Genomic DNA, 55841 nt, shown 5'->3' on the forward strand with positions numbered 1-55841 from the left:
AGACCGGGCTCGTCGCCACCGGTAGCCATGTGGCCGGTCTCTTCACCGGCAGCGTCGGCATCGGCACAGACACACCATCCGCCGCGCTGGAGGTCAAAACAACCGGCGTCGGGATCCGCGCCACTGGAGAGACCGGGCTCGTCGCCACCGGTAGCCATGTGGCCGGTCTCTTCACCGGCAGCGTCGGCATCGGCACAGACACACCATCCGCCGCGCTGGAGGTCGACCGCGGCGGGAGCGACGAGGTGGCCCTGCGCGTGCGCTCCGCGGCGTCCACCTGGGGATCGGGGCTTCAACTGTGCAACGACGACGCCGACAGTCAGTTCGGGATGTTCGCGGGGGATGACAACTTGTGGCATTTCACCGAGGTGACCTCGGCCCACGACTCCCTGGTGATCGATTCCGACGGTCGCATCGGTGTCGGCACGGATAATCCACGACGACTCGTTCACGTAGAGGGCCCAGTGCACACTGGGGGGCCAGCAGCAGCGTTCTCGTTCATGGACCGGTCAGTCGCCAATTTCGTCGACACTCCCGGCGCGGGGCAGCGCTGGGAGTGGTACTCGTACAAGGGCAGCGCACGGCTCTGGTCCGGCACGGATCGGCTCATGATTCACTCCGACGGTCGCATCGGTGTCGGCACCGACGATCCACGACGACGCGTTCACGTAGAGGGCCCGGTGCACAGTGGGGGGTCAGCAGCAGCGTTCTCGTTCATGGACCGGTCGATCGCCAATTTCGTCGACAATCCCGGCGCCACGGGGCAGCGCTGGGAGTGGTACTCGTACAAGGGCAGCGCACGGCTCTGGTCCGGCACTGATCGGCTCATGATCCACCCCGATCAGGGCGGTGGCCTGGACGTGGCCCGTCGGATGCGGGTGCGCGAGGGGAACGACGGCTCGGCAGGAATCTGGCTGCACCAGGCGCAGGGTGGCGACCGGGCGTTTGTCGGGATGCTCGACGACCACAAAGTCGGATTCTACGGAGTCGGCGACGTCCAGTGGGGTCTGCTGATGGACGTCGACGGTGGGGAGACGACAGTCATCGGCCACCTGGTCAAGGCAGGCGGTGGAACCTTTAAAATCGACCACCCGCTGGACCCGGCCAACAAGTATTTGTCGCACTCGTTCGTGGAGTCACCGGGTATGACGAACCTCTACGACGGCACGGTCGTCACGGACGGCAACGGGGAGGCAGTTGTCGTCCTGCCCGCCTACTTCGAAGCGCTCAACCGTCATTACCGGTACCAGTTGACGCCCATCGGTGAGTTGGCGCTAGCGGCTGTGACCAGTGAGATACGGGACAACAGCTTCACCATCCGCACTGATAAGCCCGGCGTCACGGTCGCGTGGCAGGTGACAGGGGTCCGGCACGACGCGTGGGCCAATGCCTACCGCAAGCCGCCCGAAGAGGACAAGCCGGAGGCTGAGCGGGGCCGGTATCTGCACCCGGAAGTTCATGACGAGCCGGCCAGCAAAAGCGTTTTCGCATGCCTCCGGGAAGTGACTACATCGGAGAATGGTGACCATGCAGGACCACATGCGAGCTCGTCTCGCTGAACTCAAGCAGGACTACGAGCGCGGTGAGTGTCGGCTGCAGGAGCTGATACAGCAGGAGGCCGTGCTGAGAGAATCCCTCCTGCGCGTCAGTGGCGCCATCCGTATGCTCGAGGAGCTGTTGGCAGCCGATCGATGCGTCGCGGACGGCGACAATCCCGACACTGACGGGGAGCGCCGGACGCAAGGGACTACGGCGGCGACCACCTCGTAGCCCCGACCCAAAACGGTGTTATCCGACAGGCGGCACCGGAGTGGAGCGCTTGTCTTCTGGCGGGCAGCCGAAGGCTGGTTGCCCCCCCCCCCCCCGCCGGCGGCATCCCCGAGGCGGAGTTGCCGCCGGCGCGTCGCAGCGGGACGAACCACTCCTCTCCAGCGTCCTCGCGGCCGGCGATTCACATCTGACCGAGGCGTACCGCGTCCGCGAACCTCCTCGGCAGGCCACCTGCCCGCAGACAACCGCGGGCTCGTGCGCGACGTGATCGGACGCCGACGTACGTCAGACACACGCATACTGGCACCCCCGGTCACCCCGCCACCGAAGGAACTGGCCGGACCGCCCGTACCGGCTGACCCGGTGGCGCCGTCCGGACCGCGCTGCGCGTCCCCTCCGACACAGGCGAGCCTATCGAGAGGAAAGGCCCACCCGTCAGGCGTCGGCCTCAGGTGCCGGTACCGTCACCGGTAGGGGGTCAGCGGCGATGTCCGCGGTGGTGGCGGCCCCAGGAGACGTCGTCGACGAATCGGCCGCGGTCGTTGCGCAGCGGCGCGGTGTCGTGGTCGTTGTTCCACACGTACGCCCGGCGGTCCTGGAACACCATCTGGGAGTTGCGGGTGAGGATCCCGAGAGGAATCAAGGAGGCTTTGAGGCGGAGAGGGCGGATTCGAACCTGCGTGGGCCCCGAAAGGGGGTCCGACCGTGAGGCGAGCTCGCTGGTCCCCGATCAACCACTCCGGGCACCTCTCCCTGATCCCGGCTGGCCGTTACTGCTGGCTGCCGTTCGCAGGACCGACTCTGGCAGGATCCGCTGACCTCGCACTGACACGCCACCCGACCGCATATTCCGCGTACCGATTCCGTACGGGGAAGGCTTCGTCTTCCATACCAGGGCGCGATTCGGGTTCATTGCTCCGGCAGGGTCCTCGGACGATCCGCGAGTGCGGTGGATCACCCAGCCCCTGCCAGGAGAGGTCGCCCGGGAGCTGTTCGCCGCGCGGGATGCGGGCGCGGGCGAGCAGCAGCAGACGGTGATCCTGGCCCGCGCGCTGGGACACGCCTACTTTCGCGAACGGGGCCGCCGCGCCTTCAGCGACATCGAGTTCGCCGACTTCTCGATCGGATAGGCCTGCACTCCCGAGTGATCACGTCAGAGTGTTCAGCGTCACGAGGGCTTGGCGCGCCTGGCCGGCATCGCTTCGTACCTCTCGGCTTCCTGCCGCTCGCGCCAGTCCCACTCCACACGGCCGACCGGGTCTTACCAGTGATCTTGCCGCGATCCGATAAGGGAAGAGCGCCGCTCGCCTGCCGTGACTACGCTCGGTGGGAACTCCCCCTCCTCGGAATGAACACGGCTGAAGCCCGGCTCAGCCCGCCCGGTCACGGCCTGCTGCGATGCGCTCTAGCTGTTTACCAGCAGGATCTTGCCGAGGTGCCCACCAGCCTCCATGAGCCGGTGTGCCTCGGCGGCCTCTGCCATGGGCACGATCTGGTCGATGACCAACTGCACGGCTCCGCTCTCGATCATCGGCCAGACGTTCTTCTGCACCTCGGCGACGATGGCCGCCTTCTGCTCCTTGGACCGGGTGCGCAAGGTGGTGCCGTGCACGGAAATGCGCTTGAACACCAGCTCGGCCAGGTTGAGGCTGCCCTCCAGGCCGTTCTGCAGGCCGATAACGACCAGGCGTCCGTCGGCGGCGAGGGACCGGACGTTGCGTTCGAGGTAGTCGCCGCCGACGACGTCGAGAATCACGTCGTACGGTCCGCACTCGGTGAAGTCCTGCGTGCGGTAGTCGATCGCCACGTCGGCGCCCAGTTCCCGCGCCCGCGTGACCTTCTCGGGTCCGCTGACGGTGGTGACGACCCGTGCGCCCAGCGCCTTGGCGATCTGGATCGCTGCGGTGCCGACTCCTCCGGCCCCGCCGTGTACGAGGAGGGTCTCGCCCCCCTTGAGACCGGCGGTCATGACGATGTTGGACCACACGGTGGCGACCGCTTCGGGCAGGCCTGCGGCCTCGACCAGGCTGATTCCCTTGGGGACTGTGAGCAGCTGTCCTGCCGGGACGGCGACCTTCTGTGCGTAGCCGCCTCCGGTCAGCAGGGCGCACACGTCGTCACCCACCTGCCAGCCGGTCACTCCCTCGCCGACGGCGCTGATCCGGCCAGAGACCTCCAGCCCCGGATACGGTGACGTCCCCGGCGGCACCGGGTAGAGACCCCAACGCTGCATGATGTCGGCCCGGTTCAGGGCACTGGCCACGACGTCGATCACCACTTCGCCCACGGCGGGAAGCGGGTCCTCGACCTCGATCCATTCTAGGACCTCAGGGCCACCGGGTTCCTTGATCGATACCGCCTTCATGATGCTCCGTTCACATGGCTGAGACAGGGGCTCCCTGCGGACGTCCTGGGGTGCTCGTCGCATGTCCTTTGCCGGAATGCCGGCCCCGAAGGTCGCACCGATAGGAGGGTCTGAGTGGCAGCTCGCCTGGAATGCCCAGGAGCCCCCGATGTTTACACCACATACATTAAAGGGCGCGAGTGTGCAGTGTCAACATTGAAGGGCAGCCGTTGTCTCGTCGTCAGCGTGGCACCCGGCCCTCGCTCGAGCGCGCTTCCCGGAGTCGCCTGTGCGCCGCCATGACGATGTCTGACCACACGGCGACGACCGTTCCGGGTGGGGCTACCACCTCATCTGGGGCTACCACCTCATCCACACCCTCGCCCCTCTCGACCTCGACGCATTCCAGGTCCTCGGGATCACCGGGATCCCCGAGCGAGCTTGCCGTCATGACGCTCCATTCGCATGGTTGAGGCGAGGGACTCCCAGGGGCGCCCGAAGTTCGATCGGGGCCGGATCGCCAAAGAGCTCTAATGTATGCAATGTATACATTAGGGCGTAGATGTATGCAGCGTCAACATCAAGTTGGGGCACGCCGTGCGGCCAGTTCATGGCGCGCCACCGCCATCTCCGCCCGCTCGTGAAGGTGAACTCGCCTTCGACACGCGGTGGTGATCACTCTGCACATCCGCCCACCGATCGGATCGGTACGCAGGCCGGAGTGGATCGCAGGACCCGTCCGGCCGCTCGCTGCCCCGTGCCGATGGCACGCGGCGCTATGACCTCGCCCGTGGCAGCGCCGCGGAGGCGGTGAACAGGGCGCGGACGGCGGCGCGGACTTGGGCGGCGACCACGTCGGGGGTAGAGGTGTCGAGCTTGCCGTCGAGGTGCAGGAACGCCAGGCCGTGGACGAGTGCCCACACCGTGGTCGACAGCGTCTCCGCGTCGGCTCCGGGAAAGGCGGCGCGGACGACGCCGCGGACGTATTCCGAGATCGCGGCGGTCGCGGCGACCCTTTCCTCGCTGTGCGGATCGCATGGCTCAGCGAACATCACCCGGAACAGCGCAGGGCGCTCCAGCGCGAAGCGCACGTAGGCGACGGCGATCGCCGCGAGCTCGTCGGGCGTCGTGGGTGAGGGATGCGCCGCGGCCAGGTGTTCGGCGAGTTCGCGGTACCCCTGCGCGGCGACCGCGGAGACGAGTGCGTCGCGGTCCGCGTAGTGGCGATAGGGAGCCGTCGCCGATACGCCGGCCCGCCTCGCCACCGCCCGCAAGGACAGCCCGGCGCTGCCGTCCTCCTCGAGCAGCTCGCGCGCGGCGCGCAGGCAGGCGGCGCGCAGATCGCCGTGGTGATAGGTGCCGCCCGCTTGGGACACAGGTCACACTCCCTCATGTTTACGTTGCTTACATCACTGCTCTAATGTGAACGCTGCATACATTGTAAGCGATTGAAGATTGAGAGGAGAACCCGGATGACCAGCGAGCTGTTCTCGGCATTGTCCCTGCGCTCCGGGCAGGTGCTGAACAACCGGATCGCGAAGGCGGCCATGGAGGAGAACATGGCCGGCGACGGCCAACTCCCGGACGAGGAGTTGTTCGGCCTGTACCGTCGCTGGGCCACCGGCGGCACCGGACTGCTGATCACCGGCAACGTCATGGTCCACGCCGAGGCACTGACCGGCCCCGCCGGCGTGGTTCTCGACGCCGCCGCTCCGCTGGAGCCGTTCACCGCGTGGGCCCAGGCGGGCAAATCCGGCGGCGGGGCGATCTGGATGCAGATCAACCACCCCGGCCGCCAGGTCGGTTCCGACATGCCCGGAGTCGTGTGGGGCCCGTCCGCGGTCGCCGTTGACCTGGGCAAGCACAGCAGTCGCTTCGGCAAGCCCGTCGCCATGACCGCCGAGCAGATACAGGCCACCGTGACCCGGTACGCGGTCACCGCCCGGCGCGCCGAGGAGGCCGGCTTCGACGGTGTCGAAATCCACGCCGCGCACGGCTACCTGCTGTCGCAGTTCCTGTCCCCCCTGGTCAACAAGCGCACCGACCAGTGGGGCGGCTCGCTGGAGAACCGGGCCCGGATGCTGCTGGACGTCGTCCGCGCCGTGCGCGCCGCAGTCTCTCCGTCCTTCGCGGTCGCGGTGAAGCTCAACTCCGCCGACTTCCAGCGCGGCGGCTTCGACGCCGACGACGCACGCCAGGTGATCGCGATGCTCGCACCGCTCGGCGTCGACCTGGTCGAACTCTCCGGCGGCAGCTACGAGAGCCCCGCAATGTCCGGCCGGCCCGCCGACGCGCGCACCCAGGCCCGCGAGGCGTACTTCCTCGACCTGGCCCGGGATCTGGTCAAGACCAGCCCGCTGCCGCTGATGCTCACCGGCGGCATCACCCAGCGCTACACAGCCGAGAGGGTCCTCGATAGTGGCGTGGCGGTCATCGGGATGGGCACCGCCCTAGCCGTCACCCCGGACCTGCCCGACCGCTGGCGCCGAGGACTGGAGGCCGACCGTCAGCTGCGGCCGGTCACCTGGTCCGACAAGGGCCTCGCTTCGCTCGCCAGCATGGCCCAGGTCCGCCACCAGATGCGCCGCATCGCCCGCGGAAGCCGCCCCACGCCCCACACCCACCCGGCGTTCGCCCTCATCTCCGAGCAGCGAAAGCAGCGACGGGCCCTGCGCCGCTACCGCGCCTGGCTGTCCGCGGCTCAGGGCACGGCGTAAGCGTGCCACCGGAAGGGCCCCAGGTACTCGTCACTCGCCGCGATCACCTGGGGCCCTTCTCACCATCCCGGCCGGCGGCATCACTCCCTCACCTCACCCGGGCCTGCTGCTCCAGGAGTGATCGTGACCGGCAGGAACGAGGCTCGGCCAACATCCCTTCGCTGAGCGCCCGGCAGGCCGACACCTGGACGGACCTTGACGGCGCGGCTCCATCGCAACCGCGCCGTCTGGTCTCGGGTTTCACCGGACGCCGACCGCCTTGAGGACCTTCAGTGCGCCGGTCAGGAGGGTGGCCCAGGTTTCGGGGCGGATGCTCGCCGGTGGGGTGAAGCCTTGAATGCGCTGGTGGGCGATGGTCTGGGGCTCGGTGTACTTGAGGATGCCGTCGGCTCCGTGGCGGCGACCGAGCCCGGAGTCGCCCATGCCGCCCATCGGAGCGTCGATGCTTCCCCAGGCGGCCGCGAAGGCCTCGTTGACATTGACGGTGCCGGCGTGCACACGGGCGGCGACGGCCCTTCCGCGAGCCCCGTTGCCGGACCAGACGCTGGCATTAAGGCCGTACGGCGTGGCATTGGCCTGTGCGATCGCCTCGTCGATGCTGCGGTAGGAGTAGATCGACACAACCGGACCGAAGGTCTCGTGCTCGTGGAGCGTCATGTCGGGAGTGACATCGGCGAGGATCGTCGGCTCGTAGAACAGCGGCCCCAGGTCCGGCCGTGCCTTTCCGCCGGCAAGGACGGTGGCGCCCTTGGCCACGGCGTCATCGACATGCGCGGTGACGGTCTGAAGCTGCGCCGGGGTGGTGAGGCTGCCGACATCGATGCTGTAGTCGTATACGGCGCCGATCTTGAGCTGCTTGGTGCGTGCGACGAACGCGTCGACGAACCGGTCACGGATCGACTCGGCCACGTACAGGCGCTCGATGGAGACGCAGAGCTGGCCGGCCGAAGAGAAGCACGCGGCGACGGCGCCGTCGGCAGCCTTGTCGATGTCCGCGTCGTCCAGGACGATCATGGCGTTCTTGCCCCCGAGTTCCAGGGACGCGCCGATGAGACGCCGGCCGGCATCGCTCGCGATCTTGCGACCGCTGGCGGTGGAACCTGTGAACATCATGTAGTCGGCGTTGTCCATCAGCGCGCCGCCGATGGAGCTGCCCCGCCCGACCACCATCTGCCACACGCCCGCCGGCAGCCCGGCCTCGTGCATCAGGTCCAGTGACCACAGCGCGGTGAGCGCGGTCTGATCAGTGCCGCGATGACGTCGCCGGCGGCCATGCTCAGCGGGTAGTTCCACGGGGAGACGACCGCGACCACGCCCTTGGGGTGGCGCAGCTCGGTCGTGTGAGTCAGCAGCGGAATCGCGCCGCGCCGGCGCTTGGGCTCCAGATACCTGGCGGCGTTGCGCGCGTAGTACCGGGATGTGATCGCGATATCGACCACCTCGAGGAGCGCGTCGCGTCGGGTCTTGCCGTTCTCGGCCTGCATCAGGTCCAACGCCTCCTCCTGGCGGGCGAGGACCAGGTCGTGAAAGCGCAGCAGGACCTTCGTGCGCTGGCTCAGCGAAGTGGCGGCCCAGGACTTCTGGGCAATGCGGGCGCGCGCGAACGCGTCCTCGACGTCCACCGGGGTGGAGACCGGCAGGTCGGCCAGCGGTTCCCCGGTGTACGGAGCGTTGGTGACGACCCGGGCGGCATCAACCGCCGCGACGACCCGCTCGGCCAGCCGCTTGATCAGGGCTGGAGTGAGCGAAGCCGGCAGCACGGAACCGCGGGCAGCGGTATGGGTGGGAAGGGTGGCGTGGTCGGTGGCCATGGCAGGACTCCTTACTACCGGCTGTGGGCCGAGGTCGGGACCGGCATGTGCAGGGCGAGCTGGCCCTCGCTGACGACATCGAACTGGATCGTGCGGATCGGGTTGAGGGAACGCAGATCGTCGGCCATGCGGCCCTCCCCCACCTGCAGCGCAAGATTGCGCGGGACCAGCTCCGTACCGGCCGCCAGCACGTTGGTCTGGCTCAGCGTCGAGTGCCACGCATCGCCGATCGAGGTGTACGAGGTGAGCGTCGAGACACGCTTGCCGCTCGGGTAGGCCCTCTGGGCAGGCGTGGCCGCCAGAAGTGACAGGTCCGTGCCGCCGTCGTCGTTGGCCACATGTGCAGTCGTCCGGTGGGCGTCGATATCGACGTCGAGGCCGGTGACCCACTTGGGGAAGCCGTACCCGTCGTGGCCGCGCACCTGGGCGATGTCCGTGCTCACCGGCAGGGACAACACGTAGGAATCAAGGTGCTCGTTCTTCAGGGCGGCGACGAGGTCGAAGAACCCGAGCTTGCCGTGCCGGGCCGGCTTCACGGCGATCCCGACGGCGGCCTCGGTGTAGAAGTCGATGTCGCACACGTCGTAGCGGAAGAACATCACAGAGATGAGCCCGAGACCCGGCGCGACCTCCAGCGGCGCCAGCTCCCTGGGCAGCCGAGCACGGATCGCCCGGGAGCGGGCGAGCATCGTGATCCGGGCGGTCGAGATGCGGTAGTAGAAGTTCGGTGTGAGCGTGGCACCTATCGGAGAGTCGACCCTGGTCTTGGGCAGCCGTCGGAAGAAGTCCACGCTGCTGACACGGGGATCGCGGGCGACTTCGTCCAGATCGGTGTCCATCCGGTAGCGGTCGTACAGGCCGCCCTTGGGGACCGTGACCGTACGGCCACCGAGATCGACCTTGACTGTTTCCTGCTGGGGCGAGGGCATCGACGCGGCTCCCTGATTCGAATGTTGACAGTGATTACATGAGGCTAACCTCCAATGTAAGCACCGTCAACAACCACATGCAGGCATGACGAAGCCGGGCCGGCCCCGCCAACAGGGCGTCGGCGGGCCCGGCCCAAGAGTCTCTGCGTACGAGGCAGCAGATGTGCGGCTTCCCTCAGCTGCCGTGCAGCGCCGTCTTCAGGAAGTCGACGGCGAGCTTGCGCGCGACGTTGGCCGCTCGGGTGTCGCGCAGACTGTCCAGCAGGAGGAAGTCGTGGACCATGCCGGCCACCCGGACCGAGGTGACGTCGACACCGGCCTCGCGCAGCTTGTTCGCGTACTGCTCGCCCTCGTCACGCAGCACGTCGGCCTCGTCGGTGATGACGAGCGTGGTAGGCAGCCCCCGAAGCAGTTCCAAAGGCGCCTGAAGCGGGGAAGCGTGCACTTCGGCGCGCTGGGCGGTATCGGTGGTGTAGGCGTCCCAGAACCACTTCATGCCGTCGCGGGTGAGGTAGTAGCCCTCGGCGAACTGCAGGTAGGAAGGGGTGTCGAAGTCGGCGTTGGTCACCGGGTAGAGCAGCACCTGGGCCTTGAGGTCGATCCCGCCGCGTTCCTTGTTCATCAGGGCGAACACCGCCGACATGCAGCCGCCGACCGACTCGCTGGTGACCGCGATGCGTGAGGTGTCCAGGCCGTGCTCCGCGCCGTGCTCCAGGACCCACTGGCCCACGACGTAGTTCTGCTCCACCTGCGTGGGGTACTTCGCCTCCGGCGCCCGGTCGTAGACGGGGAAGACGCCCGCGGCGTTCGCACCGACGACGAGTTCGCGGAACAGTCGGTCATGGGTCTTGTCGTCGCCGAAGACCCAGCCGGCGCCGTGGATGTAGAACACCACCGGCAGCGCACCCGTGGCTCGCAAGGCCGCGACTCACCTGCCGTCCACGGCCGACAACCGCGGCTGCGTCTCACTCCTATGCGGACCAGCAGCGGTCCACGGCTGCTTGGCCAGGGCAGCCGTGGAGGGATGTCTCGGGGAACGCGGGCGTCAGCGGCGGCGCAGGCGCTTGTTGGTGATGGGCGGGGTGGGGTTGATGTAGAAGTCGTCCCGGTTGACGTCGACGCCGGGCGGCACGATGGCGTCGATGCCGTCGAGGACGTCCTCGTCGAGTTCCACATCGGCGCCGGCGAGGAGGTCGGCGAGCTGCTCAGGCCGGCGGGGGCCGATCAGCACCGCGCTGACCGCGGGGTGCGCGCGCACGAAGGCGATCCCGAGGTGGGCGAGCGGCAGACCGGCTTCTGCGGCAAGCGCGGTGAGCTTCTGGACGGCCTCGGCCTTGGCCTGAACGCCGGGCTGGGAGAGGTCGAACGTCTTCGCGCCGAGCCCGGCGTTGCGGTGCCCCGTCGTCGGGTCGGTGCGGCCGGAGAGCCAGCCGGAGTTCAGCGGGCCGAAGGTGAGTACGCCCATGCCGTACCGCTGGGCGGTGGGCAGTACCCGGTTCTCCACTCCACGGGTGAGGATGGAGTACGGGGACTGCTCGGTGCGGAAGCGGTGGTGGCCGTGGCGCTCGGCCGCCCACTGGGCCTCCACGGTCTCCTCGGGAGCGAAGAAGGAACCGCCGACGGCACGGACCTTCCCGGCCCGGATCAGATCCGACAGGGCGGCGAGGGTTTCGTCGATGTCGGTGTCAGGGTCCGGGCGGTGCATCTGGAACAGGTCGATGTGGTCGGTGTCGAGGCGGCGTAGGCTGTCCTCGACCGCACGGTGGATCCATCGTGCCGAGCCGCCGCGCCGGTTGGGGTCCTCTCCCATCGGGAGCCCGAACTTGGTGGCCAGCACCACGTCCTCGCGGCGGCCCTTGAGGGCCTTGCCCACGATCACCTCCGACTCCCCGCCTGAGTAGACATCCGCGGTGTCGATGAGGTTGATGCCCGCATCGAGCGCACTGTGGATCATCCGGACGCACTCGTCGTGGTCGGTGTTGCCCATCGCGCCGAACATCATCGCGCCGAGCGCGTACTCACTCACTGACATGCCGGTGCCGCCGAGAATCCTGCGCTTCATCGTGGATCGCCTCCTGTTGAAGTGTGGCCTTGAACCTGTCCTTGAAGCCAAACACGGCCGTCGGCCGAGGTGAGAGGCCCTCCTTGACCGGGGGTACGGCAGGCCCCCCTCACGGCTCGGTGCTTGGGCCCACTGGATTAGCCGTGGTGCCACGGCCCGGGGGTCTGTTCGGGGCGAGCGCCGACCTCCTCATGGCCCGGCACTCGTACCGCGGGCGCGGACATGCCGGAAGCCTTCATCCCAGGGGGCGGCCTACCGGGGGGACACCAGAGCCCCTCGCCACTGAGGATCTGCCTTGTCCGCCGCGCTAGCGTGTCGCAGATGAGTGACCAGAAAACAGGCATTGAGCTGCGGGAATTTCTGCGGACTCGGCGGGCCCGCGTCACCCCGGAGCAGGCAGGTCTTCCCCTGCAGCCCGGGTGCGCGGCGGGTGCCCGGCCTACGTCGGGAGGAAGTCACCCGGTTGGCCGGAATCAGCGTCGACTACTACACCAGCCTGGAGCTACCCCGCGGACGCGGGGACGACGTTTCCAGGGCTTGTCCCAGAGTGAAGGGCAGAGATTCGGCTGCCGGGACCGATGAGGAGGACGGCGAGCCAGGCGGCCGGGACGTGGATGGTGCGCGCCTTGTTGACCAGGACGATGGCGTTGTCGTCCCGGTCGATGTGGCAGCGTTCGGCATAGAGGCTGGAGATGCGGTCTTCGAGCCTGTGTACGTCCTGCGGTCCGGTCCGCCACCAGGGTTCAGCCATGGTCCGCCTCGCTGGTGTGGAGCGGGGCGAGGGAGACGTCCTTCGAAGGTGACGGTGGACAGGGTGACGCGGGGGCCGTCGGGGCGTTTGTGGAGGCGGAGGATGTCGCGGCTGACGATGGTCACCGCTGGTCCGGCGGACAGGGCCTGGTCTTCGGTCTGCAGTCCGGGAGCGGGGGCGTTCACACCGCGTCGGCGGCGCGCTCCGAGCGGCACAGACCTCGAACCGGAAGAGACCCACGTTCAGCCGGCGAGCCTACGAAGGACGTCCTCGGATGGGGACCCGGGTTCGACGGTGTACACGCCGAGGGTCTGGTCGGACTCGCCCATGGGTGTGAAGGCTTCGAAGCCGAGCGTCAGGTCCCCTGCCAGCGGGTGCCGGTAGTGCTTGACACCGTGCCGGGGCAGATACACGTCGTGGTCCGACCACCACCGCCGGAAGTCCTTGTCGGCTGCGGAGAGATCGCTGACCAGCTGAGTGAGGCGGGGGTCGTGCGGATGATGACTGGCATACAGGCGCAGCATGCCGACGTTCTCGCGGGCGGTCTGAGGCCAGTCGACATAGAGCGTGCGAGCCGCGTCGTTGAGGAACATGTAGCGGGCCATGTTCGGCGTCCCGGGCGGGTGGGCGTCGAATTCCACGTACAAGGCGCGGGCCGGCCGATTCATGGCCAGAACATCCAGGCGGTGGCCGAGAAGCAGAGCCGGCATGTCAGCGATGTTTTCCAGCACGCGCAGCAGACCGGGGCGCGCTTGCTGGGCGGCCACGGGACGCGGCCGTTGCCGGGTGGCCTGGGCCAGAGCGAACAGATGGTCCCGTTCAGTCTCGTCGAGCTGTAGTACGCGGGCGACGGCATCCAGGACAGAGGCGGACACACTCGCGCAGCGCCCGCGCTCCAGGCGTACGTAGTAGTCGACGCTGACACCGGCCAGCTGCGCGACTTCCTCACGTCGTAGGCCGGGCACGCGGCGTGCGCCCGGGTGCGGGGCAAGGCCTGCCTGCTCCGGGGAGATGCGAGCCCGGCGGGTGCGCAGGAAGTCCCGCAGATCGGTCTCGGGCCGGTGCTCACTCACGCATCTCAGGCTAGCCGTGCGCACAGAGATCGTTCGGCTTTGAGAGGGGGGTCCGCTGGACCCCCGGCAGGCCGTCCCCCGGGACGAAGGCCCCTCTTCCTGGCCCTGCGCGGCCGGTGGTGCTCTGGATGCGTACCGGCCGGGCCAACCGGGGCCGGGACGGATCATCCACGAGCGGAGAACAGCATGCGACGAATCCACCTGGGGTCAGACGGTCTGACGGTGAGTGCCGAGGGACTGGGTTGTATGAGCATGAGCACGACCTACGGGCCGAGCGATCAGAAGGAGAGCCGGGCGACGCTGCGGCGTGCCGTCGAGCTGGGGGTGACGTTCTTCGACACCGCCGAGTCGTACGGGCTCGGCCACAACGAGCGTCTCGTGGGCCGCGCCCTGGCCCCGATCCGCGACGACGTCGCGATCGCGACCAAGGTCGGCTTCTCCTACGGCGAAGACGGCCGGATGATCGTGATCGACGGACGGCCTGTCGTGGACGGGCGCCCCGAACACATCGTGCGAGCCATCAAGGGATCGCTGGGGCGCCTCGGCACGGAACGCATCGACCTGGTGTACCTGCACCGGATCGACCCGACGGTGCCAATCGAGGAGACCATCGGGGCGATGGCTGACCTGGTGAAAGCCGGTCAGGTAGGCCACCTTGGTCTGTCCGAGGCGTCCGCGGCCACCATCCGGCGCGCCCACGCGGTGCATCCGATCACCGCAGTGCAGACCGAGTACTCACTGTTCGAGCGCGGCGTCGAAGCCAACGGTGTCCTCGCCACCGTGCACGAGCTCGGCATCGGGTTCGTGCCGTACTCCCCGCTGGGCCGCGGGCTACTCAGTGGCCGACTCAATGTGGAACAGCTGCATGCAAGCGATTTCCGAAACACTGATCCGCGTTTCCGCCCTGAGAACCTCGCCACAAACCTGCGGATCGTCGACGCCATCAGCCAGATCGCGGCGGACAAGTCCGTGACGCCGTCCCAGCTGGCCGTCGCCTGGACCATCGCCCAGGACGGGGTACCCATCCCGGGCACCCGTCGAGTGCGGTACCTCGAAGAGAACGTCGCGGCCGCGGATATCACCCTGTCCGCCCAGGAGATGGCGGCGCTCGACCAAGCCGCCCCCATCGGGGCAGCATCGGGTGACCGTTACGGCGCCGGGAACATGGAACTCCTCACACAGTGACCAGCCGGCCGGCAGGCGCCTAGCGCCGCTCCTCCCCCGCCGGGGATTCTAGGGTCACGGCGCCGACGCACTGGGTCCGGGTGTCCGGGTGGGCTTCGCAGCGTGTGGAGCCGCAGTGGCACCAGGCGTTGGCGCGGACGGTGGCCGCCTTCGCGTGCGCGGCCGCGTGCTGCGCGGCGAACCTGCGCAGCCGCCAGGTCTTTAGACCTGCCGGGCATCGTGCAGGCCGTGTTGCTGCAGGAGACGGTCGCGGAGCGGTCGGCGTAGCCGGTGAGGCGGACCGTCCAGGCCCGCCCCGGGACGCGCTCGATAGGGGTTGAGGTGCGCGGTCGTCACGCAGGGCTGTCCGTTCGTAGAGGAAGAGGTGCGGATCGCCCCGAGGGCAAAGGGATTGTTCACGCGACCGGGCACCGCACGCAGTACGGCGGGGTGCAGCGCGCCGCGCGGCAGCGTCCAGGATCTCGTTCAATGCGGTCATGCGCGTGTTCCGGGCGGCGCGTAGTGACGCAAGTAGTCACGTGCCTGAGGTTCCAGTCCGGACAGGTCATCGCCGTTGAGGGCATGCCAGAGACGGTTCTCGACCCAGAATCGATGCGCGAACTCCTCGAACGAAGGTGCACACCAGAGAATCGCGGCCCTTTGCTCCTCCGGGTTGTCGAGGTCGGTCTCTGTCTCTTCCCCGTCGCGCCGTGCCTCGTACTCGGACTCGTAGTCGAGGTAGGAGTGCACCACGAAGACCTCGCCCGAAGGGCGCAGGTAGAGGTACCAGATGACGCAGTCCTGTTGATCCCGCAGGAAGCGCACGAGGTAGGCGCCAGGCTCTACCGGGCTGGGCAGGGGCTTGGAGATGTCGGTCCAGCAACCGGTCACCGAGACATCGTCCAGCGAGCAGTGCAGCTTGGAGTCGGCCTGGAAGGTGGTGAAGTCCCGTGGCAGCGTCAAGCCCTTGGCCGCAAGGCTGCCTGCCAAACCGTTGAGCACCGTGACCTGTTCGGGAACAGGTTCGCCGGTACCGCCGAGCCATTGAAAGACGCCCATGAACTGGGTGGCTTCGACAGGCGGCAGGCTCTCGTAGGGGTAGTACCCGTAGGTGTAGCGGCAGGGCCGGTATTCACCCAGGTCGGTGGCACACCAAGCAGAGTCGAAGCCGACCGAGGACACGTCAGGCTCATCAGGCATCGGCCCCCCATTGATCACCGTGAGCGGAGTTGTCGGCGTCAGCATCGCACTGCCTACTGACACTCGCTGTGACGGGTGGGCCAGGCCCGCTCTCTCTCCTGCGCCTGGCCCGATGCCGTGGGCGGCGCCTTGCGAGATGGCTCGCGCGGCAGCGGTCATGGTTGTGCGTCGCGGGCGGCGGGCGAGTCTGAGGCGCATGGCGCGCCACAGTTCTCTCCGGATCGTGTTCGGACCCGTAGGCGGCGACGATCTTGGCGACCAGGACCTCGACTTCGGTGTTCCAGCCGAACTGCCGGTCGTATGCCTCACCGTGGGCCATCACCACCCATCCCAGCCGGGGCGGTCGGCACGGCGTATGACGGCCTTCTTCTGGTCTTGCTGCGCCATGAAACTGCTCTCCTGCCCCCCCCGTGATCACTTATCCACTGAAACACTTGTTTCAGTTAGATCGACAGCGCGGGTGCGCCCGCTCACGCCCCGCAGGCTGAGCCGAGCCCGACGAACACTCCGGTCCCGACACCGTCCGGACGTCGCCCGGAGTGCGTGAGTCCCGAAGTCTGTTACTTCGGGACTCCCAGACGGATCCGGGCCGGGCCGGGCACTACTTGAGCAGAAGGTGCAGGAGGCCCACCATGCCGACGCCGACCAGGAGGGCGACGCCCACGGCGGGGTGAAGCAGGGCGACATATGTGGTGGCCCCGTCGACCAAAAGCAGGAGCGCGGTACGCAGGTCGAGCCCGTTCCCGTTGTTCACCGGCCAGCCGCCTTTCGGGCGGCGGCATGGCCGTACAGGGCTTCGATCTCGCCGTGTGACGCTATGACCTTCGCGCGGGTACGCAGACGGGCCATGTGCCCTTCGGGCATCCGGGACGTCATCCCGAGCTCGGCGCCGATCGCCTTCTGGGTCATCTTTGACTCCCAGATCAGGCCTCAGATCGCCATGGCAACGGCACAATGCAACCAAGATCACGATTGCCTGAGCGAGGCATCGAGAGCTCTATCGGCCCTGTCCCACAGTTCAAGCAGTTCGAAGACTGTCTTTTGGTGACGCTCGCTGAGCCGAAGTACCGCCTCGCGGGAGGGAAAGCTGCATCCTTTGAGTACCTGCTCCCACATGCCTGCTGAGTATCCGGTTGCGTAGCTGAAGGCGTCCAGCGACAGGTTTCCTTCGTCCTTGATGCGGTGCAGCTCCTGGACCAAGTCGCGGACTTCGCGGGGAGCGGACAATGATCGCAGGTCGAAAGTGGCACCATTGGGGTGCCGCTGAGCTCGTGCAGGGCGACGAGGACTGGTCTGCTCGTCTCGGATGTCACCTGCGGTCTTGCTCTCGACTGTCCCGCCAGCATTCTCGGGGTTGTCCTGTTCCGCCTCTTCCAGCTGGCGTTCCAGGTCATGGCAGCGCTGTTCGTGGAACAGGCTGTGCTCCTTGGCACGCGCCAGTTCTTCTTTAAGGTCCGCTATCTCTGCCTTCAGCTGGTCGCGCTGCGTGCGAAGCGACTCTGCATCGTCCCGATACCAGGCGACGGCGTCAGCCGCCTCGGCCAGGGCGCGCCCGTGACCGGCCTCCAGCTCGCGCATCTGCAGTTCCAGGCCATTGATACGGTGTTGCCGGTCCTGCAACGCCTGCAGCAGCGTCTCCCGGTAGGCGTCCCACTGGCGCATTCGCCGATCATTGTCGGCCAGCTCGTCCTGCAGGAGCTGAATAGTGTGCTGCGGGGAGCCGCCGGCCTGCAGTGCCGTCCGGTGAAGCTCGCGGATGTGCTCGAGCGCTTCATCGGTCGGGCCTCCATGCCCCTGCGCGGCATCACTCAGTAGGTCCACGACAAACTCCCACGGGGGGACTCGCTTGCCGTTGAGATATCGCGAGATCGTTCCCGCGTCCCGGTGACGCCGCGCGGCATACCGGCGTACCGACATCTTCAGCCCGGCGAACACCGCACGCAGCGCCTCAGACAGCCTGCGGTTCTCCTCCGACAACTCTTCGTCCAACGGCTCCAGCGTGCTCGTGGCTCCCCCTCAGGTCTGTGCCGGCGTTGCCGGACCTCTCGGCAACATGCTGCCACTGCCGCAACACCCGAACCCTCTCGCAGCCTGAAAGTGCCGCAATGAGCAGCGCTTTCAAGGAGGGAACACCATGGACATCCGTACACGACGACTTGAGTTGATCGCATTCATCGCAGTCCTGGTCACCGGCGTTGTGCTGATCTGGCTGGGCATGCCACCCGACACTCTGGCCACCGTAGGAGTCGGCCTGTCCGATCTCTACAGCACGTGGCGCGGACACGCGAGCCACGCCAACCGTGCATCACAGCACACTCCACCCTCTGCCATGGGGAGTTGAGATGTCGCGGGGGGGCCGCACGGCGGGCTCGTCAGGGCGTACGCTGTGCGGGCGATGGGTGGCGGCACGGGGATGCCACTGGTGAGACAGCCCAACAGGGCATGCAGGCGGCTTCAACGCCGCTTCCCCTTCCACGGTCGGCGTCGGGCATCGGTCGCAGCCTCTGGTACGGCGTTCCCCCGCACCGGTCCGTCTCACGGGTCCGGCGGGCTGCACCGCTGCTCCCGCCCTGTCGACGACGGTGACGGCGCGGCAGCGGTCCCGCCGGTGGCTCCGCGACGTGGCCTCGCTCTCCCCCGCGGGCCGAATCCACCGGGCGCCAGCCGGTGCCTGGCGTGGTTGCAGTGCCCGGTCGGCAGGTAGGTCCGTCGGGCGGGAGGCGCAGCGGGGTTGGTCGGGGAGATCGTCCCGCCCGGCGGCGTGCTGGGTGTGCAGGCGGTCTGCGGCGGCTCAGGCGGGCGTAGACGGGGTGGCACCTGCTGCCGTGAGCAACCCGTATGGAGCCGATGACGTGAGCCCCCGCACCGCCCCGAACCCGCCGTATAGCGAGGGCACGGCCATCGGCCGGCAGCCGACCTCTTCCCAGGCCGATACACACGCGACCGTCGCAGAGCTCGCCGCCGGCCGGAGAGGTGCCGCGTGAAGGCCGCCGTGCCGCTGCGCCGCTCACCCTGCCCGCCGAGGTCGGTGACCGGATGGACCACACCCCCGAGTCCGCGTACGCGCATCTGCGTGACACCCGCCCCGCATGGTTCGCGAGTCCGTCCGGCGACGGTGCGATCGGCATCATGCGCTGGCCGATGACCGAGGGGCAGGCTCTGCACCGGGACGAGGACGGGCAACACCACCGACGGCTGCGGATCGTCCCCGCGCGGCCGGAGCCGTCGGTGGCCGTCCTCCCCCAGGTCGTACACGTCGACCGGTTCCGGCACGCGGCCGGCACCTGGCAGTGGGAGATCGTCAAAGGCGCCGGAGCCGCGGACATGGGCGACGCTCAGAACGCAGCCCGACAGTTGAAGGACCTGCTCGGGGGGAACGCCTCGGACGTGATCGGCCTGGGGCGGGTGCACCCGGACCCGACGGTCCTGGGCGAGGTGGTGATGCTGTACGCCGCACGCATCGACCGAGTGGGCGAGCTCGGGCACGGCACCGGGATCCGCCGGGCGCGCAGGGTCGCGTTCGCCGAGGCGGAGCAGATGGTGGCGACCGGTCAGATCATCGACGCGGTGACGATCGCCTCGCTGTTCCGGGCCCGGCAGGCGGGTCTCGGTGAAGAGGGCCCGGACGTGTGACAGGGGTGCAGGGACGTGACCGGCTGATGCGAGGGCGGCGGCGGGCGGGCGTCACCGCAGGGGGGCGGCCGCGACTGCTCGGGGTGGTGAGATGTCCCCGGGGAGGGAAAGCGATCACCAACGGCTCGCCGTGCTGCGCAAGCGCAGCACGGCACTGCCCCGGACGCCCACGTGCCGCCGGGTGCACCACCCGCGCTTGGTACTGAGTGCTGACAGGAGGCCGCATGTGACCGCCATACCCGAGGGCTGCGACTGGACCCGGATAAAGCGCGCCGACTTCGACGACTCCGCGCCGCTCAACCTGGTCGATGCGGCCGTGTGTCGGCCGGTGCCCGCCGTGCCCGACGAGTGCGGGACCCAGGCACTGTTCGGGAAGGACCCGAAGCCCCCGCGTCCGCGCCGCCCCCGCACGCCGGCCCCGGCATCCCTCGAGGACTCCGAGAGCACGGACACCTTGTTCTGAGTCAGGTTCTTCGAGCGCAGGCCCAAAAGACTCTGTGTGCTGGCACTTCCCCGGACCCGCCGCTGGTCAGCGTTGGCCGACGCCCGGCAGCCGGGTGCCGGGCATCGTCGAGCTGAGCGCCGAGTTCGGCATCGCCGCGTCGACGGCGCAGAAGGCCTTGGCGCACCTCCGGGAGACCGGAGAGGTGCGAACCGAGCTGGGCCTCGGCACATTCGTCGCCGACTCGAAGTAGGCCGGCTAACGTCGACGGCGGCGGATGGCCGCCAGCGCAGCCGCTTCACGCAGTGCGGCTTCAAGGCGTTCGTCGGCGGCCTTGGACTTCTCGATGGTCTCGGTGGCGACGGCCACGGCCGCGTTGATGTTCCGCTGCCTCCTCGGCCTGTCGCTCTCCGGACCTCTCTCCGTTAGAGCGAGTTGAATCCTCTGGATGCCGAGCAGTGACCTCAGGAACGCTTGATTCGAGTCTCGGTACGCCTGCACCAGCTCAGGCGTCGTGTAGAGCGTCAGCTTGGTGACGACCAGCCGGGACTGCTCGTCTTGGTGCCCCGGGTCGAGATCCTGAGGGCTCATGCCGCTGGGCAGCTCCCTCCGAGCCCAAGAGGTGTCGCGCGTGTTGCCGTGGGCGAGCATCTTCCGGTGGGCTTCCTCGATGGCGTCGGCTCGACGCTCCCAGATCTTGAACTCGCCCTCACGGTCACGAGTCGCGCGCTGGGTGAGGCTGGACGAGATCAAGGTGGCCACCGCGCCGATGACGGCCCCCAAAAACCCAGCACCGGTACTGATCAGAGCGAGGGCAACAGGTGTGATCGTCACGCCGTGAGCGTAGGCACGAACGAGGCCGTATGCGCGCGCTTCGACGCAGCTCTTACACATTGAGGTGTACGTCGGCGACGGGTGGCAGCGGGTCGTACGACTGGGCGACTACGAGCCGCCTGCGGACGGCAGTTGGGACGATGACCTGATGGCCGACCTTCGAACCTTCTTGGCGGCTAACCTCGGCCCGTTCTGGATCGAGACCGTGGACAACCCGCACGGCGTCCTGTTCGGACCCGGGGTGCCTCGGCTGTTCCGGCTAACCCCCGCCGCCTGACGGCGAGGCCCCGGAGAGCAGCGCGGCTCTCCGGGGCCTCCGCGCGTTCAGGCGGCTCCGCCTGACAGCACACCGAGCGCGCCCAGCACTGCGAGGGACAGTGTCATGACGCCGATGAACGCCCCGCCCCCGAAGAGAACAGCGTCACGGTGGCGTGCTCCTGGCTTGTGGCTCAGATAGCCCGCCAGGATGCCAAGGAGGGCGGAGAGCAGCGCGCAGATCACGACGATCAGCACCTTTACACCGAGAGGGAGATTCAACGGTCCGATTGCCTTTCCCGTGGCGCTCGGACCGGGTGTCAGACCTCAGCCCGACCGCCACGTGACACACGTGTGGTCTAGCTGAGGCCCACCGACGTCTGGGGCTCATTGGGGATGGCCTGGCCAGAGCCGCCGGGTAGCCGTTCTCCCTTTTGTGCTGGCACATATTGCGACGCACAGCCGCCGTGCGGCCGCTGACCTGAGACGTCGGACTCAAGCTCGCGATGTAACCCTGTGGGGCCGCTGGCCCCCTGCTACTGGCAACTCTACCCGAAATGAACCGTGTTGAAGGGGATACACCGTGGCGGGCGTCCCCGGGGGCCTCGTGCGGGCGGGTACGGCCGGACGCCCCGCGCGGGCACGAGAGGCCGCCGGAGACCCCACGGGAGGCCGGGACGACATATGCCCGCGTCCGGGCCCGGCCGCACGAACGCCGGAGGGGCACCCCGATATGGGGTGCCCCTCCGGTGAGAGACCGTTCACTCAGCTGCGGCCACGTGGGACCACCCAACCACGACGCTTACGGCTGACATAACAAACTCAACAATCTTCATGCCAACCTCCACCATGCGATTTGAAGTTATACGAACAATGGCGCTGCTCTTGCGGTAACTGCGGATGACCTTGGAAAACTCGTAGGTGTGCCAAAAAGCCATACCAACCGCAAGCGTGGTAGCCGGGATTGAACCGGCCGCAGCGACAGCTCAATGAACGCTCTCAAGTTCAAGTGTACCGGAAAGGCGCCGACTTGAACAGGGCGCACGTTCACCCCGGGAGATAGCCGGCCTAACGACGAGTGAGCCGCTTCACTACTTCTCGTGATTGCCGCGGAGACCCGTCGACCAGGTCAGGACGCTTGCTGCAACCGCAAGTCCGACGGGGATTGTGCCCGTGGGGACCTACATGGCCTACTGGGATCAGAACGGGCTCATAGCCGTCCGGCCCTCGCCTTCATCGGCGGGTGATTGCAACCGGGGAGCGGGGAGAAGCCTAGGAGCGGGCCGCAACATGACGGCCTGCGAGGGTGGACCGAATCGGGGCCACACCCGCGTTGATCGAGGCGCGAACGTTCCCTTTCGAGGAACTCCCATGCCCGCCCTGCATTTCGACCCTGCCGCCTTGCGGCGCATTCGTGAAGAACGCGGCCTGAGCCGCCAGCAGCTCGCCGACCGCGTCGGCCGTCACGTCTCCTCCGTCAACCGCTGGGAGTACGGAATCAAGACGCCGCTCCTGGACGGCATCGGCGAGCTGGCCGACGCCTTGGGCGTCGAGTACACCGAGCCAGCCAGAACGTGCACGGCCCGAGGTCGACAGGCGGCCCGAGCGTGGAAGGGCTGCGGGCCGCGAGGCGTGACGCAGGCGTGGCCGGGCGGTTCTTCTACCGGGAAGGCCGGACCCCGCTGGACTGGGCGGTGGTCCGGGGCGAGTCGGTCTTGGGCGACGGCACGATGACCGAGGACCAGGCCGCCGAGATCCGAAAGTCGTTCGGGATAGGAGCCGACCACCGGCACGCCCTCCAGGCCGCCGAGTCCCACGTGGATCGGCACGACCCGGTCACCGGCCACAAGATCCGGACCTACGGGGACGGCCGGGTCGTGGATCTGGACGCCGAGGAGAACCAGCCGGAGAGGTCGGCCCGGGTCGAGTACCCCCGGGTCTGGTACGGGGACGACCCGGCCGCGTAGCCGCAGCCAGATCGGTGCGCGGAACAGGCGTCAGCCCTCCCGTTCTGGGTGTCGCTCGTCTGGTCCGGACCCGGTCCGCCGGATCTTGCCGACCAGGCAACGCCGAGGTCTGCGAGATCCGGACCGGGTCCGCCCGATCTTGTCGACCTCGACCCCTACCGGCGCGGCGGACCCTCTGGCGCCCGCCGGACCGGGTCGCTACATTGATCCACATGTTCCTCCTCCTGGCGTAGAGCGCGCACCGGACCGCGAAGCCGATTACCGGCCCTCGTGTCCCTCGGTGTCCCCTCTCCCGCCTCCCGAAGAGGAACTTCCGCGTGTCCACGCACCCTTCGCGGCCCTCGTACGCCGCCGTTCTGCGCGTCCCGCACGCGCGCCGCACCTTCGCCGCGGCTCTCGCCGCGCGCCTGTCCTACGGCACCGTCTCCCTCGCCGTCCTGCTGTCCGTCACCCACGCCACCGGGTCCTACGCCGTCTCCGGCGCGGTCATGTCCCTGTTCGGGGCGACGTCGGTCTTCCTGATGCCCTTGCGGGCCGCGCTGATCGACCGGCACGGCCCCCGCCGGGCCCTGCCGGTCATGGCCGCGGTGTACGGCGTCCTGCTGTGCGCCCTGGCGGCCCTGACCTGGCGCCCCGGGGCGCCCGCGGCGGCCGTGGCCGGGGTGGCCGCCCTCGCCGGGGCGTGCGCGCCCCCGCTCGGTCCGACCATGCGCGCCCTGTGGGCCGATATCGTCCCCGACCGGGCCCTGCTGCAGCGCGCGTACAGCCTGGACGGGGTCGCCGAGGAACTGCTCTACGTCTCCGGTCCGGTCCTGGTCGGCGCGCTGGTCGGGCTCGCGCCGCCGGGCTCCGGAATCGTGCTGAGCGCGCTGCTGATCGTGGGCGGCACCTGCGCCTTCGTCATGTCCCCGGTGATGCCGGGTCCGCGCCCCGCGGCGGCGAAGGGCCGTCGCGCCGGTGCCCGGGGCCTGCTGCCCCCGGTCGCCGTGGCCCTCGGGGTCGGGCTGGCGCTCAGCGGGGTGGACCTGCTCGCGGCGGCCTTCACCGCCGAACGGTCCTACGACCCGGCGCTCGTGCCCTGGGTGCTGGGCGCGCTCTCCGCGGGCAGCGCGGCGGGCGGCCTGGTCAACGGGGCGGTGGCGTGGCGGGCTCCCGCGCGGATCCGGCTGTGCTGGTTCGCGGTGGGTCTCGGGGCGGTGGTTGCGGCCGCGGGCCTGGCGCCCGGGCTGTGGACGTTCTCGGGCGCCATGGCGCTCGCGGGGGCGTTCATCGCCCCGGCGCTGACGACGGCGTACCTCCTGGCCGACGAGAGCGCGGCCGAGGGGGCCCGGACGCAGGCCGGGGCCTGGGTGAACACGGCGGTCAACGCCGGGAGTTCGGGGGGGGGAGCGCTGGTGACCGGGCTGCTGATCGGCCGGTTCCCCCTGGCCGTGTGCTTCACGGCGGCCGGTGCCACCGCCCTCGCGGCGGCCCTGGCCGCGGCGCTCGGCGGGCGGTCACCCCTGCCCGCGTCCCGGCGGCGCGAAGGGGCCACCGTGGCCGCGGGTGGCGAGGGTGCCGGTGCCCGGACGGGGGCGGGGGAGGCTGCCGTCGGGGGCCGCTAGGTCATCTCCTCGAAGTCCCGTCGTCCGGCCCTGGGGCGCCGCCACCGTTCAGGGGCGCCCCCGCTGTCCCCTCAGGTGCTCGGCGATCGGCTTGGGCGCCTTGTCCAGCTCTCAACCCCGCGGGGGCCACCGTCGGCCTCCACGACATCGCCGAAGGCGCTCGCCTCCCTCGGTGGAGTGGGCCGCGTAAGCCGGCCCCGCGCCGGGGCCGGGGGCCGCCGAGTCACGAACCGGACCCTGGTCTCGTCCGCCTGGGCATCCCAGTCTTCGCGGCCTCTGTACCTCAACCGAACATCCTGCGTACCAGCGGCGTGCAGGGTGCGATCCCGCATGCCGTCGGTAGAGCCCCGCACCCTCCCACTCCCCCAACCGGCAGCCCGTTGCGCCCCTGCAGGCGTCACGCGCTGACGGCTGCTGAACGCGAACGCTGCCGACATCGCCAGGCCCGCGTCCTGCGCCGCGGCGAGCAGAAGCGGCTGTCCGAGCGCTTCGTCCCGCCCCTGGGGCAGTCGCTCGCATACCGCGTCGGCCCGCACAGGAAGCGGGCCGACGTCCGCGAGTCGGGCCAGGCCGGACGGGGGTCAGCGGGCCTGGGCGCGCGCTTCGTAGTGTTCCTGCAGCCGAAGCAGCATCGTGGGGCAGTACTCGGCGAGCGGCCGGTGCTGGTCCTCGTCCAGGACGAAGGCGACGGTGTGGACGCCGTCGTCTCCGCGGAGGACCGCGCGGGGCTGGGAGCGCGCAGGTTGGGCCAGTAGCGGCCGTGTGCGAACCCGGAGGCTGCCCTCCGGGCGGCGCCCACCTTCACCGCGCTCAGGCCCGCGGCCGGAGCCGCAGCAAGCAGGATCGGCCCCGTTACAGGCGCCATCGCGAGCGTCGGCCAGGGGGGGGCCGGATTTTCCCAACCGCTCCCAGGCGGCCTGCGGGCCCAGGCACAGCTCAGCGCGGGTCCTCGTGACGGGGGTCCGACCGCAGGTACGCACGCCAGCCGCCGAACGAGGTGATGTCACGGGCACCCTCGACGGCCAGGGGCTCGCAGAGGAAGCCGGTCACCGAGCTGCCGTCCGCGAGTTCCACGCTGCCGAGCGCCATCGGGCGGGGCAGCGCCGCGGCCAGCGCGCCCAGCCCCTCGGCGGGCAGCCGCCACACCTCGGCCTCGACGGCGCCGCCGCCCGCACCGACCCGGACCAGACCGGGCTTCGCGGGCACCGTGTCCAGCGCGTACAGCCGGTAGGCGGGGGCGGTCGTGGTGGTGCGCAGCAGCCGGCCCCCTGCGGCGAGCAGTTGCCCGTTCAGGGGCTGACCGGACAGATGCGCGCCGACCACGGCCAGCGGCAGCGGCGGGGCGGTGAGCGTTGCGGCGATGCGGGCGAGCCGCTCGTCGGTGAAGGCGGGGCCGATCAGCATGACGCCGAACGGCAGCCCGTCCACCTCGCCGGCGGGGACGGCCACCGCCGCCAGGTCGAAGAGGTTGGTCGAGTTGGTGAAGCGGCCGAGCCGGGCGTTCGCGCCCAGCGGGTCGGCCGCGACCTCGGCGATGGTCGGGTGGCCCGGTGCGGTCGGCAGCAGCAGGGCGTCCGCGTCGCCGAGTGAGGCCAGGGCGCGCAGTCGGAGGGACTCCAGCCGCCGCCGGTCCGCGTAGAGCCGGTGGGCCCGGACGTCCCCGGCCCGGGAGATGATGCCGGCCACGGTCGGGTCGAGGTCGGGGGAGCCGGCGTGTGCGTCGACGAAGGCGCCGACGGCGGTGTAGCGCTCGGCGACGAACGCGCCCTCGTACAGCATCGCGGCCGCCTCGGTGAAGGGTGCGAGGTCGACGGTCAGCAGTTCGGCGCCCGAGTCGGCGAGCCGCTGCGCCGCGGCATCGAAGGCCTCGGCCCAGCCCGGGTCCAACGGGCCGAGCTGCCCGGCCCGCGGTACGGCGATCCGCCACGGCCCCGGCCGGCGTTCGGCCGGGGCCGTGGGCGCGCGTCCGGACGGTGCCGCCATGAGGGACAGGGCCTGCTCGGCCTCTGGGAGGGTACGGGCGAAGACCGTGACGCAGTCGAGTGAGGCGCAGGCGGGGACGACGCCCTCGGTCGGTACGAGTCCGATGGTCGGCTTGAGGCCGACGATCCCGTTGAAGGCCGCCGGGATGCGGCCCGAGCCTGCGGTGTCCGTGCCGAGCGCGATGTCGGCGACGCCGAGCGCGACGGCGACCGCCGAGCCGGAGGAGGAACCGCCGGACACGCGCTCCGGTGCGACGGCGTTGCGGACCGCGCCGTAGGGGCTGCGGGTGCCGACTAGGCCGGTGGCGAACTGGTCGAGGTTCGTGGTGCCGAGGACCACCGCGCCCGCCGCCCGCAGCCGGGCCACCGCCGGGGCGTCCGCGTCCGGCGGATACGCGTACGCGGGGCAGCCGGCGGTGGTCGGCAGCCCGGCCACGTCGATGTTGCCCTTGACCGCGAGCACCGTCCCGGCCAGCGGCAGCCGGTCACCGGCGGCCACCTTCGCGTCGACCGCGGCGGCGTCCGCCTCGGCCTGCGCCCGCGGGCGCAGGCCGATCCACACCTCGGGCCGGTCCACCCGCGCGATGCGCGCGTAGGCGGCCCGCACCCGCTCCACCGCCGTGATCACGCGGCCGCCTCCAGGTTCTGCGCGGGAGCGAGGACGACGAGGGCAGTACCCGCCTCGACCTGGCTGCCCGGCCTCGTCAGGACCCGCACCACGACGCCGTCGGCGGGGGCGGGGACCCGGGACTCCATCTTCATCGCCTCCAGCACGAGGAGCGGTTGCCCGGCCGACACGCGGTCGCCGACCTCGACGCCGACCTGCCAGACGGAGGCGGCGAACTCGGCCTCGACCAGATGGCCGCCCTCGGGCACGTCGATGTCGGCGGCCGGCGGGGGCACCTCCGCGGCCGACTCGGCGCGAGCGAACTCGCCCGCCGCCTTCCAGGCCGCCCGTTCCGCGTCGAACGCCGCACCCTGCCGGGCCCGGAAGGCGGCGATGGAGCCGGCGTTCTCGGCGAGGAAGCGCCGGTGGTCGGCGAGTGAGAAGGACCCCTCCTCGATCCGAGGGACGAACCGGCCGGAGACGATGTCCGCGCGCAGCTGATGCAGTTCCTCCGCCTCGACCGGGTACCACCTGATCCGGTCGAAGAAGCGCAGCAGCCAGGGCCTGCCCGGCTCGAAGGCGCCGCGCTGCCGCCAGCCCGACCACACCTGGGTGGTGCGGCCGACGAACTGGTAGCCGCCGGGGCCCTCCATCCCGTAGACGCACAGGTACGCGCCGCCGATGCCGACCGAGTTCTCCGCGGTCCAGGTACGGGCGGGGTTGTACTTCGTCGTCACCAGCCGGTGCCGCGGGTCCAGCGGCGTGGCCACCGGCGCGCCCAGGTACACGTCGCCCAGGCCCAGGACCAGGTACTCGGCGTCGAAGACGGTGCGGTACACCTCGTCCACCGTCTCCAGGCCGTTGACGCGGCGGATGAACTCGATGTTCCAGGGGCACCACGGGGCGTCGTCGCGCACGCCCGCCATGTACCGGGCGATGGCCTCGCGGGTCGCCGGATCGTCCCAGGACAGCGGCAGGTGGACGGTGCGGCTGGGCACCACCAGCTCGTCGGTGGCGGGCAGTTCCTCCTCCACACGCCGGGCGATGCCGAGCAGCTCGTCCAGCGGCAGGACACCGGGGTCCGTCCGCACCTGCAGGGAGCGGATGCCGGGGGTCAGGTCCGCCATCCCGTCCGGGCGCCGCGCCGCCAGCGCCTGCGCGAGCGCGTGGATCCGCATGCGCAGCGCCAGGTCGAGCTGCATCGGGCCGTACTCGATGAGGAGGTTGTCGTCGCCGCTGCGCCGGTACGTCACCGACGGGCGGGTCCCGGTCTCCGGCAGGCGGGCGAGGACGCCGCCGTCGACGACGGGCGCGCGGTCGGCCCGCGGGGCCGCCGCCGGGTTCCGCCGCAGCCCGGCGGCCGCCTCGGTGGTCACGGGGACGAAGCGGACGGTGTCGCCGGGGCGGAGCTGCCCGAGTTTCCAGCGCTGCCCGGTCACGACCGTGGCCGGGCAGACGAAGCCGCCGAGCGAGGGCCCGTCGGGTCCGAGCAGGACGGGCATGTCGCCGGTGTAGTCGACGGCGCCGACGGAGTACGGGGTGTCGTGGATGTTGGACGGGTGCAGGCCGGCCTCGCCGCCGTCGGTGCGCGCCCACCGCGGCTTGGGGCCGACGAGGCGTACGCCGGTGCGCGCCGAGTTGAAGTGCACCTTCCAGTCCGCGCCGTAGAAGTCGCGGATGTCGTCCTCGGTGAAGAACTCGGGCGCGGCGTGCGGGCCTTCGACCGCGCCGATGGACCATGCGCCGACGAAGGCCGGGCGCCGGTCCGGGGGAACGGCGCAGGCCCCCGCACGTCGTTCGCCGCCGTGCAGGACGTCGCCCGCGCGCAGGGCGCGGCCGCCGTGCCCGCCGAACCGGCCCAGGACGAAGGTGGCCGCGCTGCCCAGGAACTCCGGTACGTCCAGGCCGCCCGCGAACAGCACGTAGGTGCGCAGGCCGTGCTCGTGGGGCGCCCCGACCGCCAGGGTCTGCCCGGCCCCGACGGTGACCGGCTCCCACTGCGGTACGGCGGTGCCGTCGACGGTCACCGGCGCGGGCGCGCCCGTGACGCAGACGGTCGTCGGGTGGGTGAACCGCAGGGACGGCCCGTGGAGGGTGCACTCGAGGCCGGGCGCGCCCTCGGCGTTGCCGAGGGCGGTGTTGCCGAGCCGGAACGAGAGGTCGTCCATCGGCCCGCACGGCGGGACGCCGACCTGCCAGTGGCCGGTGCGTCCCGGCCAGTCCTGGACGGTGGTCAGGGTGCCCGGCGCGACGACCTCGACGCGGGGCGTGGGGTCGCCGATCCCGGCGAGGGAGGCGGTGCTGTGGGTCGCCGCGCGCACGCCGGCGTCGTCCAGCGCGGCGCGCACCAGGCCGAGGTTGGTCTCGATGCCGTCGAGGCGGGTGGCGGCGAGTGCCGCGTCCAGCCGGTCGAGCGCCTCGGCGCGGTCGGCGCCGTACGCGACGACCTTGGCGAGCAGCGGGTCGTAGGAGGTGGTGACCTCGGTGCCGGTCTCCACCCAGGTGTCCACGCGGATCCCTTCGGGGAAGGCGACCCGGGTGAGCAGACCCGCGCTCGGGCGGTGGTCGCGGGAGGGGTCCTCGGCGTAGAGGCGGGCCTCCACGGCGTGGCCCTTCGGTGCCGGCGGCGCGCTGACGACGGCGGTGTCGCCCTGTGCGAGGCGCAGCATCCACTCCACGAGGTCGACGCCGTAGATCTCCTCGGTGACCGGGTGCTCCACCTGCAGGCGGGTGTTGACCTCCAGGAAGTAGGCCTCCTCGCGTGCGGCGTCGTACACGAACTCCACCGTGCCGGCGGAGCGGTAGCGCACGGAGGCGCACAGATCGCGGGCGGCGGCGGTCAGCCGCTCGCGGACCCGGTCCGGGAGGTTCGGCGCCGGGGCCTCCTCCAGGACCTTCTGGTTGCGGCGCTGCAGCGAGCAGTCGCGGTCCCCGAAGGTAACGACACGGCCCTCGCCGTCGCCGAAGACCTGCACCTCGACGTGGCGGGCGGACTCCACGAGCCGTTCCAGGAAGACGCCGGCGGAGGAGAACGAGGCGGCGGCCACGCGCTGCACCTGCTCCCAGGCGTCGGCGAGGTCCCCGGCGTCGCGGCACGCCCGCATGCCGATGCCGCCGCCACCGCCGGTCGCCTTCAGCATCACCGGGTAGCCGATCTCCTCGGCCGCGGCGAGGGCCGCGTCCACGTCGGGCAGCAGCCCGGTGCCCGGGGCAAGCGGCACACCGGCTGCCTGAGCGGCCGCCCGCGCGGTGTGCTTGGCGCCGAACAGTTCGAGCTGTTCGGGCGTGGGGCCGACGAAGACCAGGCCCGCCTCGGCGCAGCGGCGCGCGAAGCCGGCGTCCTCGGACAGGAAGCCGTAGCCGGGGTGGACGGCGCCCGCCCCGGTGTCCTTGGCCGCCCGCAGCACCAGGTCGGCGTCCAGGTAGGACTGCTTGGCGGGGGCCGGGCCGAGCCGTACGGCCTCGTCGGCCAGCCGGACGTGCTCCGCCCCGCGGTCCGGGTCGGAGTAGACCGCGACGGTGCGCAGGCCGAGCCGGCGGGCGGTGCGGATGACGCGGGAGGCGATCTCGCCGCGGTTGGCCACCAGCAGGGTGTCGAACGTCATGGCTCTCAGCTCCCGTCCGGCTCGGCGACGGTCGCCCGCAGGGCGGTCGGGTCGAATCCGTTGCAGGGGTTGTTGATCTGCGGGCAGTTGGACAGCAGCACCAGGACGTCCGTCTCGGCCCGCAGCACGACCTTCAGGCCCGGGGCCGAGAGGCCGTCGACGATGGCGAGGGTGCCGTCCGGCTCGATCGGCACGTTCATGTACCAGTTGATGTTGGACACCAGGTCGCGCTGGTCCAGGCCGTGTCTGGCGCCCTCCGCGAGGAAGTTCTCCACGCAGGCGTGCTGCGACCAGGTGTGGTGCCCGTAGCGGAGGGTGTTGGACTCCTTGGAGCAGGCGCCGCCGATGGTGTCGTGCCGCCCGCAGGTGTCCTCGAGGACCGTCATCAGCGGCGTGTGCTCTCCCGACAGCAGCACCGAGCCGGTGGTCAGGAAGATGCCGCCCTGGGCCTGGACGGTGTCGGGGGCGCTGTAGCGCACGGACGTGTCGTGCGCGTCGTAGACGAGGAAGTCCGCGGCCTGGTTGCCGTGCAGGTCGGTGATGGTCAGCAGCGAGCCCGCGCGGAGGACGGCGGACCAGGCGGCGCGGGCGGGGACGGTCGCGTCGGTGACGATGCGTCCTGCGCGGGTGGGCGTGGTGGTCATCGGGTCTCCTTCGTGGATACCCCTGCTTTCGGGCCGGGGAGGAAACGAGGCTCCCGCGGAGCGGGGCAGGTAAAGGTGATTCGCTGCCAGGGCGATGCGGCGTCTATGGCCACCGCCCAACCCCCGCCGTTCACAGGGAAGTTGATACTGTGTGAGCTATGGCGCAGCAGGTCAGGCGGGCGTTCAAGTACCGCTGTTACCCCACGAACGAGCAGGCAGCGGAGCTGTCCCGCACGTTCGGCTGCGTCCGTCTCGTGTACAACAAGGCGTTGGAGGAGCGCACTCGGGCCTGGTACGGCGAGCAGCGCCGCGTCTCCTATGTGCAGTCGTCGGCGGCGCTGACGGAGTGGAAGAGGACCGAGGAACTGGCCTTCCTGACGGAGGTGTCCTCCGTTCCTCTTCAGCAGGTCTTGCGTCACCTTCAGACCGCGTTCGGGCACTTCTTCGCCAAGCGAGCGAAGTACCCGCGCTACAAGAGCCGGAAGAAGTCCCGAGCGTCGGCCGAGTACACCCGCAGCGCCTTCAAGTGGCGTGACGGGCGACTGACTTTGGCGAAGATGGCTCAGCCGCTGGACATCCGTTGGTCGCGTCCCCTGCCCGCGGGTGTGGAGCCGACCACGGCGACCGTGTCCCGCGACGCGGCAGGACGTTGGTTCGTGTCCCTGCTGTGCGAGGACACCATCACTCCGGCCCCCGCCACCACGGCGGCCATGGGCATCGACGCCGGAATCACCTCCCTGGTGACCCTGTCGACCGGGGAGAAGATCACCAACCCGAAGCACGAGCGCCGCGACCGCCTCCGGCTGGCGCGCGCAGCGGGAGCTGTCGCGGAAGGCGAAGGGCTCGGCCAACCGCGAGAAGGCCCGGCGCCGTGTCGCCAAGGTTCACGCGCGGATCGCCGACCGGCGCCGCGACTTCCTGCACAAGCTGTCGACTCGTCTCGTCCGTGAGAACCAAACGGTCGTGATCGAGGACCTCACCGTCCGCAACCTGCCGAAGAACGGCAAGCTCGCGCGAGCCATCTCGGATGCGTCGTGGACGGAACTTCGCTCCATGCTGGAGTACAAGTGCGCCTGGTACGGGCGCGAACTCGCCGTGATCGACCGCTTCTTCCCCAGCTCGAAGCTGTGCGGGGCCTGCGGCACGGTGCGCGGGAAACTGCCGCTGAACGTCCGCGAGTGGACGTGCGCCTGTGGCGCCGTGCATGACCGTGACGTGAACGCGGCACGCAACATCCTGGCCGCCGGGCTGGCGGCGTCTGCCTGTGGAGACGGTGTAAGACCTCAACGGGAGTCCTCCCGGACGGGGCGGTCGTCGGTGAAGCAGGAACCCCAGCGGGCGACCGCTGGAATCCCCCGCCTTTAGGCGGAGAAGGAAGTCAAGCGATCCCCCTGGCGGCGAGGTGCTCGGCGGTGTTGAGGAAGGCGCGGCGGCCCTCGGGCGTGGCGTTCCACAGCGCGTCGTGCGGGCCGGTCGGCCGGGCCCGGTACGCGAGGACCTCCAGGGGGCCGCAGACGTAGTCCGGGCGCGGGTCCAGCGGGTGCGGGACGTTGGCGATCAGCACGGTCAGCGGCTGCTCGGCGCGCAGCGTGACGGACCCGCCGGGGCCCGCGGAGCCGGTGAACGCGGTGGTGCCGTCCCCGTTGATCCGGACGCCCTGGAAGAAGGAGACGGACGGCGGGACGTCCCGCGGGCCGAGCCCGTTCTTGAGGGCGGCGAGCTTGAACAGCTCACGTCCGGCGGGGGAGGCCGACTGAGGGGACCCGTCGCCGTAACGGGCGGTGTTGCGGGCCAGGGCGGAGGTGCCGGTGAGGGCGTCGTGCCGGCCGGAGGTGTCCGCGGTGACGGACGCGAGGACTCGGCCCTGGCCGGACAGGAGCAGGTGTCCCACGCCGAGGTAGGCGTTCCAGAGCACCTTGACCGTGTCGGCCGTGTTCAGCCGCTCCCACGGGCGGTCCGCGCTGTACAGCAGGACGTGGGCGCACGCGTCGCCGGTGAGGTCGGTCAGCTGCAGTTCGGTGCCCCGCGCGAGGATCTTGTGGGTGTAGTTGCCGCCCGCCACGGTCTCGGCCCACACGAGGTCCTCACCGGCGATCCCCTCCGGCGGCGCCGGCCAGTCGCTCGCGGGGAGTACGGGCATGGTGGCGGACCTGCTGCCCTCCTGGGCGCGGGCATGGTCCCGGGCACCATGGGCCGACGCTGTCGCTGACGGTGTCGTCACGGCTGAACCTCCGGCTCGGCGCTATTTCTGTCGTGTGACAGAAATTAGGGGCGGGTCGGGTCCTGGCCGTTGCCCGTGCGTTTCCGGGCGGTAACCGCCGCCTCACCGCCGCCGGTCGGCGCCCGGGCGGCCTGCGGCCCTGTGCGAGGATCACGGAGTGAGCCCGCCCACCAGCAGAAGAGTCGGCCGCCCCCGTGCCCAGGAGCGTCCCGCCAGTGGACTCCCGCCCCGCGAGGAGGTGCTGGCCGCCGCCGCCGAACTGTTCACCGCGCACGGCTACACCGCGACCTCCACCCGCGCGGTCGCCGAGCGGGCCGGGCTGCGCCAGGCGTCGCTGTACCACTACTTCGACGGCAAGGAGGCGATCCTCGCCGCGCTGCTCGAAGGGACCGTCCGCCCCTCGCTGGAGATCGCACGCGAGCTGGTGAGGCGTACCGGGACGGCCGCCGAGGCGCGGCTGTGGGCGCTGTGCCACTCCGACGTGCTGCTGCTGTGCGGCGGCCCGCACAATCCGGGGGCTCTCTACCTGCTTCCCGAGGCGCAGACGGAGCGCTTCGCCGTCTTCCAGCAGGTCCGGGACGAACTGAAAGCCGCGTACGGAAAGTTGCTGACGGACACGGAGCCGGGCGCGGCCCTCGCCGCGGAGGAGCTCGCCCTGCGCACGGACCTCGTCTTCGGCCTCACCGAGAGCGTGATCCTCATCCGGCGCGCCGACCCGGCCCGCGATCCGCGGGCCCTCGCCGCGGCGACGGCCGACGCGGCACTGCGGGTCGCGGGCGTGCCGCAGCGCTTCCTGGCACGGCAGCGTCGCGAGGGGCAGCGGCTCCTCGCGACGTGGCGGTGACGGCGCGCCCGGGGCGCGGGTCCGCTCAGACCGGTGCGGCCTCCGCCGCGTCCGTGCGGCCCGGCTCCCCGGCCGCCGCGGCGGCCGGCGCGCGGCGGCGGCACAGCACGCCGGCGGCGACCGTGGCGCCGACGAACAGGACGGTGAACCACTGGAAGTACCAGTGGCCGCCCGCCGGGTCGTACACCCCGGCGCGGGGCCAGGAGAGATTGACCGTCATGAGCAGCCCGTACCCGACCGCCAGGGCGTTGACCGGCAGACCCCAGCGGCCCAGGGAGAACAGCGGCCGGCCCAGCTCGTCGCGGCCGCCGTCCTCCGGCGCCGGCCACTGGCCCCTCAGCCGCCGGACCAGCATCGGCGCCGTGACCCCGGCGTAGGCGAGGTAGAGCATCGCGATGCACGTGGTGCCGATGGCCAGGAACGCCTCCGGGGAGGCGAGGTTGAGCAGGGCGAGCACCGCGGCCAGGACACCTACCACCAGGGCGGGGGCGAACGGCATGCCCGTGCGCGGCGAGACCTTGGCGAGCCGTGCGGACAGCGGCAGCATCCCGTCGCGCGCCATGGAGAACAGCATCCGCGTGCCCGCGGTCTGGATGGCCAGCGTGGCCACGCAGATGGCGACCGCGACGTCCGCGAGCAGCGCCCTTCCCACACCGCTGCCCAGACTGCTGGTGAGGACGTAGCCCAGTCCCTCGGTGGCCAGCCGGCCGTCCTCCAGGCTGGGCGCGGCCAGCACGCCGCCGAGCAGCAGCAGGCCGCCCAGTACGCCTGCCGCGGCGAGGGCGCCGAGGATGGTGCGCGGAGCGGTCCGGCGGGGGTTGCGGGTCTCCTCGCTCATCTCGCCCGCGCTGTCGAAGCCGATGAGGACGTAGGCCGCGGTGAACGAACCCACCAGCAGCGCCGCCACCGGCCCGCCCTGGCCGCCGGTCCTCAGGGTCACGCCGGCACCGCGCTCGGCGTGGGTGAACAGCAGGACGACGATGAGGACCGCGCCGATGATCTCGGCCGTGACGCCGACGCGGTTGACGGCGGACATGACGCGGTTGTCGACGACGTTCACGACCGTGGTCAGCACCAGCAGGACGAGGGCCAGCAGGGCGGCGTTGGCGGCCCCGGTCGCCGTGGTGGGCGCCGGGTCGCCGCCGGCCAGCTGGAAACCGGACCAGATCGCGGGCAGTACGACCTGCAGCGCGAGCGCCGCCGCGGCGACTACGACCACCTGGCCGATCACCATGATCCAGCCCGTGAACCAGCCGAAGGCGGGGCCGCTCAGCCGGGTCGACCACTGGTAGACCGCCCCGGAGATGGGATAGCGGGCGGCGAGTTCGGCGAAGCAGGCGGCCACGAGCAGCTGGCCGGCGAGCACGGCGGGCCAGGTCCACAGGAACAGCGGCCCGCCGAAGGAGTAGCCGAAGGCGAAGAACTGGAAGACCGTGGTCAGGACCGAGATGAAGGAGAAGCCGGCGGCGAAGGACGCGTACCGTCCCATCTGCCGCCGCAGTTCCTGACGGTAGCCGAAGGCGGCGAGCGTGCCGTCGCCGGCGGCGCCGGCGGACGGTGGCGGTGCGGGATCGGTGGTCACGGTCATGGCGGTCCCCTGTCGCGGAGGCGTGATCCTGCAAGTTCCTGTCGTACGACAGAAATTAGGGACGCCCCGTTTCCCCGGGGTGTCACGACCGTGTCCGCGCCGTTAGTGACCCCTCTCCCCAGCACCGTCGCCGGGGACGCGGCGGCACTCGACCATCGTGCTGCTGCGGCGCGGCCCACCCCTGGCCGTCAGGTCCGCCCCGCCCCCGCGCCGACTACCTCCGCCCCCTGACCCTCGGCCTGCCCCCGTCCCGCGCCGAGCCGATCCCGAGCACCCGGGGACCCGGGAGCGTGGCGCGGTGACGACCCGGCGTTCGCGGCCGCCGCGCCGCCGTCAGCGCCGCCTCAGCCCCGTACGGCTCCCTCAAGCCCATGCGGCTGACCCCGGAGCGCATCGCCCAGTTCCTCGCCGAATTGCGCACCCCGGGGCCGACCGTCCTCGCGACCGCGAGTCCGCGCGTCAGCGCTCTGGACGCCCGGCCGCTGGAGTTGCGGTGGCATGTGCCGGACGGGTGGGGGTGCATACCGGCACCCGCGGCATCACGGTGGCCGGTTGCCGGCGGCCGCGCTGCAGGAGGCGTTCGCCGAGCCCGCGCCGCTGTGGGAGGGCGTACGCGTCACCGTTCCGTCACAAGTAGTCGCCGCACGGGAACCTGCCGCTCTCCCGCCCTGTCTGCACTCACGTACCACGACCACACGTACCGCGGGGCAACAACCGACGACCGAAACCCGCGGACGAGACGACTCAGGGGGACGACAGCATGCGGCACAGCAACGGCATTTGCAGGGCGGCTCTGGCAACGACGGCGGTCACGGCCGTCGCGGCGGCGGTGACCGGCATCCTGCCCGGCACCGCCATGGCGGCGAGCACCACCACCTCCACCCCGCCGCCCGCCTGCCCGGCCTCCGCCCTCCAGGTCAGCGCCTGGCAGGCCGTCCACCGGCCCGTCGGGACCGGGACCGGGGCGGCGGTCGTGCAGTTCACCAACCTCTCCCGGAGGACGTGCGTCCTGAAGGGCCATCCGACGGTCGCGGGCGCCGGCAACGGCTCCCCCGCCCACAACACCCCGCTCAAGGTCACCCCCACCGGCAGGGCGGCCACCGTGACGGTCCGGCCGCACGGCAAGGCGTGGGTGAAGCTGACCTTCGTCCAGGTCCAGGGGGAGGCCGACGGCTACTGCGTGTCGGGCAAGGACCCGGTGACGTATCCGACGATGGTCATCGGGCTGCCGCACTCCGGGAAGCACCAGGTCGCCCTGAACGACGGGGTGTGGGCCGAGTGCGACAACAAGGTGACCGTCACCCCGGTCTCGGCGGTCAAGCCTTCCTGACCCCACCGTAGGCGGCTTCGCTTCGGCCCTCGGATCGTTACGACCCTCGCCCGACACGCCATGGCCGTGAGCCGGCCATGGCGCAGGCCGACCTGCCAGCGATGGCCGCGCCCCCCTGTAGTCGTGGAAGTGGTTGCGCATCGTCACGGTGAGACATCGAGGCACAGCGGCCGTATGGAAGGAGAAGGCACTTACCTTCGCACGACCTTGCCGGAGGTAGCTCACCCGTGGCCATCAGCAAAGCCGCCCCGCCCGGGCCGATGTCCCGGACTCGGCAACCGCAGGCCGGCGGGGAGCCCGGCCGACGAGGCCAGGAGGGGTGGCACTTCAACTCCTCCCTCGCCCTGACCGTGCTCCTGCTCGTCGTTGTCGGCATGCAGGGCCCGATCCGCCGGGCGCTGGCCACCCCGGTGATGCAGAGCTGGATGACGGTGTTCGTCGCGATGGTGGTCCAAGCGCTGCCGTTTCTCGTATTCGGCGCGCTGCTGTCGGCGGCGATCGCCGTTTTCGTACCGCCCTCGTTCTTCGCCCGCGCCCTCCCAGGCCGTACCGCCCTCGCCGTTCCGGTCGCAGGTGTGGCGGGTGCGGTCCTGCCTGGCTGTGAGTGCGCGTCCGTGCCGGTGGCCGGCGCACTGGTGAGGCGTGGTGTCACACCGGCCGCGGCGCTCGCCTTCCTGCTGTCCGCCCCGGCGATCAACCCGATCGTCCTGACAGCCACGGCCGTCGCCTTCCCACGCGACCCGCGGATGGTACTGGCCCGCTTCCTGGCGAGTCTGCTGGTGGCCTGTGTGATGGGCTGGTTGTGGCAGCGCCTCGGCCGCACCGACTGGCTGCGCCTGCCCTCACACACGGAGCACACCGGCCAGAGCAAGGGAGAGAGGTTCTGGGGGTCGGTCCGGCACGACACGATGCACGCGGGCGGCTTCCTGGTCCTCGGCGCAACGGCCGCGGCCACTCTGAAGACAGCGGCTCCGGCGAGCTGGCTGCGCACGGCGGCCGGCAATCCGGTACTTGCGGTCCTGGCTCTGGCGGTCCTCGCCGTAGTGCTGTCGATCTGCTCGGAGGCCGACGCGTTCGTGGTGGCGTCGCTGACCCAGTTCTCACTGACGGCCAGACTGACGTTCCTGGTGGTCGGCCCGATGATCGACCTGAAGCTGTTCGCGATGCAGGCGGGCACCTTCGGCCGCGGCTTCGCGCTGCGCTTCGCCCCCACCACTTTCGCCCTCGCCGTCGCGGGAGCGGTGCTGACCGGGACGGTGCTGCTGTGAACCGGCAGGCACAGGCGGCGGTCCTGCTCCTGATCGGCGTCGCCCTGCTGCACGCGGGCCTCACCGACCTGTACCTGCGCTACGTCAAAGCGGGCCTGCGCCCGTTGCTGCTTGGGGCCGGGACGCTCCTGGCCGTGACTGCTCTGATGACAGCCTGGTACGAGTGGAAGCGCGCGCGTCGCAATGAGCAAGAGGTCTGCACCGGTGACGAGGCCCGGGAGCACGCCCACCGCGAGCCTCTCATCTCCTGGCTCCTCGTCCTCCCTCTCTTCGCCCTCATGCTGGTAGCCCCGCCGGCCCTGGGCTCCTACAGCGCGATGCGCACCGGTACAGCCCTGCAGCCACCGTACGGCTATGCGAAACTGCCCACCGGCGCCCCCGTACCGATCAGCCTGGTCGACTACGCGGGCCGCGCGTACTACGACCACGGCCATTCCTTGAAAGGCCGCAGCGTGCGGATCATCGGATTCGTCGCCGTGGCCCGCTCGGGGGCCCCCTACCTCGTCCGCATGGCTCTCAACTGCTGTGCCGCGGACGCCCAGCCAGTGAAGATCGGCCTCACCGGCAACATCCCGCCCGTCCTACAGCCGAACGCATGGCTGGAGGTGACAGGCAGGTACACCGCAAAACGGACTCGGGACCCTGTGAACAACGGCCCGATCCCCTTCCTCCAGGTCACCGAAGCCAAGCCCGCGCCAACGCCCCACGACCCCTACGACGAAACCTGGAACAACTGAGCAACCAGACAACCGGGCTTCTCGCCCCTGCCGGCAAGGAGCGCCTCGCAGTTCGCCAAGCCTTGGCCATGACCCACCGACACGTTGGACGCCGACGGGCCGGTGTCATCCGCCGCCGGTAGGGGGCAAGCGGCGGTGTCCGCGATGGTGGCCCCAGTTGGTGTGGACCCTCAACCTCACCGCCGCCTCGAGGCCTGCGGCCGCGAGGCCGGAGGTGAGGGGGCGGGGGTGAGGGGGCGGAAGAACACCACCTGCGACGAGGAGCATGGGTCAACAACCAACGCTCCAGAGCCGCGGCGCTCACACCGGAGCGTGTCGAACAGCTCGCCGCCATCGGCATGCGCTGAACCTGAGGAGCTGAATCAGCGCGCGAAGATCATGAAGAGGACCGCGGTCACTACCGCGCTGATGAGCAGGGAACCGAGACAACCGATCCGGTTGCTGAAGAAGATCATGGTGCCCGTGTACCCGCCATGGCCGCATTGACAGGTTCGATGGTGAAAGACTGCCCGGCACATGCCGGCCGAGGTGCAGCGTGCGTGCCGGCTCCTGCGCGGGAGGGGTCAGTGTGGGTCAGTCAGTGCCGATGTCGAAGGTTTGCTTGCTGCCGTAGTTATAGGTGTTGAACACGCCGCTGGTAGCACCGACGATCAGGTCGACACTGTCACCGGCGGACCGGCTTCCCTCAATGTTGATCTTCACGGGCGCGTCGGTGCACCAGTAACTCTTGTACTGCCAGCCGTTCTTCGAAGGCCCATAGCCGAACGTGATGGACTGACCGGTGATCGTGCTGTTGTGGCAGTAGGCGTCCAGCACCCCCTGAATCACATACCGGGTCGGACCGTCGGACCGGACCGTGCCGTTGAAGCGCACGTCGTACTTGATGTTCCCCCAGCCATCCCGCTCGATGTACGAGACATGCGCCTCCTGAGTCGTAGCGCCGGCGGGAGCAGCCGACACCACGGGCAGGACAGCAGCCGCGACGGCGACCCCGACACAAGCCAGAGGCCGCACGCGACGAACCGAAAGAACAGCCATCGAGCATTTCCCTTCGAAGAGGCAGCACCAGATTCATCCAGACCGAGTGCTACCAGGCCACGCCCGCCCACCAGCAGGTACGGCCTCCCGGAACACCAATTCGAGTGACCACGGCATATGCCGAATGCATCTACTGGGCAGGACAGTCCTCCAGCCGACCACCGATAGCCCAACGCCGGAGACAGCCAGGCGGACCAGGGCGTCACCGCACGCGGGCGGTAAACCGGGCACGCGATGCACCCGGCAGGGGCGGTGAGGACCGAGAACGTCGTGCAGCTGGGGCCGTAGACCCGGCCGTCCAGGTGATCCGCAGCCGTCGTCGTCGCGCTGCTCGTTCCTGCCGTCAGTCGGCGGGGCCGACCAGGTCCGGTGCTCGCAGGACAGGAGCCGGGATGCCCCAGGCGTCGACGAGGTCGACGGCGAGGGGGCGCACCTTGCGGCAGAGGTCGTTCACCTCGCGGCTGATCGCCTTGGACCGCTGGACGGTCAGCCGGCCGTGTTCCATGAACCAGGCGCGGTCGGCTTCGATGGTCGAGAGCGCGAACAGGTCGCACAGCAGGCCCAGGGCATCCTTCTCGGCGCCTTCGGGAAGAGCCCGCACCTTGTCGACGAAGGCTTCCGTGACCAGCCGTTCGACGTGGGCCCGGGCGAGGGCGATGACGTGGTCCTGGATCAGCGAGAAGACCTTGCCGGGCTCGTCCTGCTGGATGCCGCGCTTCATGCGGCGGGCGAGGCCGGCGAGCATGTGCTCCTCGCGGAAGCGGACCATGGCGAGGTGGTACTCCGAGTCGAGGAGTCCAGCTTCCCGGTCCCATGCGTCACCCCCGGGCAGCAGGTCGCGGACACGTTCGAGGAGTTTGTGCGCCGAGGTCCGCTCGATGACGGTCTCGACGGCGAGGCCGGTGACGTAGCGGACCATACCGAGCTGGTCGAGGTCCTCGAACTCGGTCGCGTGGTCGGTGAGCAGGCCCTTGGCCACGAGCTGGAGGAGCACGTGGTTGTCGCCCTCGAAGGTGGTGAAGACGTCGCTGTCCCGTTTGAGGGCGGCGAAGCGGTTCCGGGCAAGGTAGCCCGCGCCGCCGCACGCCTCGCGGCACTCCTGGACGACGCGGGTGGCGTGCCAGGTGGCGAGTGCCTTGATGCCGGCGGCTCGCGACTCAAGGCGGCGCCGTGCCTGCGGGTCGTTTTCGATGCTGGAGAAGACCTCGTGCAACTGGGCTCGTACGACGTCCTGGGCGAAGTGCAGCGCGTAGGTGCGGGCGAGGAGGGGGAGCAGCCGGCGCTGGTGGAGGCCGTAGTCGAGGAGTACCTGTTCCTCGGTGTCCCGGGACGATGTGAACTGGCGCCGCCGGTCGGCATACCTGGTGGCGACCGCCAGTGCGACCTTGGCGACGCTGACTCCGGCTCCGGCAACGCTGACTCGGCCCTGCACGAGGGTGCCGAGCATGGTGAAGAAGCGTCGGTCGGGGTTCTCGATGGCGCTCTCATAGCGACCTTCGGGGGTGACCTGGGCGAAGCGGTCGAGGAGCGCCTCGCGGGGGACGCGTACCCCGTCGAAGCGGATGCGTCCGTTGTCGACGCCGTTGAGGCCCATCTTCCGGCCGTCGTCCTCTATGGCGACACCGGGCAGGACCCGGCCGTCCGACCGCAGGGGAACGACGAAGGCGTGGACTCCCTCGGTCCGGCCGTCCACCTCCAGCTGGGCGAAGACGACGGCGAGTTCGGCGTGGCGGGCGGCGTTGCCTATGTAGTCCTTGCGGGCTTGGTCGTCGGGAGTGGTGAGGACGAACTCCCGGTTCTCGGGGTCGTAGCGGGCGATGGTGCCGAGCGCCTGGACGTTGGAACCGTGGCCCACCTCGGTCATGGCGAAGCAGCCCATCAGCTCTCCGGTGACCAGGCGGGGCAGGTAGGTCTTGTGGTGGTGGTCGGTGCCCAGATGCAGGATGGCTCCGCCGAAGAGCCCGAACTGGACGCCGACCTTCACGAGGACGGAGAGGTCGCCGAATGCCAGGGTCTCGAAGGCGGCGATCGACGCGCCGACGTCGTCGCCGCCGCCGTACGCGCCGGGGAAGCCCATGCCGGTCTGACCGGTCGCGGCCAACTGGACGACGACATCGCGGACCCGCTCGCGGAACGCGTCGATGCCGAGCGCGTCGGCCTCGTCGAGGACGGCGGCATGGGTGACCAGGTTGGTCCGGACGAGGTCCCGGATCCCGGCGTACTCGCCGTCGAGGACGGCGGTGAGGGCCGGGACGTCGATCTCGGGCTGAAGCCGGCCGCCGGCAGGGGCGGAGCTGTTCTGGGTTGCCATGCCGCTTCGCTACCCCGAGCCGCGACGATCAACCGACGCGACCGTGGCGCCAAGCGCGGTCGGCGCGGGGCGCGGGACCACGGCAGGAAGGTGTTCGTCCTCAAACGGCTCGACGACCCCTACCGGCCGTGGGCAACCCGCCACGGTCCTGCGATCTTTGCCGTCCTCGTGGCGAAGGTGCGCCTTCTGCGCGGCCGCAGAGCCTCCAGTTTCACACTTCGCGCTCCGTGTCTGACGCAACCTCAAATATACCTCTGGGACCTGGGGTTATGACTTGTCAATCTTTCGGAAGTTGACCAACATCAACTTCGCGCCGAACGGCAGGACCAGCAGGACGGCGCCGCGGGCCGGCCACTGACCATGGACCATTTCCGCGTCTTGCCTTCGACCTTCAGGGGGGACACTCTCAATGCACCGCACTTTCTCCGTCAGATCGGCTGTCACTGGTCTGGTCACCACCACGTTCGCTGCCGCTGCTCTGGTGGCGGCGGCACCAGCGAGCCAGGCGTCGATCATCGCCAGTCCGACGGCGTCTCCCGCCGCGTACGAGGCCTGGCTGAAGGCCCAGATCGACGCCGGCGACGCCAACGCCATCCCGACGCTGAACGGCTTCAGCAAGCTCTCCGCCGACAAGCAGACCAAGTTCCTGAACTACATCAAGGACCCGTCGACCACTCAGAAGTTCGTGGCCTTCCTGAACGGAACGACGGACAGCACGAGCGTCGACCCCAACTACGATGCGGTCTCGGGGACCATCGGCCTCGACAACCCTCCCTCGCCGTTCGTGGGCAATGACGGCATCGGTACTGGCGTGGTATCAGGAGCGGCGCCCACCGAGCTCGCCTCCGCTGTGGACCAGGGAGGGGACGAGACGCGGACCGCCTCCACCATGCTGACCACGCCGAGCGGCATCAGTGTGCCGGTGTCCCAGGTCAGGGGACAGGCGGCGGACTGGAAGGCCTCGTACTGGGTCAACGACAAGCTCTTCGGCATCAAGATCTCCGAGGTGAAGATCTGGGTGAACTACCACTCCAACACCTCGCGGGTCACGAAGGTGTACAGCGCGGGCGCCTCGCACTACGACTACGTGCCGCGCTCCAGCTTCTCCCACTCGGTGGTCAGCAAGTGGATCTCGGCCGCCGGCAACGCGCACGCGGAGACGGTCTGGACCGCAAAGGTCGACCTCCCGCTCGCCGGGTCATCCGAGTGGTCCTCGACCGAGCACATCTGGGCCGACGAGACCGGCTTCCGCGGCGGCTCGCTGAAGAACTAATCTTCACCTGACCATGACAACTGGGAGGACGCCATGTTCGGAACAATGCCTGGTGTCGACGTCACCGCACTGGTGATCGGCGTGGTCCTCGCGGCCCTCGTGATCTGGGGTGTGCTGCACTTCCTCCGCCGCAGCAACTGAACCGCCCACCGAGCTGTGACTGGCGCCGAGGAACCGGCACCTGAAGCGGTTCTTGAGCGGTCACAGCCCAGGCGACCCTGGCTGCGGCTTGGAGCACGGCGAAGCGCTCGGCTGGAATTCCCGGCCGAGCGCTTCGCCTTGTCGAAGGCTGCGAGTCCGCCAAGCTGAGGTCGGAAGTCCTCGGGCAGGCGGTTTGTGCGACAGCTGCATTGGATCGTGATCGATCCCTCGCAGAGCTCGAACGCGACTGCTGGCCGGAGCCGTCAGCCGGCGCCACCCGTCTTGTCGCCACTGCAGACGCGTTGCGGCGTCGGCCGATCGGCGAGCTGACCGTCGAGGACATGCGCTTGTTGATCGGGCAGGACATCGGCATGCCCTACCTCCTGCCCCTGGCAGTGGAGGTACTGCGGGAGAACCCGATGGCAGAGGGGCACATGTACGAGGGTGATCTACTGTCCGCGGTCCTGACCAGGGACGTTTCGGTCTGGGCCGAGTTCCCCGCACTCGTTCGAGAACTTCGCGGGATCGTCTCGAAGTTGACTGGGCTGCCCCCTGATCTGGAGCGGAAGGTTGATCGCTTCCTGGTTCCTTAGGGCACCGGGCTCCCGCGGCGGATGCCGGGGTGTGCCCGCGACACCAGGGATGGCGTTGGTGGCGCGGTTGGTGAAGCACGTGCTGCAGGCTTGCGGGTACGGCCGTCGGCCTCGGCCGGCACCGGGGCCTGCATGTGGTCGGTCTCCCACATGTGATTGCGTCAGGGGCGCGGCGGGGCCAGGAACACATCCTGGCTTGCGCGGCGCCCGCTCCCCCACTCGGCAAGCCCGGCCCGCTCCCCCGGCGCCGCAGCCTCAGCCACCGGAAGACGGCGCGCCGTCACACCGTCGGCAGCGGTTGCCCTGCGCCGGGTGGGCAACCGTTCGGGGTCGGCGGGGGTCTAGCGAGCGGGGACTGTTCCCTCGGAGGCATCGTTCGTTCGCTCGCGTCCCCAGCAAAGGATTTCTCCGTGCCGACACTCTCACCGGCCCGTCGCACCTTCCGGTCTTGTGTTGCCGCCCTCGGCGCGGCAGGTTTTGCGGCACTGGCCATGGTGCCTGCGGCCTTCGGTGAAGAGAACACTCCCGATCTGGTCGTCGGGGGTCTTGCGCCGGTCAGCGGGCTGAGGCCGGGAGACGGCGTCGACGTTTCGGCCACCGTGGCGAACAAGGGGACGGTGGCGGCCGAGAAGGTGTGGGTCGCCTACTCCGTCACCCGGGGACTGGACTTCGCCCAGGTGCCCTCCAACTGCCAGGTGCAGCACGTGCGGCCGTACGACGAGATGCCCGAGCGGTGGACGGCGGTGTGCGCGTTCGACCAGGCGGTGGAACCCGGCGCCGTCTACACGACCGACAGGCCCCTGCGCGTCACGGCTCTGGACCGCGCGCTCAACGACGAACTGCGCCTGCGTGTCGAGAGCGCTGATCCGGGGGCCGATGACAACGGCAGCGACCCGGTGCCGGGGACCGCATCGCCCGTGAGGCTCGTTGCGGCGCAGGGCGGGGGCGTGGGGTCGGCGCGCATCGTGGACGTGCCCGTCACCACGGTGAACACGGCCGACTATCGGGTGACGGGTGCCGCGCTCAGGGGGAGCGTCGGGGACACGGTCACGATGAAGGTGAAGTTCACCAATGCCGGGCCCGCCTGGGTGTGGCCCAGGGAAGGGGACGAGGCCGTCCGCGTGGTGGTCACTCCGCCCGCCGGGACGTCGGTCGTCAGGCGCGGCACCTTCTGCCGGGCCGAGGACGGGGCGTACGTGTGCGGCATGCGGTCGCTCTACGAAGGCAGTGGGGAGACCTACACCTTCGTCTTGCGCATCGACAAGCGGGTGCGCGGCGCCAAGGGGTCCATAGCCCTGAGTACCGAAGCCCGGCCGTTCGATCCCGACAAGGCCGACGACCAGGCCGACATCACTCTGGACGTCGCGGGCGGTGGCTCGGACGGGCCGGGGGGCTCCTCCGGGTCGGCGGGGGGCTCCGAGGGGGCGGTGGGCGGCTCGGGTGGATCGGCTGGCGGCTCGAGCGGTTCGGCAGGCGGTTCGACGGGTGCCTCGGGCGATGCCTCGGACGGCGGATCGTCCTCCACGGTCACCGGCGGGACGGCGAACAGCGGGACGACGACTGGCGGCAACCTCGCGGAGACCGGCTCCTCGGCGCTGCCCGCCGCCGGCGTGGCTGCTGCGGCGGTGGCGACGGGAGCCGGTGTGCTGCTCGCCCAACGCCGTCGCCGCGCCCAGCGGCCCGGCTGAACTTCCGGACAGGCTGGGCCGGGAGGTGTGTCACGGCAGGCGCGGCCCCATTCACCAGGCGTACCGGGGCGGGTCGGGGGGCCACTCGGCTCGCTCGGCCTGGTCCTGACCGCCGTCGTGCTGTGGGGCCGCCAAGAGCTGCGCCCTCCCCGACCAGACGTTGCCGGAGAAGTGCGCCTCAGCGAGAAAGGCGTAGCCGGGCATCGAGCGGCTGTGGCGGGCCCAGCCGTGCTGATCGGCGACGGCGGTCGCGTCGCGGCCGGCCTGCCGGGCGGGCGGTACCGGCCAGGCGGCCGGAGTCCAGAGGGTGCCTGGTCCCCCGGATGCCGGAGCCCGCGATCCGGGTCATGGCCTGGGTCACGGCGTCCGGGCTCTTCGGCCCGCCGATATTGCTTCGGCGGTCGATGGCGTGGGATGCCGGCCGGGACGGGGAGGACGAGACGCCGGAGCCGCGGCGCAGCCGAGCCGGCAGATGAGCCCTCCCCCCCCCACTGCACCGCCGCCCGCCACCGCTACGGACGCGAAGGCCGCCTTCGGGGGCGCCGTTGCCGGTGAGAGCGGGTGGGGGTGCTGGTGGCGGGCTGTCAGGGGCGTATGTCGACGTAGTCGCCGGCGGCTTTGGCGGGGCCGGTGGTGTGGGTGCCGGGGAAGTTCCAGCGCCAGTAGCCGTCTTTCACCGCCTTGGCCGTGGTGCGGAGGGTTCCGGTGCCGCTGGTGTGCACCGTGGCCACCGTGGTGTAGGTGCTGCTGTTCTTCGGGCGGAATTGCAGGGTGACGGCTTGGCCCGCGTATCCCGCGTACCGGTAGGTGTCCCAGTTGGCCCTGACGAGCTTGCCGGTGATGGTGATACGAGCGCCCTTGGCCACCGGTTCCGGTGAGGCGTCGACGGTGAGCCGCGCGGCCCGTTTGAGGCTGAACGAGCCCACGCCGGGGGCGAATACGGAATCGCCGTCGCCGGTGTCGACCAGGGCGTCGACCGTCCATGTTCCCGCGTTGGCGTTGGCCAGGTCCACCGGGTCGTCGCCGCCCGGAGCCGGGTGGGCGTTGACGGTGAACACCGTCGTGCATGCCGTCGGGGTCTCGCAGAAGGCGTCGGTGGTGTAGAAGCCGCCGTGCGGCCCTTTCAGGTCCACGTCGGCGAAGGACAGGCCGGGATCGTCCGCTCCGGTGACCGTGACCGGGAACCGCACGTCGTGCGTCGTGCCCACGATGACGTCGTGTCCGGAGTTGACGGTGGCGCCGCTGACCACCGGGTCGCCGGGCGCGGCGTCGGCCGAGGCTGCCGCCGCCGTCAGCGCGAGGGCGACGGCCCCTACCAGGACGCCGCGGCTTGCGAGGCGGCCGACGGGCCTGCGCCGTCCGGCGTGTGCGGCGGCGATGGGCGGGGCGAGGTTCCGCCCGCCGTTCTGTCTGTGGCTGGGCGGTGCGGCGAAACGGCTCATGAGTCCTCCCGGGGGGTGACAGGCTGTGCTGCCGGCCACCGGGCAGTCGGGCAGTCGGTGGCGGGCGCAGGAGACCGATGTGTGTCCGCTTGCTACGACTGTCGAGCCGGTCCGATCGTTGCCCTGGCCGGGGCGGGGGAACAAACCACCGCGGGCCGCGGCCGCGGGCGCGTCTCGGCTGCCGGATGATGCGGTGCGGCCGGCGGCCGGTGGTCTGTGGTCTGTGGTCTGTGGTCTGTGGTCTGTGGTCTGTGGGCGAGGGTGGTGCGGTGGATCAGGTTCGGGAGATCGTGGGGCTGGTCGACGGTGTGCTGGGCCGGGACGTCATCGGCACCTATCTGCACGGCTCCTCGGTGCTCGGAGGGCTCAGGCCGGCCAGCGACGTGGACGTGCTGGTCGTCGCCCGGCGGGGCATGGACGAGCAGGACCGGCGGGCACTCCTCGGCGGACTCCTCGAGATCTCCGGCTCCCGGAACCGGGCCCGCCCGGTCGAGCTCACCGTCGTCGTGCAGTGCGAGGTGCGGCCCTGGCGGTATCCGCCGGCCTGCGACTTCCTCTACGGCGAGTGGCTGCGCGCCGAGTACGAGGCCGGACAGGTGCCCCAGCCGGAGCCGATGCCCGATCTGGCCCTGCTGATCGGCGTGGCGCTGTCCGGCGACCGCCCCCTCACCGGGCCGCCCCCCGCGGAGGTCCTCGACCCGGTGCCGCGGGCCGACCTGGTCCGGGCGAGCGTGGCGGGCCTTCCCGGCCTGCTCGACGCCCTGGACAGCGACACCCGCAACGTCCTGCTGACCCTCGCCCGCGTCTGGACCACGCTCGCCACCGGCCGGATCAGGCCGAAGGACGCCGCCGCCGACTGGGCCCTCGCCCGGCTCCCGCCCGAGCTCCGCCCCGCCCTCGAGCACGCCAGGCGGCTCTACCTCCACTGCTCCTACTCCGAGGAGAGCTGGAGCGACGCACTGCTGGCGCGAGTGCGTCCGCTGGTGGATCGCGTGCTCGTCGAGATCGACCGGCTGCGCACCCGGACCCCGCCGATGTGAGAGCCGCCGTCCGGCGTCACGGGGTGCAGGGCCGGGACGAGTGCCAAGGGCGGGTGCGCGGCGGCCCTGCCCGGCCCGCGGCGGCCGGACCGTCCGGACGGACAGGCGCGCTTTCCGGCCAGTACTCGCAGGTAGGGGTACGGGAGGGTGCTGCGGGGAGGGAGGATCGCGGTCGTGTACCGCGATGAGATGCCCGGCTGCGTGCGGTGGGAGATCCTGATGCACGAGCGGTTCAGCGACGTGTGGATCTGCAAGGACTTCGGCCGTGCCACGATCGGCGCGGACCCCGCCGAGCTGGGCCGGGCCGTTCTCGCCGCGTATCTCGCCGGCCGGGACAGCCGGGGTGAAACGTTCCGCGTCGTCGTCCGCACCGGTGACGGCAGCCCGTGCGTCATCACTCCCGGCCACCTCGCCGACCGCGGGTGGAAGGCGGATCCGGCCGTCCGCCAGGCGCTGCCCGCCTATCTGCGCGACGCCCTCGCCTGACCCCTGGCCGGCACCACCCGGCGGACCCGGCGGCCCCGGCCGGCCGTCCCTCCCCGGCGGCCGGCTCCCCTTGCGTGCGCGGCGGGGGCGGGGCGGCGGCGGCCGTGCCTGCTCGCGAAGGCGAAGGGGGTGCGGCGGGTATGAGGTCGCTGTCCGTCTGTGGTCGGTGCGCGGGGGCTGTGCGGTGGGGCGAGAGGTGCTCACCACCCGCGGGTTCCGGGGGCGCCCTTGAAGGGCCCCCGGACCTCTTTCGTGATCCAGCCGCCGTAGAAGTCGCCCTCCTGGGCCTGTACCTCTTCGCCTCCGACGAGGCAGCGGTCGACCCGGCTCACGTAGAAGGCGAAGTAGTCCTTCAGGAGCGTGTACGCGGGCTCGGGGCTTGCGTAGCTCCAGGCGGCCCGGCTTCGCACCTGGTCACCGACGACCACGTCCCAGTAGCGAGCGCTGCCTTTCCACTCGCACCAGGTGCGGCCTTCGGTGAGGAACAGCAGATCCGACCGGACGTCCTCCGGCGGAATGTAGAACGTCGGAGGATGGCTGGTCTCCAGTACCCGGACCGCGTGCCGTGTCTCGGCCAGCACCTGGCCACCGCACTCGACACGGACGAGGCGGTCGTCCGGCAGCACAGCGGGCGGCCGCGGGTAGTCCCATACGGACTCGGCTTCGCGATCGGTGGAATCGGCCATACCGTCTCCTCGTGGTGCGTGAAACGCGCTGTCCGGCGTGTTCGTCTCCTCTTCCGCGCAACACGGCTTTCCGGATGAGGCGCACCTGGAATCGGCCGGATCGCTGGGCGGCGCCGCCCGTCCGGTCGGCAGTCGATCGTCCGGCAGGACGGGTACGGCGGGCTCCCGGCAGGCCGGGGGCAGGCCGTGACCGCCGGCTGCCGGGAGCTTCGTCGTCGCCTGCCGTCCCTGGAAGCCGTGCCGGTCCAGGCTCCGGCTCGCCAGGGTCAGCAGGGGTCAGGCAGGGGTCAGCAGGGGAAGGTGCCGCTGTAGAGGGCGTGGCCGTAGGAGGAGCTCGCGGAGCCGAAGCCGTGGATGCCGTCGTCGCTCCAGACCGCTTCGCGGGCTCCGGCGACGCAGGTGGACGGGGGTGCGATCGCGAAGCCCTCCAGGTTGTCGGTCGGCATGACGGCCGGGTTCGTGTAGGTGACGTCCGGGACGATCCTGCCGGCGGCGTCGACCTTCATGAAGGTGTGCGTCTCCCCGCAGGTGTTGTCGCAGGTCGCGACGATGCGCTGGGTTCCGGCGTCGAACGTCACGTCCATCACGGACGCCTTGCCGGTCGCGACGGCGCCGAAGGTGGTGAACGTGCCGTCGGAGTTCAGGCCGTAGACGTGCAGCGTGCCGTCCCACTCCAGGCCGGCGGCGTACAGGCCCGACCCGTGCAGCGGGTAGTCCGCCGGGTTGTAGGGGGCGCCGGTGAGCGGGTCGACCCAGCCGTTCGCGGTCAGCCAGCTGTCGGGCACGTAACCGACGCCCTCGAAGCCGAGGTTGGCGTCGTCCTTGCTGCCGGTGTCGAGCTGGGGGAACTGTGCGGTCATGTCCCACTGATGGAGGGGGGTGAGCGTCGATCCGGTCGCGGCCGGGTCGAACTCCATGATCGTGTCCTTGGGGACCGTGTTGTCGGCGTTGTCGCGTTCGGACGTCACGTAGACGTGGCCGTTGCCGCCGACCGTCACCCCCTCGGAGTCCGGCTGGCCCGAGCCGCCCGCGAAGCGGATCTGCTTGCCCGTCGCGCTCCACGACGGGTCCGGAACCCATGTGCCGTTGCTCTTGACCAGCTTGTACAGCCAGTTCTTGTTCTTGGCGGCCCACAGCACCGACGGGTTCGCCGGGTCGAACGCCAGCCCGCTCACGTCGCGGCCCTCCGGGCCGGTGGACGTGGTGAACGCGCAGACGTTGTCGGTGATCGTGACGTCCAGGCCGCCCGGCCACGCCGACGTGCCCGCCGGGGCCGGGCCGGTGCCGGAGGGCGCCTCAGGGGTGCAGCCGCTGGTGAGGGCGCCGCCGCCGCCCAGCAGACGGCCGGTCTGACCCCCGCCACCGTTGCCGGTGCAGGAGTTGGCGCTGCCGGGCGTCGCGGTCGCGGAGGTACGGAACCAGCCGGTGCCGTTCGCGCAGCGTTCGTCGGACGGCTTGGCGCCGCCGGTGGCCCAGACCACCGAGTCGACGGAGGTGCCGTTGCCGTCGGTGAGGAAGAGCGAGTCGGTGTCGCCCAGACCGAGCGCGGAGTCGAACGTGACGTAGCCGCCGGCCGGGATACTCGTCGCGCTCGGCGCGGAGGACGAGATCGTCACCGGGGAGTGAGCGGTGTCGCCGTCGACGTACTTCCACGATCCGATGCCGACCGCGCTTGTTCCGCCGTTGTACAGCTCCACGGTGTCCGAGCCGTCGGAGGTGACCTCGTTGATCCGGACCTGGCTCGCCGGCGGGACGGACGACGGGCAGCCCGGGGCGTTCGCGGCGCCGAACGTGGTCGCGGTGGCCGTGGTCGTCCACGCGCCGGTGCCGTCGCCGCCGCAGCGCGCCATCGCCGGTTTCGCCTTGCCGGTGGCCCACTCGGCACGGTCGACGACCGCGCCGCCGGCGGTGTAGATCACCAGCTTGTCCGCGTCACCCAGTCCCTTGGGCGAGTTGAAGGTGACGAACCCGCCGGCGGCGAGCGTGGTGGCGGACGGGGTGAACGACTGCGGCGAGAAGCCGTCGTCGGACATCTTCCAGCCGCTGAGGCTCACCGCGGTGGAACCGGCGTTGTACAGCTCCACGGTGTCGTTGCCCAAGGAGGTGACCTCGTTGATGCGGACGTTTTGGTAGCCGGCCGGGTCGGCGGCGGCCGCGGGCTGAGCGGCGAGCAGCCCGGTGGCCGCCAGTCCGGAGAACGCGACGGCCGCGGCGCACACCGAGGCGGCGCCGACGCGTGAGTGTGAAGTAGGCACGAGGCGGAACTCTGGTGAAACGACGTTGAAACAGCGTGTACTCCGGCTGAATGCCGCCTGCTGACCGCCGGAACGCCAGGCGCGCGCACGCCGCCGCGCGGTCGCGGCGGCATCCTGGACGGTCTGGGCGGTGGGGAGTGGGGAGGATCGCGCGGTGATCGGAGCTGATGACGCCGCCCGCCGGAGGCTTCTGCGCCGCGGTTTCGCTCTCGAGTACGCCACCCTGGGCTGGAACGTGATCAGCATCGTGGTGCTCGCCGTCGCGGCGGTCTCGGCGAGATCCGTGGCACTGGCCGGGTTCGGCCTGGACTCCCTGATCGAGATCGGCGCCTCCACCGTGGTGGTCTGGGAGCTGTCCGGCAGCGGGGAGGAGCGCCGGCGGCGTGCGGTGCGGCTGATCGGCTTCGGCTTCGGGCTGCTGGCGGTGTACCTGCTGGTGCAGTCCACCTGGGTACTGGCCACCGGCTTCCGGGCCCGCCCCTCGGCCCTGGGCATCGGCTGGACGGCGGTGACGGCCGCGGTCATGTTCGCGCTCGCCGCGGGCAAGGCGCGCACCGGTGCTGACGGCGGAGGGCCGGGTCACCCTGGTCGACGGCCTGCTGGCCGCCGCCGTGCTGCTGGGCCTCGTGCTGAACTCGTCGGCGGGCCTGTGGTGGGCCGACCCGGTAGCCGGGTACGCGCTGGTCTGCTACGCGCTGCGCGAGGCCGGGGGCGTCTTCTTCGGTGCGGACTGACGGCCGCCCGGACCGCCCGCTGCCGTCGGACCGCGCAGCCGTCGGGCCGCCCGCGCCGCATGCGGCGGCCTCACCGTCCGGGATCGTGTGGCGGGTGCGGCGGCCGCCCTGCGGGACGGCCAGGGGGACGATGACCGACGGCTCGGGCGGGGAACGATGACCGACGGCTCGAGGGGCCGGTGGCTTGCGGACCGGGAGGCCGGGTCATTCCGGGAGGATGCGGAACTCGAATTCGGGGCGGTCCCACGGCACGGCGGGCGGGTTCGCGCGTGCGGTGCCGATGCGTACCGCACCGACGCGGTGGTAGAAGTCCTCGGCGGGACGGTGCGACACGACCCGGACGCGGTCGAGTCCGGCGACGCGGGCCTGTGCCTGCATGTGTGTGACGAGCATTCGTCCCAGACCTCGTCCTTGCGCGTCGTCGGCGACGAACAGCAGGTCGAGCTCCGGCGGTGCGAGGACGAGGGAGTAGAAGCCGAGGATCCGGCCCCCCTGGCCCTCGTGCTCGGCGGCGTCGACGGCTACGAAGGCGTGGTGGGCCTCGATGTAGTCGGGGCCGACCCGGTAGCCCGCGACGGCGGATGCGTACTCGCCCTCGTAGGCGCGTGAGCCGCGCACGAGCCGCGTGAGTCGTTTGGCGTCCCGCGCGACGGCCCTGCGTATCGTGATCGGCCGGCGGACCGGGGAAGTGCGTGAACCCATCGGGAGAGTATTTACCACCGGGAGATGCCTTCGTGCGGCGGGCCGGGCCGGCTGCTCGGGCAGGCGTTCCCGCACGGGCCCGAGCAGCGGCGGCGGTGCGGCCTCGTCGCTGCGGCCGCGCTCGCGGCTCCTCGGGCCCGCCGCCCGGGATAGCCTTCCCGTCCGTTCACACGTCCTGGGAGGCTCTCTGTGCACACCGCCGTTTTCCTGCTGAGGAGCGGGCTGGGCCTGGGGGGCGCCCTGGTGTTCGTGTGGGAGCTGAGCCGGCAGGCTTCGGGACCGGGGTGGAGGAAGATGCGGGTGTTCTGCGCGGTGGGGGCCGCGGTGCTCGCCGGGCTGCTCGCCGTTTAGAGGGCGCGGATCGACGCCCCCCTCTCTGCCGTGCGGGGCTCGCCGTTCGAAGAGCCGGTGCCGCACTGGCTCGCCGTTCGAAGGGCCGGTGCCGCACTGGCCGGCGTCACGCGCGGCGTGGGCGGGGCCGGGCACAGCGGACGCAGGTGGTCGCCGCCGGGCGGATCTCCAGGCGTTCGGGGGGAATCGTCCCGCCGCAGCCTTCGCACTGCCCGTACCGTCCCTGTTCGAGTCGTTCCAGTGCCCGGTCCAGTTCTTCGAGGTGCTCGCGCGTCTGTGCCATGAGGGCGGCGACGTGGGCCCGCTCGAAGGCGGTGGTGCCCCCTTCGGGGTCGTGTTCGTCGTCGACCGCGACCAGGGCGTTCGCCGCGACGATGCCGTCGAAGTCGCGGCTCAGCGCGGCCGCCCGGGTCAGGGTGTCGGCGCGGTCGGCCGCGAGGCGGGCGCGGGCAGCGGGGAAGGCCGACGGACCGGGCCCGTCATGACCGTATCGGGATATATCGCCCATGCTGCGGCAACGCCGCACGCACGGTCCCCTATTCCCGTTCCCCCTACCAGCGCCTTGGCGTGTCCAGGGGCTTCGGGGCGGTGGTGTGCGCGGCTTGGATCGCTCTGGGGGTGGGGGGCCCGCCGGCGCGGGGCCCGTCGGGCGGCGGGGCCGGCGGGGCCGCTCCGGGCACGGCGTGCGCGTTGCCGGGCGTGGACGTACTGGACGCCCGCCGGCGCGGGGCGGGCCGTACCGCACCGCGGTGGTGGCGCGGGCGCCGGCCGGCAGGCTGTCAGAAGTCGGCCGGCCGGTCGTCGCGGCCGGCGCCTGGCAGGGCGGCACGTTCGTCGCCGATCTCTACGTCGTCACCACCCCGCACCGCGTCCGTCTGGTCGTCGACGCCGAGGCGGGGACCGCGCGGGCGACATGGAGCACCGTGCCCCTGACCGGGCCCAGCCTGGAGGTGCACGTGCGGTCGCCGCTGATGACCCGGCCCGACGTCGCGTAGGTGGGGAGTCGTTCGGAATCGTCCTCCGCGGCGACCGGCTGCACGGTGGGGGGTGGCTGTCGCGTACCGGACGTCGAGGCGCGGCCCGGGGGGTGGTTCTTCGGCTGGGCGAGGGGCATGCGCGACGGCAGCTCGCCCGGGAGGCGATCAGCTCGTTGCTTGCGTGTTCGCCCGGTAGTGCCGGGCGGGCGACTGCGCCTTCGTCGGGTGCACCGCGCCGGTCTCCCCCAAGGCCTGCTCGGGCCGGCCCGCAGCGTCATCTGCCGTGGCCGCCACGGAAGTTGCTTCTGAAGCGGTCTGCCCGGCCTACGATGGCGCGGTGAGGTTCGTGATGGTGCCGGGTGGCTGGCAGGGCGGGTGGGTGTTCGACCCGGTGGCTGCCGAGCTGCGCCGGGACGGTCACCACGTCGAGGCGGTGACCCTGTCGGGGCTGGAGGCGGACGGCCCGGTCGACGTGGACCGCCCGCCGAACCTCGACGCCCATATCGCCCAGGTCGCCGAGATCATCGACCGTGGTGACCGTAGCGGCCGAGAGCCCGTCGCGCTGTGCGGGCACAGCTACGGCGGGATGGTGATCGCCGGTGTCGCGGATCGGCTCGGCGACCGCCTCGACCAGATCGTCTTCATCGACGCCTACGTCCCGGACGACGGGGACTCGTGCTGGTCCCTGACCAGCGACCGCTTCCGGGAGCTGTTCCTGGCCGGCGCCCGCGCCGACGGCCGA

General features: G+C 70.6%; 52 protein-coding genes and 5 pseudogenes (1 of these 57 cut by a window edge). 30 read left to right on the plus strand and 27 right to left on the minus strand.

All coding sequences use genetic code 11. From position 1 onward, the window contains the following. Positions 1 to 1559, plus strand: a 1559-nt coding sequence (locus ACZ7JA_RS35275; RefSeq protein WP_470812472.1) for a hypothetical protein, incomplete at its 5' end; no start/stop codon positions are given. Next, on the plus strand, positions 1528 to 1770 hold the full coding sequence (locus tag ACZ7JA_RS35280) for a hypothetical protein (RefSeq protein WP_470812474.1): 243 nt from the start codon (positions 1528 to 1530) through the stop codon (positions 1768 to 1770). The genes ACZ7JA_RS35275 and ACZ7JA_RS35280, both read left to right, overlap by 32 nt. Positions 1771 to 2248: 478 nt before the next feature. On the opposite strand, the pseudogene ACZ7JA_RS35285 reads toward ACZ7JA_RS35280, so the two are convergent. Next, positions 2249 to 2374, minus strand: a pseudogene (locus ACZ7JA_RS35285) (lamin tail domain-containing protein); the annotation flags it as partial. A gap of 340 nt (positions 2375 to 2714) precedes the next feature. On the opposite strand from ACZ7JA_RS35285, the gene ACZ7JA_RS35290 reads away from it, so the two are divergent. Beyond that, on the plus strand, positions 2715 to 2900 hold the full coding sequence (locus ACZ7JA_RS35290; RefSeq protein WP_470812476.1) for a hypothetical protein: 186 nt from the start codon (positions 2715 to 2717) through the stop codon (positions 2898 to 2900). Between the two features lie 275 nt (positions 2901 to 3175). On the opposite strand, the gene ACZ7JA_RS35295 is transcribed toward ACZ7JA_RS35290, so the two are convergent. Next, positions 3176 to 4135 carry an NAD(P)H-quinone oxidoreductase gene (locus ACZ7JA_RS35295; RefSeq protein ID WP_470812478.1) on the minus strand — a complete coding sequence of 320 codons (960 nt, stop codon included), beginning with the start codon at positions 4133 to 4135 and terminating at the stop codon, positions 3176 to 3178. A 755-nt stretch (positions 4136 to 4890) separates the two neighbouring features. Continuing rightward, on the minus strand, positions 4891 to 5490 hold the full coding sequence (locus ACZ7JA_RS35300) for a TetR/AcrR family transcriptional regulator (RefSeq protein ID WP_470812480.1): 600 nt from the start codon (positions 5488 to 5490) through the stop codon (positions 4891 to 4893). A 96-nt stretch (positions 5491 to 5586) separates the two neighbouring features. Here ACZ7JA_RS35300 and ACZ7JA_RS35305 point away from each other — a divergent pair, with 96 nt between their 5' ends. Further along, complete coding sequence (locus tag ACZ7JA_RS35305) at positions 5587 to 6831, plus strand: NADH:flavin oxidoreductase/NADH oxidase family protein (RefSeq protein WP_470812482.1); 1245 nt, start codon at positions 5587 to 5589, stop codon at positions 6829 to 6831. A 240-nt stretch (positions 6832 to 7071) separates the two neighbouring features. On the opposite strand, the pseudogene ACZ7JA_RS35310 reads toward ACZ7JA_RS35305, so the two are convergent. From ACZ7JA_RS35310 to ACZ7JA_RS35325, 4 genes and pseudogenes are all read right to left on the minus strand, one after another. Continuing rightward, a pseudogene (locus tag ACZ7JA_RS35310) lies at positions 7072 to 8642 on the minus strand (succinic semialdehyde dehydrogenase). A gap of 14 nt (positions 8643 to 8656) precedes the next feature. Continuing rightward, positions 8657 to 9571 (minus strand): acetoacetate decarboxylase family protein, encoded by a 915-nt coding sequence (locus ACZ7JA_RS35315; RefSeq protein WP_470812484.1) that lies wholly within the window; start codon positions 9569 to 9571, stop codon positions 8657 to 8659. Positions 9572 to 9746: 175 nt separating this feature from the next. Then, positions 9747 to 10484, minus strand: a pseudogene (locus tag ACZ7JA_RS35320) (alpha/beta hydrolase); the annotation flags it as partial. Positions 10485 to 10616: 132 nt separating this feature from the next. Beyond that, entirely contained in the window at positions 10617 to 11633 is a 1017-nt protein-coding gene (locus ACZ7JA_RS35325) for an aldo/keto reductase (RefSeq protein ID WP_470812487.1), read from the minus strand. Between the two features lie 321 nt (positions 11634 to 11954). Here ACZ7JA_RS35325 and ACZ7JA_RS35330 point away from each other — a divergent pair. Beyond that, a pseudogene (locus ACZ7JA_RS35330) lies at positions 11955 to 12171 on the plus strand (transcriptional regulator); the annotation flags it as partial. Here ACZ7JA_RS35330 and ACZ7JA_RS35335 read toward each other — a convergent pair. Then, a complete protein-coding gene (locus ACZ7JA_RS35335) occupies positions 12136 to 12384 on the minus strand; it encodes a hypothetical protein (RefSeq protein ID WP_470812565.1) in 249 nt (82 codons plus the stop codon). The pseudogene ACZ7JA_RS35330 and the gene ACZ7JA_RS35335 overlap by 36 nt on opposite strands. Positions 12385 to 12626: 242 nt before the next feature. Further along, entirely contained in the window at positions 12627 to 13457 is an 831-nt protein-coding gene (locus tag ACZ7JA_RS35340) for a helix-turn-helix transcriptional regulator (protein WP_470812489.1), read from the minus strand. A gap of 186 nt (positions 13458 to 13643) precedes the next feature. On the opposite strand from ACZ7JA_RS35340, the gene ACZ7JA_RS35345 reads away from it, so the two are divergent. Then, positions 13644 to 14642 (plus strand): aldo/keto reductase, encoded by a 999-nt coding sequence (locus ACZ7JA_RS35345; RefSeq protein ID WP_470812491.1) that lies wholly within the window; start codon positions 13644 to 13646, stop codon positions 14640 to 14642. Between the two features lie 474 nt (positions 14643 to 15116). Here the strand turns inward: ACZ7JA_RS35345 and ACZ7JA_RS35350 are convergent, their stop codons facing one another. The 4 genes from ACZ7JA_RS35350 to ACZ7JA_RS35365 all read right to left on the minus strand — a co-directional run bounded on the left by ACZ7JA_RS35350 (position 15117) and on the right by ACZ7JA_RS35365 (position 17810). Beyond that, positions 15117 to 15866: a hypothetical protein gene (locus ACZ7JA_RS35350; protein ID WP_450752785.1), complete on the minus strand. Its 750-nt coding sequence runs from the start codon at positions 15864 to 15866 to the stop codon at positions 15117 to 15119. 556 nt (positions 15867 to 16422) lie between these two features. Further along, positions 16423 to 16575: a hypothetical protein gene (locus ACZ7JA_RS35355; protein ID WP_450752784.1), complete on the minus strand. Its 153-nt coding sequence runs from the start codon at positions 16573 to 16575 to the stop codon at positions 16423 to 16425. Further along, positions 16572 to 16730: a hypothetical protein gene (locus ACZ7JA_RS35360; RefSeq protein WP_450752783.1), complete on the minus strand. Its 159-nt coding sequence runs from the start codon at positions 16728 to 16730 to the stop codon at positions 16572 to 16574. The genes ACZ7JA_RS35355 and ACZ7JA_RS35360 overlap by 4 nt, the downstream gene beginning before the upstream one ends. 57 nt (positions 16731 to 16787) lie before the next feature. Then, entirely contained in the window at positions 16788 to 17810 is a 1023-nt protein-coding gene (locus ACZ7JA_RS35365; RefSeq protein ID WP_450752781.1) for a hypothetical protein, read from the minus strand. 145 nt (positions 17811 to 17955) lie between these two features. On the opposite strand from ACZ7JA_RS35365, the gene ACZ7JA_RS35370 reads away from it, so the two are divergent. From ACZ7JA_RS35370 to ACZ7JA_RS35385, 4 genes are all read left to right on the plus strand, one after another. Beyond that, positions 17956 to 18162, plus strand: a complete 207-nt coding sequence (locus ACZ7JA_RS35370) for a hypothetical protein (protein ID WP_450752779.1) — start codon at positions 17956 to 17958, stop codon at positions 18160 to 18162. Positions 18163 to 18857: 695 nt separating this feature from the next. Next, on the plus strand, positions 18858 to 19454 hold the full coding sequence (locus tag ACZ7JA_RS35375) for an NUDIX hydrolase (protein WP_450752777.1): 597 nt from the start codon (positions 18858 to 18860) through the stop codon (positions 19452 to 19454). Positions 19455 to 19680: 226 nt separating this feature from the next. Beyond that, on the plus strand, positions 19681 to 19917 hold the full coding sequence (locus ACZ7JA_RS35380) for a hypothetical protein (protein ID WP_450752775.1): 237 nt from the start codon (positions 19681 to 19683) through the stop codon (positions 19915 to 19917). Positions 19918 to 20011: 94 nt separating this feature from the next. Beyond that, entirely contained in the window at positions 20012 to 20149 is a 138-nt protein-coding gene (locus ACZ7JA_RS35385; RefSeq protein ID WP_450752773.1) for a GntR family transcriptional regulator, read from the plus strand. Between the two features lie 5 nt (positions 20150 to 20154). Here ACZ7JA_RS35385 and ACZ7JA_RS35390 read toward each other — a convergent pair whose 3' ends face one another. Next, positions 20155 to 20730 (minus strand): hypothetical protein, encoded by a 576-nt coding sequence (locus tag ACZ7JA_RS35390; RefSeq protein ID WP_470812495.1) that lies wholly within the window; start codon positions 20728 to 20730, stop codon positions 20155 to 20157. 148 nt (positions 20731 to 20878) lie between these two features. Here ACZ7JA_RS35390 and ACZ7JA_RS35395 point away from each other — a divergent pair, with 148 nt between their 5' ends. Further along, on the plus strand, positions 20879 to 21007 hold the full coding sequence (locus ACZ7JA_RS35395) for a hypothetical protein (RefSeq protein ID WP_470812497.1): 129 nt from the start codon (positions 20879 to 20881) through the stop codon (positions 21005 to 21007). A gap of 47 nt (positions 21008 to 21054) precedes the next feature. Here the strand turns inward: ACZ7JA_RS35395 and ACZ7JA_RS35400 are convergent, their stop codons facing one another. Next, positions 21055 to 21243, minus strand: a complete 189-nt coding sequence (locus ACZ7JA_RS35400) for a hypothetical protein (RefSeq protein WP_383022812.1) — start codon at positions 21241 to 21243, stop codon at positions 21055 to 21057. A gap of 1113 nt (positions 21244 to 22356) precedes the next feature. Between ACZ7JA_RS35400 and ACZ7JA_RS35405 the strand changes: the two genes are divergently transcribed. The 4 genes from ACZ7JA_RS35405 to ACZ7JA_RS35420 all read left to right on the plus strand — a co-directional run bounded on the left by ACZ7JA_RS35405 (position 22357) and on the right by ACZ7JA_RS35420 (position 25311). Next, a complete protein-coding gene (locus tag ACZ7JA_RS35405) occupies positions 22357 to 22719 on the plus strand; it encodes a helix-turn-helix domain-containing protein (protein WP_470812500.1) in 363 nt (120 codons plus the stop codon). Then, positions 22629 to 22952 (plus strand): hypothetical protein, encoded by a 324-nt coding sequence (locus ACZ7JA_RS35410; protein ID WP_450752787.1) that lies wholly within the window; start codon positions 22629 to 22631, stop codon positions 22950 to 22952. The genes ACZ7JA_RS35405 and ACZ7JA_RS35410 overlap by 91 nt, the downstream gene beginning before the upstream one ends. 317 nt (positions 22953 to 23269) lie before the next feature. After that, a complete protein-coding gene (locus ACZ7JA_RS35415) occupies positions 23270 to 24556 on the plus strand; it encodes an MFS transporter (protein WP_470812502.1) in 1287 nt (428 codons plus the stop codon). Positions 24557 to 24936: 380 nt separating this feature from the next. Continuing rightward, on the plus strand, positions 24937 to 25311 hold the full coding sequence (locus ACZ7JA_RS35420) for a hypothetical protein (RefSeq protein WP_470812504.1): 375 nt from the start codon (positions 24937 to 24939) through the stop codon (positions 25309 to 25311). Between the two features lie 181 nt (positions 25312 to 25492). Here the strand turns inward: ACZ7JA_RS35420 and atzF are convergent, their stop codons facing one another. From atzF to ACZ7JA_RS35435, 3 genes are read right to left on the minus strand one after another with little or no spacing between them, the layout of a single operon-like run. Continuing rightward, entirely contained in the window at positions 25493 to 27166 is a 1674-nt protein-coding gene (gene atzF / locus ACZ7JA_RS35425) for an allophanate hydrolase (protein ID WP_470812506.1), read from the minus strand. Next, positions 27163 to 30750, minus strand: a complete 3588-nt coding sequence (uca, locus tag ACZ7JA_RS35430) for an urea carboxylase (protein WP_470812508.1) — start codon at positions 30748 to 30750, stop codon at positions 27163 to 27165. The genes atzF and uca overlap by 4 nt, the downstream gene beginning before the upstream one ends. Positions 30751 to 30755: 5 nt before the next feature. Further along, a complete protein-coding gene (locus tag ACZ7JA_RS35435) occupies positions 30756 to 31394 on the minus strand; it encodes an urea amidolyase associated protein UAAP2 (RefSeq protein WP_470812510.1) in 639 nt (212 codons plus the stop codon). A 158-nt stretch (positions 31395 to 31552) separates the two neighbouring features. Between ACZ7JA_RS35435 and ACZ7JA_RS35440 the strand changes: the two are divergent. Next, positions 31553 to 32759 (plus strand): annotated as a pseudogene (locus tag ACZ7JA_RS35440) (RNA-guided endonuclease InsQ/TnpB family protein). A 13-nt stretch (positions 32760 to 32772) separates the two neighbouring features. Here the strand turns inward: ACZ7JA_RS35440 and ACZ7JA_RS35445 are convergent. After that, positions 32773 to 33534 carry an urea amidolyase associated protein UAAP1 gene (locus ACZ7JA_RS35445; protein WP_470812512.1) on the minus strand — a complete coding sequence of 254 codons (762 nt, stop codon included), beginning with the start codon at positions 33532 to 33534 and terminating at the stop codon, positions 32773 to 32775. Between the two features lie 238 nt (positions 33535 to 33772). On the opposite strand from ACZ7JA_RS35445, the gene ACZ7JA_RS35450 reads away from it, so the two are divergent. Beyond that, positions 33773 to 34459 (plus strand): TetR/AcrR family transcriptional regulator, encoded by a 687-nt coding sequence (locus ACZ7JA_RS35450; protein WP_470812515.1) that lies wholly within the window; start codon positions 33773 to 33775, stop codon positions 34457 to 34459. Positions 34460 to 34484: 25 nt separating this feature from the next. Here the strand turns inward: ACZ7JA_RS35450 and ACZ7JA_RS35455 are convergent, their stop codons facing one another. Further along, positions 34485 to 36047 (minus strand): amino acid permease, encoded by a 1563-nt coding sequence (locus ACZ7JA_RS35455; protein WP_351672241.1) that lies wholly within the window; start codon positions 36045 to 36047, stop codon positions 34485 to 34487. Positions 36048 to 36807: 760 nt separating this feature from the next. Here ACZ7JA_RS35455 and ACZ7JA_RS35460 point away from each other — a divergent pair. From ACZ7JA_RS35460 to ACZ7JA_RS35475, 4 genes are all read left to right on the plus strand, one after another. Next, complete coding sequence (locus ACZ7JA_RS35460; protein WP_470812517.1) at positions 36808 to 37377, plus strand: DUF4232 domain-containing protein; 570 nt, start codon at positions 36808 to 36810, stop codon at positions 37375 to 37377. Between the two features lie 227 nt (positions 37378 to 37604). Continuing rightward, on the plus strand, positions 37605 to 38645 hold the full coding sequence (locus ACZ7JA_RS35465; protein WP_389305631.1) for a permease: 1041 nt from the start codon (positions 37605 to 37607) through the stop codon (positions 38643 to 38645). Further along, a complete protein-coding gene (locus ACZ7JA_RS35470) occupies positions 38642 to 39382 on the plus strand; it encodes a TIGR03943 family putative permease subunit (RefSeq protein ID WP_389447161.1) in 741 nt (246 codons plus the stop codon). The genes ACZ7JA_RS35465 and ACZ7JA_RS35470 overlap by 4 nt, the downstream gene beginning before the upstream one ends. A gap of 251 nt (positions 39383 to 39633) precedes the next feature. Next, entirely contained in the window at positions 39634 to 39729 is a 96-nt protein-coding gene (locus ACZ7JA_RS35475) for a helicase associated domain-containing protein (RefSeq protein ID WP_389305657.1), read from the plus strand. A gap of 226 nt (positions 39730 to 39955) precedes the next feature. On the opposite strand, the gene ACZ7JA_RS35480 is transcribed toward ACZ7JA_RS35475, so the two are convergent. Further along, the gene (locus ACZ7JA_RS35480) at positions 39956 to 40420 is read right to left on the minus strand and encodes a hypothetical protein (protein WP_351672235.1); all 465 of its coding nucleotides are present in this window, start codon (positions 40418 to 40420) and stop codon (positions 39956 to 39958) included. Between the two features lie 343 nt (positions 40421 to 40763). Continuing rightward, positions 40764 to 42731 carry an acyl-CoA dehydrogenase family protein gene (locus ACZ7JA_RS35485; protein ID WP_470812521.1) on the minus strand — a complete coding sequence of 656 codons (1968 nt, stop codon included), beginning with the start codon at positions 42729 to 42731 and terminating at the stop codon, positions 40764 to 40766. A gap of 409 nt (positions 42732 to 43140) precedes the next feature. On the opposite strand from ACZ7JA_RS35485, the gene ACZ7JA_RS35490 reads away from it, so the two are divergent. From ACZ7JA_RS35490 to ACZ7JA_RS35500, 3 genes are all read left to right on the plus strand, one after another. Further along, complete coding sequence (locus ACZ7JA_RS35490) at positions 43141 to 44004, plus strand: hypothetical protein (protein WP_351672231.1); 864 nt, start codon at positions 43141 to 43143, stop codon at positions 44002 to 44004. Between the two features lie 350 nt (positions 44005 to 44354). Then, positions 44355 to 44738, plus strand: a complete 384-nt coding sequence (locus ACZ7JA_RS35495) for a contact-dependent growth inhibition system immunity protein (protein WP_470812523.1) — start codon at positions 44355 to 44357, stop codon at positions 44736 to 44738. A 410-nt stretch (positions 44739 to 45148) separates the two neighbouring features. Continuing rightward, entirely contained in the window at positions 45149 to 46426 is a 1278-nt protein-coding gene (locus tag ACZ7JA_RS35500; RefSeq protein ID WP_470812525.1) for a hypothetical protein, read from the plus strand. 584 nt (positions 46427 to 47010) lie between these two features. Here the strand turns inward: ACZ7JA_RS35500 and ACZ7JA_RS35505 are convergent. Beyond that, positions 47011 to 47868, minus strand: coding sequence for a calcium-binding protein (locus tag ACZ7JA_RS35505; RefSeq protein WP_470812527.1), 858 nt, complete (start codon positions 47866 to 47868; stop codon positions 47011 to 47013). Positions 47869 to 48137: 269 nt separating this feature from the next. On the opposite strand from ACZ7JA_RS35505, the gene ACZ7JA_RS35510 reads away from it, so the two are divergent. Then, positions 48138 to 48908, plus strand: a complete 771-nt coding sequence (locus ACZ7JA_RS35510; protein WP_470812529.1) for an aminoglycoside adenylyltransferase family protein — start codon at positions 48138 to 48140, stop codon at positions 48906 to 48908. 174 nt (positions 48909 to 49082) lie between these two features. Then, entirely contained in the window at positions 49083 to 49394 is a 312-nt protein-coding gene (locus ACZ7JA_RS35515; protein WP_351672222.1) for a hypothetical protein, read from the plus strand. Positions 49395 to 49594: 200 nt separating this feature from the next. Here ACZ7JA_RS35515 and ACZ7JA_RS35520 read toward each other — a convergent pair whose 3' ends face one another. Together ACZ7JA_RS35520 and ACZ7JA_RS35525 are read right to left on the minus strand one after the other, a co-directional pair. Next, on the minus strand, positions 49595 to 50080 hold the full coding sequence (locus ACZ7JA_RS35520) for a DUF427 domain-containing protein (protein WP_351672220.1): 486 nt from the start codon (positions 50078 to 50080) through the stop codon (positions 49595 to 49597). A gap of 287 nt (positions 50081 to 50367) precedes the next feature. Beyond that, positions 50368 to 52335, minus strand: a complete 1968-nt coding sequence (locus ACZ7JA_RS35525) for a lamin tail domain-containing protein (RefSeq protein ID WP_470812532.1) — start codon at positions 52333 to 52335, stop codon at positions 50368 to 50370. A 557-nt stretch (positions 52336 to 52892) separates the two neighbouring features. On the opposite strand from ACZ7JA_RS35525, the gene ACZ7JA_RS35530 reads away from it, so the two are divergent. After that, positions 52893 to 53069 carry a hypothetical protein gene (locus ACZ7JA_RS35530; RefSeq protein WP_470812534.1) on the plus strand — a complete coding sequence of 59 codons (177 nt, stop codon included), beginning with the start codon at positions 52893 to 52895 and terminating at the stop codon, positions 53067 to 53069. 204 nt (positions 53070 to 53273) lie between these two features. Here the strand turns inward: ACZ7JA_RS35530 and ACZ7JA_RS35535 are convergent, their stop codons facing one another. Then, complete coding sequence (locus tag ACZ7JA_RS35535) at positions 53274 to 53771, minus strand: GNAT family N-acetyltransferase (RefSeq protein WP_470812536.1); 498 nt, start codon at positions 53769 to 53771, stop codon at positions 53274 to 53276. A 189-nt stretch (positions 53772 to 53960) separates the two neighbouring features. Between ACZ7JA_RS35535 and ACZ7JA_RS35540 the strand changes: the two genes are divergently transcribed. Then, entirely contained in the window at positions 53961 to 54122 is a 162-nt protein-coding gene (locus tag ACZ7JA_RS35540) for a hypothetical protein (RefSeq protein WP_351672212.1), read from the plus strand. Between the two features lie 106 nt (positions 54123 to 54228). Here ACZ7JA_RS35540 and ACZ7JA_RS35545 read toward each other — a convergent pair whose 3' ends face one another. Beyond that, the gene (locus ACZ7JA_RS35545) at positions 54229 to 54630 is read right to left on the minus strand and encodes a TraR/DksA family transcriptional regulator (RefSeq protein WP_450752062.1); all 402 of its coding nucleotides are present in this window, start codon (positions 54628 to 54630) and stop codon (positions 54229 to 54231) included. Between the two features lie 241 nt (positions 54631 to 54871). On the opposite strand from ACZ7JA_RS35545, the gene ACZ7JA_RS35550 reads away from it, so the two are divergent. After that, positions 54872 to 55117 carry a hypothetical protein gene (locus ACZ7JA_RS35550; RefSeq protein WP_351672209.1) on the plus strand — a complete coding sequence of 82 codons (246 nt, stop codon included), beginning with the start codon at positions 54872 to 54874 and terminating at the stop codon, positions 55115 to 55117. Positions 55118 to 55436: 319 nt separating this feature from the next. Beyond that, positions 55437 to 55841, plus strand: the 5' portion of a protein-coding gene (locus ACZ7JA_RS35555; RefSeq protein ID WP_470812539.1) for an alpha/beta fold hydrolase. Its footprint extends 282 nt past the window's final position; the window shows 405 of its 687 coding nt (coding positions 1-405); its start codon is at positions 55437 to 55439; its stop codon lies beyond the right edge, outside the window.

The sequence above is a fragment of the Streptomyces sp. NPDC038135 genome (assembly GCF_055601245.1).

What these genes read in the sequence shown, in the direction of transcription:
- ACZ7JA_RS35280 (WP_470812474.1), top strand. Translation starts at nt 1,528, where the DNA reads ATGCAGGACCACATGCGAGCTCGTCTCGCTGAACTCAAGCAGGACTAC.
- ACZ7JA_RS35295 (WP_470812478.1), bottom strand. Translation starts at nt 4,135, where the DNA reads ATGAAGGCGGTATCGATCAAGGAACCCGGTGGCCCTGAGGTCCTAGAA.
- ACZ7JA_RS35305 (WP_470812482.1), top strand. Translation starts at nt 5,587, where the DNA reads ATGACCAGCGAGCTGTTCTCGGCATTGTCCCTGCGCTCCGGGCAGGTG.
- ACZ7JA_RS35315 (WP_470812484.1), bottom strand. Translation starts at nt 9,571, where the DNA reads ATGCCCTCGCCCCAGCAGGAAACAGTCAAGGTCGATCTCGGTGGCCGT.
- ACZ7JA_RS35325 (WP_470812487.1), bottom strand. Translation starts at nt 11,633, where the DNA reads ATGAAGCGCAGGATTCTCGGCGGCACCGGCATGTCAGTGAGTGAGTAC.
- ACZ7JA_RS35335 (WP_470812565.1), bottom strand. Translation starts at nt 12,384, where the DNA reads ATGGCTGAACCCTGGTGGCGGACCGGACCGCAGGACGTACACAGGCTC.
- ACZ7JA_RS35345 (WP_470812491.1), top strand. Translation starts at nt 13,644, where the DNA reads ATGCGACGAATCCACCTGGGGTCAGACGGTCTGACGGTGAGTGCCGAG.
- ACZ7JA_RS35350 (WP_450752785.1), bottom strand. Translation starts at nt 15,866, where the DNA reads ATGCTGACGCCGACAACTCCGCTCACGGTGATCAATGGGGGGCCGATG.
- ACZ7JA_RS35360 (WP_450752783.1), bottom strand. Translation starts at nt 16,730, where the DNA reads ATGACCCAGAAGGCGATCGGCGCCGAGCTCGGGATGACGTCCCGGATG.
- ACZ7JA_RS35370 (WP_450752779.1), top strand. Translation starts at nt 17,956, where the DNA reads ATGGACATCCGTACACGACGACTTGAGTTGATCGCATTCATCGCAGTC.
- ACZ7JA_RS35375 (WP_450752777.1), top strand. Translation starts at nt 18,858, where the DNA reads ATGGACCACACCCCCGAGTCCGCGTACGCGCATCTGCGTGACACCCGC.
- ACZ7JA_RS35395 (WP_470812497.1), top strand. Translation starts at nt 20,879, where the DNA reads ATGGCCGACCTTCGAACCTTCTTGGCGGCTAACCTCGGCCCGTTCTGG.
- ACZ7JA_RS35405 (WP_470812500.1), top strand. Translation starts at nt 22,357, where the DNA reads ATGCCCGCCCTGCATTTCGACCCTGCCGCCTTGCGGCGCATTCGTGAA.
- uca (WP_470812508.1), bottom strand. Translation starts at nt 30,750, where the DNA reads ATGACGTTCGACACCCTGCTGGTGGCCAACCGCGGCGAGATCGCCTCC.
- ACZ7JA_RS35435 (WP_470812510.1), bottom strand. Translation starts at nt 31,394, where the DNA reads ATGACCACCACGCCCACCCGCGCAGGACGCATCGTCACCGACGCGACC.
- ACZ7JA_RS35445 (WP_470812512.1), bottom strand. Translation starts at nt 33,534, where the DNA reads ATGCCCGTACTCCCCGCGAGCGACTGGCCGGCGCCGCCGGAGGGGATC.
- ACZ7JA_RS35455 (WP_351672241.1), bottom strand. Translation starts at nt 36,047, where the DNA reads ATGACCGTGACCACCGATCCCGCACCGCCACCGTCCGCCGGCGCCGCC.
- ACZ7JA_RS35460 (WP_470812517.1), top strand. Translation starts at nt 36,808, where the DNA reads ATGCGGCACAGCAACGGCATTTGCAGGGCGGCTCTGGCAACGACGGCG.
- ACZ7JA_RS35480 (WP_351672235.1), bottom strand. Translation starts at nt 40,420, where the DNA reads ATGGCTGTTCTTTCGGTTCGTCGCGTGCGGCCTCTGGCTTGTGTCGGG.
- ACZ7JA_RS35485 (WP_470812521.1), bottom strand. Translation starts at nt 42,731, where the DNA reads ATGGCAACCCAGAACAGCTCCGCCCCTGCCGGCGGCCGGCTTCAGCCC.
- ACZ7JA_RS35490 (WP_351672231.1), top strand. Translation starts at nt 43,141, where the DNA reads ATGCACCGCACTTTCTCCGTCAGATCGGCTGTCACTGGTCTGGTCACC.
- ACZ7JA_RS35505 (WP_470812527.1), bottom strand. Translation starts at nt 47,868, where the DNA reads ATGAGCCGTTTCGCCGCACCGCCCAGCCACAGACAGAACGGCGGGCGG.
- ACZ7JA_RS35520 (WP_351672220.1), bottom strand. Translation starts at nt 50,080, where the DNA reads ATGGCCGATTCCACCGATCGCGAAGCCGAGTCCGTATGGGACTACCCG.
- ACZ7JA_RS35535 (WP_470812536.1), bottom strand. Translation starts at nt 53,771, where the DNA reads ATGGGTTCACGCACTTCCCCGGTCCGCCGGCCGATCACGATACGCAGG.
- ACZ7JA_RS35545 (WP_450752062.1), bottom strand. Translation starts at nt 54,630, where the DNA reads ATGGGCGATATATCCCGATACGGTCATGACGGGCCCGGTCCGTCGGCC.